Annotated in this window: 56 protein-coding genes (2 of these 56 running past the window's edge); 21 read left to right on the plus strand and 35 right to left on the minus strand. The window is 67.2% G+C overall.

The genetic code is table 11. The annotated features are described in order from the left end of the window. On the minus strand, positions 1-536 hold the 5' portion of the coding sequence (locus ACR9FL_RS12395) for a rhomboid family intramembrane serine protease (protein ID WP_436355808.1). It extends 133 nt beyond the left edge of the window; the window shows 536 of its 669 coding nt (coding positions 1-536); the start codon lies at positions 534-536; its stop codon lies beyond the left edge, outside the window. Between the two features lie 110 nt (positions 537-646). Between ACR9FL_RS12395 and hfaA the strand changes: the two genes are divergently transcribed. The 4 genes from hfaA (at position 647) to ACR9FL_RS12415 (ending at position 6275) form a co-directional block, all read left to right on the plus strand. Continuing rightward, positions 647-1081 carry a holdfast anchoring protein HfaA gene (hfaA, locus tag ACR9FL_RS12400; protein ID WP_105563878.1) on the plus strand — a complete coding sequence of 145 codons (435 nt, stop codon included), beginning with the start codon at positions 647-649 and terminating at the stop codon, positions 1079-1081. Further along, on the plus strand, positions 1081-2100 hold the full coding sequence (gene hfaB / locus ACR9FL_RS12405; protein ID WP_296177680.1) for a holdfast anchoring protein HfaB: 1020 nt from the start codon (positions 1081-1083) through the stop codon (positions 2098-2100). Before hfaA ends, hfaB begins: the two co-directional genes overlap by 1 nt. Then, on the plus strand, positions 2027-3286 hold the full coding sequence (gene hfaD, locus ACR9FL_RS12410; protein ID WP_436355809.1) for a holdfast anchor protein HfaD: 1260 nt from the start codon (positions 2027-2029) through the stop codon (positions 3284-3286). The genes hfaB and hfaD overlap by 74 nt, the downstream gene beginning before the upstream one ends. 133 nt (positions 3287-3419) lie before the next feature. Beyond that, the gene (locus tag ACR9FL_RS12415) at positions 3420-6275 is read left to right on the plus strand and encodes a M16 family metallopeptidase (RefSeq protein WP_436355810.1); all 2856 of its coding nucleotides are present in this window, start codon (positions 3420-3422) and stop codon (positions 6273-6275) included. A 133-nt stretch (positions 6276-6408) separates the two neighbouring features. On the opposite strand, the gene ACR9FL_RS12420 is transcribed toward ACR9FL_RS12415, so the two are convergent. After that, positions 6409-7299 carry a hypothetical protein gene (locus tag ACR9FL_RS12420; RefSeq protein WP_436355811.1) on the minus strand — a complete coding sequence of 297 codons (891 nt, stop codon included), beginning with the start codon at positions 7297-7299 and terminating at the stop codon, positions 6409-6411. Between the two features lie 153 nt (positions 7300-7452). After that, a complete protein-coding gene (locus tag ACR9FL_RS12425; protein ID WP_296177688.1) occupies positions 7453-7983 on the minus strand; it encodes a gamma carbonic anhydrase family protein in 531 nt (176 codons plus the stop codon). A 299-nt stretch (positions 7984-8282) separates the two neighbouring features. On the opposite strand from ACR9FL_RS12425, the gene ACR9FL_RS12430 reads away from it, so the two are divergent. After that, positions 8283-9059 (plus strand): PhoH family protein, encoded by a 777-nt coding sequence (locus ACR9FL_RS12430; RefSeq protein WP_296177691.1) that lies wholly within the window; start codon positions 8283-8285, stop codon positions 9057-9059. 62 nt (positions 9060-9121) lie between these two features. Here ACR9FL_RS12430 and ACR9FL_RS12435 read toward each other — a convergent pair whose 3' ends face one another. From ACR9FL_RS12435 to ACR9FL_RS12455, 5 genes are all read right to left on the minus strand, one after another. After that, positions 9122-10354 carry a cation:proton antiporter domain-containing protein gene (locus tag ACR9FL_RS12435; protein WP_296177690.1) on the minus strand — a complete coding sequence of 411 codons (1233 nt, stop codon included), beginning with the start codon at positions 10352-10354 and terminating at the stop codon, positions 9122-9124. 1262 nt (positions 10355-11616) lie between these two features. Beyond that, positions 11617-13527, minus strand: coding sequence for a 1-deoxy-D-xylulose-5-phosphate synthase (gene dxs, locus ACR9FL_RS12440; RefSeq protein WP_436355812.1), 1911 nt, complete (start codon positions 13525-13527; stop codon positions 11617-11619). Between the two features lie 65 nt (positions 13528-13592). Continuing rightward, a complete protein-coding gene (locus ACR9FL_RS12445) occupies positions 13593-14498 on the minus strand; it encodes a polyprenyl synthetase family protein (protein WP_436355813.1) in 906 nt (301 codons plus the stop codon). A gap of 2 nt (positions 14499-14500) precedes the next feature. After that, positions 14501-14857, minus strand: a complete 357-nt coding sequence (locus tag ACR9FL_RS12450; protein ID WP_436355814.1) for a tRNA-binding protein — start codon at positions 14855-14857, stop codon at positions 14501-14503. Then, on the minus strand, positions 14857-15114 hold the full coding sequence (locus ACR9FL_RS12455; RefSeq protein WP_436355815.1) for an exodeoxyribonuclease VII small subunit: 258 nt from the start codon (positions 15112-15114) through the stop codon (positions 14857-14859). Before ACR9FL_RS12455 ends, ACR9FL_RS12450 begins: the two co-directional genes overlap by 1 nt. 145 nt (positions 15115-15259) lie before the next feature. Between ACR9FL_RS12455 and ACR9FL_RS12460 the strand changes: the two genes are divergently transcribed. Continuing rightward, positions 15260-15472: a GIY-YIG nuclease family protein gene (locus tag ACR9FL_RS12460; RefSeq protein WP_296174679.1), complete on the plus strand. Its 213-nt coding sequence runs from the start codon at positions 15260-15262 to the stop codon at positions 15470-15472. A 40-nt stretch (positions 15473-15512) separates the two neighbouring features. Here the strand turns inward: ACR9FL_RS12460 and ACR9FL_RS12465 are convergent, their stop codons facing one another. Further along, positions 15513-16151: a histidine phosphatase family protein gene (locus ACR9FL_RS12465; protein WP_296174610.1), complete on the minus strand. Its 639-nt coding sequence runs from the start codon at positions 16149-16151 to the stop codon at positions 15513-15515. Positions 16152-16372: 221 nt separating this feature from the next. Here ACR9FL_RS12465 and ACR9FL_RS12470 point away from each other — a divergent pair, with 221 nt between their 5' ends. Genes ACR9FL_RS12470 through ACR9FL_RS12490 form a run of 5 tightly spaced genes read left to right on the plus strand, consistent with a single transcriptional unit; the run spans position 16373 to position 19279 of the window. Next, positions 16373-16900 (plus strand): N-acetyltransferase family protein, encoded by a 528-nt coding sequence (locus ACR9FL_RS12470; protein ID WP_436355816.1) that lies wholly within the window; start codon positions 16373-16375, stop codon positions 16898-16900. A gap of 14 nt (positions 16901-16914) precedes the next feature. After that, positions 16915-17199, plus strand: a complete 285-nt coding sequence (locus ACR9FL_RS12475) for a nucleotidyltransferase family protein (RefSeq protein WP_436355817.1) — start codon at positions 16915-16917, stop codon at positions 17197-17199. Further along, positions 17192-17545, plus strand: a complete 354-nt coding sequence (locus tag ACR9FL_RS12480) for a HepT-like ribonuclease domain-containing protein (protein WP_436355818.1) — start codon at positions 17192-17194, stop codon at positions 17543-17545. The genes ACR9FL_RS12475 and ACR9FL_RS12480 overlap by 8 nt, the downstream gene beginning before the upstream one ends. Then, positions 17545-18723 carry a vWA domain-containing protein gene (locus tag ACR9FL_RS12485; protein WP_436355819.1) on the plus strand — a complete coding sequence of 393 codons (1179 nt, stop codon included), beginning with the start codon at positions 17545-17547 and terminating at the stop codon, positions 18721-18723. The genes ACR9FL_RS12480 and ACR9FL_RS12485 overlap by 1 nt, the downstream gene beginning before the upstream one ends. Before the next feature lie 52 nt (positions 18724-18775). Next, positions 18776-19279, plus strand: coding sequence for a hypothetical protein (locus ACR9FL_RS12490; RefSeq protein ID WP_296174621.1), 504 nt, complete (start codon positions 18776-18778; stop codon positions 19277-19279). Positions 19280-19345: 66 nt separating this feature from the next. On the opposite strand, the gene ACR9FL_RS12495 is transcribed toward ACR9FL_RS12490, so the two are convergent. The 16 genes from ACR9FL_RS12495 to ACR9FL_RS12570 all read right to left on the minus strand — a co-directional run bounded on the left by ACR9FL_RS12495 (position 19346) and on the right by ACR9FL_RS12570 (position 35042). Then, on the minus strand, positions 19346-19528 hold the full coding sequence (locus ACR9FL_RS12495) for a CsbD family protein (RefSeq protein ID WP_296174624.1): 183 nt from the start codon (positions 19526-19528) through the stop codon (positions 19346-19348). Between the two features lie 75 nt (positions 19529-19603). Next, complete coding sequence (locus tag ACR9FL_RS12500) at positions 19604-20050, minus strand: NUDIX domain-containing protein (protein WP_436355820.1); 447 nt, start codon at positions 20048-20050, stop codon at positions 19604-19606. Positions 20051-20089: 39 nt separating this feature from the next. Beyond that, on the minus strand, positions 20090-21133 hold the full coding sequence (locus tag ACR9FL_RS12505) for a sensor histidine kinase (RefSeq protein ID WP_436355821.1): 1044 nt from the start codon (positions 21131-21133) through the stop codon (positions 20090-20092). Then, positions 21130-21552, minus strand: a complete 423-nt coding sequence (locus ACR9FL_RS12510) for a response regulator (protein WP_296174630.1) — start codon at positions 21550-21552, stop codon at positions 21130-21132. The genes ACR9FL_RS12505 and ACR9FL_RS12510 overlap by 4 nt, the downstream gene beginning before the upstream one ends. Next, the gene (locus tag ACR9FL_RS12515; RefSeq protein WP_296174632.1) at positions 21549-23081 is read right to left on the minus strand and encodes a sensor histidine kinase; all 1533 of its coding nucleotides are present in this window, start codon (positions 23079-23081) and stop codon (positions 21549-21551) included. Before ACR9FL_RS12515 ends, ACR9FL_RS12510 begins: the two co-directional genes overlap by 4 nt. A gap of 55 nt (positions 23082-23136) precedes the next feature. Next, on the minus strand, positions 23137-25215 hold the full coding sequence (gene flhA / locus ACR9FL_RS12520; RefSeq protein ID WP_436358157.1) for a flagellar biosynthesis protein FlhA: 2079 nt from the start codon (positions 25213-25215) through the stop codon (positions 23137-23139). A 68-nt stretch (positions 25216-25283) separates the two neighbouring features. Further along, complete coding sequence (gene bla / locus ACR9FL_RS12525; protein WP_436355822.1) at positions 25284-26189, minus strand: class A beta-lactamase; 906 nt, start codon at positions 26187-26189, stop codon at positions 25284-25286. 4 nt (positions 26190-26193) lie between these two features. Beyond that, positions 26194-27606 carry a sigma-54-dependent transcriptional regulator FlbD gene (gene flbD, locus ACR9FL_RS12530; protein ID WP_436355823.1) on the minus strand — a complete coding sequence of 471 codons (1413 nt, stop codon included), beginning with the start codon at positions 27604-27606 and terminating at the stop codon, positions 26194-26196. A gap of 42 nt (positions 27607-27648) precedes the next feature. After that, positions 27649-27981, minus strand: a complete 333-nt coding sequence (gene fliN, locus ACR9FL_RS12535; protein ID WP_105563903.1) for a flagellar motor switch protein FliN — start codon at positions 27979-27981, stop codon at positions 27649-27651. Next, a complete protein-coding gene (locus tag ACR9FL_RS12540; protein ID WP_436355824.1) occupies positions 27981-28637 on the minus strand; it encodes a flagellar assembly protein FlbE in 657 nt (218 codons plus the stop codon). The genes fliN and ACR9FL_RS12540 overlap by 1 nt, the downstream gene beginning before the upstream one ends. Position 28638: 1 nt before the next feature. Continuing rightward, entirely contained in the window at positions 28639-29673 is a 1035-nt protein-coding gene (gene fliG, locus ACR9FL_RS12545; protein WP_369831556.1) for a flagellar motor switch protein FliG, read from the minus strand. After that, positions 29673-31310 carry a flagellar basal-body MS-ring/collar protein FliF gene (gene fliF / locus ACR9FL_RS12550; RefSeq protein WP_436355825.1) on the minus strand — a complete coding sequence of 546 codons (1638 nt, stop codon included), beginning with the start codon at positions 31308-31310 and terminating at the stop codon, positions 29673-29675. The genes fliG and fliF overlap by 1 nt, the downstream gene beginning before the upstream one ends. 304 nt (positions 31311-31614) lie before the next feature. Then, the gene (locus ACR9FL_RS12555) at positions 31615-32712 is read right to left on the minus strand and encodes a Glu/Leu/Phe/Val family dehydrogenase (protein WP_296174648.1); all 1098 of its coding nucleotides are present in this window, start codon (positions 32710-32712) and stop codon (positions 31615-31617) included. A 238-nt stretch (positions 32713-32950) separates the two neighbouring features. Beyond that, positions 32951-33961 carry an alpha/beta fold hydrolase gene (locus ACR9FL_RS12560; protein WP_436355826.1) on the minus strand — a complete coding sequence of 337 codons (1011 nt, stop codon included), beginning with the start codon at positions 33959-33961 and terminating at the stop codon, positions 32951-32953. A gap of 159 nt (positions 33962-34120) precedes the next feature. After that, positions 34121-34738, minus strand: a complete 618-nt coding sequence (locus ACR9FL_RS12565; RefSeq protein WP_436355827.1) for a uracil-DNA glycosylase family protein — start codon at positions 34736-34738, stop codon at positions 34121-34123. Beyond that, on the minus strand, positions 34722-35042 hold the full coding sequence (locus tag ACR9FL_RS12570) for a DUF3253 domain-containing protein (RefSeq protein WP_436355828.1): 321 nt from the start codon (positions 35040-35042) through the stop codon (positions 34722-34724). Before ACR9FL_RS12570 ends, ACR9FL_RS12565 begins: the two co-directional genes overlap by 17 nt. 47 nt (positions 35043-35089) lie before the next feature. Here ACR9FL_RS12570 and ACR9FL_RS12575 point away from each other — a divergent pair, with 47 nt between their 5' ends. Beyond that, positions 35090-35524: a PaaI family thioesterase gene (locus ACR9FL_RS12575; protein WP_296174657.1), complete on the plus strand. Its 435-nt coding sequence runs from the start codon at positions 35090-35092 to the stop codon at positions 35522-35524. A gap of 6 nt (positions 35525-35530) precedes the next feature. Here the strand turns inward: ACR9FL_RS12575 and ACR9FL_RS12580 are convergent, their stop codons facing one another. The 3 genes from ACR9FL_RS12580 to ACR9FL_RS12590 are packed head-to-tail and all read right to left on the minus strand — an operon-like array spanning position 35531 to position 37764. Then, on the minus strand, positions 35531-35806 hold the full coding sequence (locus tag ACR9FL_RS12580) for a hypothetical protein (protein ID WP_436355829.1): 276 nt from the start codon (positions 35804-35806) through the stop codon (positions 35531-35533). 40 nt (positions 35807-35846) lie between these two features. After that, entirely contained in the window at positions 35847-36464 is a 618-nt protein-coding gene (locus tag ACR9FL_RS12585) for a glutathione S-transferase family protein (RefSeq protein ID WP_296174661.1), read from the minus strand. A 25-nt stretch (positions 36465-36489) separates the two neighbouring features. Then, on the minus strand, positions 36490-37764 hold the full coding sequence (locus ACR9FL_RS12590; RefSeq protein WP_296174662.1) for a NupC/NupG family nucleoside CNT transporter: 1275 nt from the start codon (positions 37762-37764) through the stop codon (positions 36490-36492). A 187-nt stretch (positions 37765-37951) separates the two neighbouring features. Here ACR9FL_RS12590 and ACR9FL_RS12595 point away from each other — a divergent pair, with 187 nt between their 5' ends. Further along, positions 37952-38893 (plus strand): DUF4349 domain-containing protein, encoded by a 942-nt coding sequence (locus tag ACR9FL_RS12595; RefSeq protein WP_436355830.1) that lies wholly within the window; start codon positions 37952-37954, stop codon positions 38891-38893. A 47-nt stretch (positions 38894-38940) separates the two neighbouring features. Here ACR9FL_RS12595 and ACR9FL_RS12600 read toward each other — a convergent pair whose 3' ends face one another. Beyond that, positions 38941-39819: a branched-chain amino acid aminotransferase gene (locus ACR9FL_RS12600; protein ID WP_296174666.1), complete on the minus strand. Its 879-nt coding sequence runs from the start codon at positions 39817-39819 to the stop codon at positions 38941-38943. An 89-nt stretch (positions 39820-39908) separates the two neighbouring features. Between ACR9FL_RS12600 and ACR9FL_RS12605 the strand changes: the two genes are divergently transcribed. From ACR9FL_RS12605 to ACR9FL_RS12615, 3 genes are all read left to right on the plus strand, one after another. Further along, on the plus strand, positions 39909-40640 hold the full coding sequence (locus tag ACR9FL_RS12605) for a response regulator (RefSeq protein ID WP_296174667.1): 732 nt from the start codon (positions 39909-39911) through the stop codon (positions 40638-40640). A gap of 7 nt (positions 40641-40647) precedes the next feature. After that, complete coding sequence (locus ACR9FL_RS12610) at positions 40648-41991, plus strand: ATP-binding protein (RefSeq protein WP_296174669.1); 1344 nt, start codon at positions 40648-40650, stop codon at positions 41989-41991. 83 nt (positions 41992-42074) lie between these two features. Next, entirely contained in the window at positions 42075-42566 is a 492-nt protein-coding gene (locus ACR9FL_RS12615; protein WP_296174671.1) for a hypothetical protein, read from the plus strand. A 3-nt stretch (positions 42567-42569) separates the two neighbouring features. On the opposite strand, the gene ACR9FL_RS12620 is transcribed toward ACR9FL_RS12615, so the two are convergent. The 3 genes from ACR9FL_RS12620 to ACR9FL_RS12630 all read right to left on the minus strand — a co-directional run bounded on the left by ACR9FL_RS12620 (position 42570) and on the right by ACR9FL_RS12630 (position 44233). After that, positions 42570-43364, minus strand: coding sequence for a pyrroline-5-carboxylate reductase family protein (locus ACR9FL_RS12620; protein ID WP_436355831.1), 795 nt, complete (start codon positions 43362-43364; stop codon positions 42570-42572). Next, the gene (locus tag ACR9FL_RS12625; protein WP_105563919.1) at positions 43364-43867 is read right to left on the minus strand and encodes a YbjN domain-containing protein; all 504 of its coding nucleotides are present in this window, start codon (positions 43865-43867) and stop codon (positions 43364-43366) included. Before ACR9FL_RS12625 ends, ACR9FL_RS12620 begins: the two co-directional genes overlap by 1 nt. Before the next feature lie 78 nt (positions 43868-43945). Next, positions 43946-44233, minus strand: coding sequence for an accessory factor UbiK family protein (locus ACR9FL_RS12630; protein ID WP_436355832.1), 288 nt, complete (start codon positions 44231-44233; stop codon positions 43946-43948). Positions 44234-44407: 174 nt separating this feature from the next. On the opposite strand from ACR9FL_RS12630, the gene lgt reads away from it, so the two are divergent. The 4 genes from lgt to pgeF are packed head-to-tail and all read left to right on the plus strand — an operon-like array spanning position 44408 to position 47406. Beyond that, on the plus strand, positions 44408-45280 hold the full coding sequence (gene lgt / locus ACR9FL_RS12635; protein ID WP_297934579.1) for a prolipoprotein diacylglyceryl transferase: 873 nt from the start codon (positions 44408-44410) through the stop codon (positions 45278-45280). Positions 45281-45286: 6 nt separating this feature from the next. Continuing rightward, on the plus strand, positions 45287-46360 hold the full coding sequence (locus ACR9FL_RS12640; RefSeq protein ID WP_296178139.1) for a class I SAM-dependent methyltransferase: 1074 nt from the start codon (positions 45287-45289) through the stop codon (positions 46358-46360). Between the two features lie 33 nt (positions 46361-46393). Further along, positions 46394-46639, plus strand: coding sequence for a helix-hairpin-helix domain-containing protein (locus tag ACR9FL_RS12645; RefSeq protein WP_296178142.1), 246 nt, complete (start codon positions 46394-46396; stop codon positions 46637-46639). Further along, complete coding sequence (gene pgeF / locus ACR9FL_RS12650; protein WP_436355833.1) at positions 46636-47406, plus strand: peptidoglycan editing factor PgeF; 771 nt, start codon at positions 46636-46638, stop codon at positions 47404-47406. Before ACR9FL_RS12645 ends, pgeF begins: the two co-directional genes overlap by 4 nt. Positions 47407-47543: 137 nt before the next feature. Here pgeF and lpxC read toward each other — a convergent pair whose 3' ends face one another. Then, complete coding sequence (gene lpxC / locus ACR9FL_RS12655) at positions 47544-48443, minus strand: UDP-3-O-acyl-N-acetylglucosamine deacetylase (protein WP_436355834.1); 900 nt, start codon at positions 48441-48443, stop codon at positions 47544-47546. Positions 48444-48627: 184 nt separating this feature from the next. Further along, positions 48628-50202, minus strand: a complete 1575-nt coding sequence (ftsZ, locus tag ACR9FL_RS12660) for a cell division protein FtsZ (RefSeq protein ID WP_296178151.1) — start codon at positions 50200-50202, stop codon at positions 48628-48630. Between the two features lie 281 nt (positions 50203-50483). On the opposite strand from ftsZ, the gene ACR9FL_RS12665 reads away from it, so the two are divergent. Further along, complete coding sequence (locus ACR9FL_RS12665) at positions 50484-52529, plus strand: alpha/beta hydrolase family protein (protein WP_436355835.1); 2046 nt, start codon at positions 50484-50486, stop codon at positions 52527-52529. A gap of 234 nt (positions 52530-52763) precedes the next feature. Here ACR9FL_RS12665 and ACR9FL_RS12670 read toward each other — a convergent pair whose 3' ends face one another. After that, positions 52764-54585 carry the 3' portion of a TonB-dependent receptor plug domain-containing protein gene (locus ACR9FL_RS12670; RefSeq protein ID WP_296175297.1) on the minus strand. The gene runs 1064 nt beyond the window's last position, so 1822 of the gene's 2886 nt are visible here — the last part of the coding sequence; the start codon falls outside the window, past its right edge; the stop codon is at positions 52764-52766.

Consider the following 54585-nt stretch of genomic DNA (forward strand, 5'->3'; position numbering starts at 1 on the left):
AATCCTATCAGCCCCACGATGAGATTGACGGCCATCCAGGCGCCCGCCTGCTTCAACACCCCGGATTGAAACAGGGGCAGGACGCGCCCCTGTCCCCCCATGAGACGGGTCGCCGCTCCAATCAGGCCAAAAACCGCGCCCGAGGCGCCGACCAGGTAGCTTTCGCTCCCCGGATGGCACAGCGCATAGCCGAATGCCGCCACCACGCCGCTGACTATATAGAGGACGATGAAGGCCAAGGGGCCAAAACCGCGGGAAAGCAGCCGCGCCACCGGCGTGCCGAACGCCAGCGCCCCGACCGCGTTCATGGCGACATGCGCCCAACCGCCATGCAGCAACATGGAGGTGAACAGGCCCTCCCACTGGCCTCGCCACAGGTCTGCGGCGCGAAACGCCATCGACATGCCCTGATCGGGCAAACGCTCCTGAAACCAATACAGGACGGGCATGGAAGCGGCGATCAGGACCGGCAGAAAGGGCGCGTTGAAGATCCGTTCGCGCTGCGGATGGATCGGATCGTCGGTAGGGCTCTGCATAAGCCCTTGATGAACAAAGACCGGCGCAATCTCAAGCCGATCTTAAGACCCAGGTTCCAAACTGGCACGCGGGTTGCTTGGCGACCCATATCGCCGCTGGGGAATCCTGCATGCTGTTCCAAAGACTGATCCTGACCGTCGCCGCACTGGCCCTGCCCGCAATGGCGGCCGGCGCAGCATCCGCGCAGTCGACGGGTTCGGCCGGCGCCGCACAGTTCCAGGCCGGCTATGGCGCATCGCGCTACACCACCGCCCAGGCGTCCAGCGGCTCGACCCGCGACGCCAACGGTAACCGACTGGTCGTGAACGGCATCATCCAGTCCGGCGCCAGCAGCTATTCCAGTTCTTCCGCCGGCGTGTCCAGCGGCTACGCCGGCGCGGGCTCGTCCAACAACGGCACGGCCATCGGCGGCGCGACCGCGATCGGCAACAGCCTCAACGTCGTGGTCCAGGGCAACCGGAACACGGTCGTGATCAACTCCAACCAGACCAATACCGGCAACATCACCGCCGGCACCGCCCTGAATGGGACCTTGAACTTCTGATGACCCCACATCGCCTCCATCGTCCGTTGCGGGTCGCCGCCGTCCTGACCGCCGTCGCCGGGGTCCTGGCCGGGTGCGCCAGCACCAGCGCCGGTCCCTCGGGCCGTTACGCCACGCCGATCGGCAACGCCCCCGTGACGTCGAACCCGACCCCCTACTCGACCGCGCTCTACTGCCTGGCCGACTATGCGCGTCGCTACAACCTGCCCTCGCCTCGCATGGCGGTCGGTCGGATCAGCGACTACACGGGCTCCATCTCTTCGGACGGCGGACGTCAGATCACCCAGGGCGCCTCCCTGATGACGAACACCGCCCTGGCCAAGGCCGGCGCACGCATCGTCGAGCGTTACGACACCTCGGTGTCCGAGCTGGAGCTGCGCTACGCCAACAACAAGCTGATCAGCGACGACCTGCCGAACGGCGCGCCGCAGGACGCCGCCTATCGCCGCATCCTGGCCGGCCAGGTGCCGGGTTCGGACTTCTATGTTGTCGGCGGCATCACCGAGGTGAACTACAACATCCGCTCGGGCGGCTTTGACATCGCTGGCGGCGAGGTCGAGCAGAACGGCGGATCGGGCCTGCTGACCGGCAAGGTCTTCGTGATGAACATCGCCATCGACCTGCGCCTGGTGCAAACAACCACGCTCGAAGTCGTCGATGTCGTCTCCTATCAGAAGCAGATCGTCGGCCGCGAAGTGTCGGCGGGCGTGTTCGACTTCCTGAACGGCAACGTCTTCGACATCTCGGCCGGCACCAGCGGCCTGGAGCCGGTGCAACTGGCCGTCCGCGCCCTGGTGGAGCGCGCCACGGTCGAGTTCATGGCCAATCTCTACGGCGCACCGGGCCCCGAGGTCTGCCTCAACCCCGCCAATGATCCCCTGGGCGACTCCCCCGTCGGCCCGACCGGCGGCTACTACCCCGCCTATGCAAACACGGACACGAACAATGGTCAGACTCGCGCGGATCCGTCTCGCTGGCACGATCGCCGCGACGGCGATGTGCGCCGCAGCCGCTACTGAGGTTGCGGCCCAGGACCGCGGTCTGGTCCTGAACGAACAGATTCAGCTCGGCGATGTGATCTCCGGGCAGACGTTGAACGTCGTCGACGTCAGCGATCAGGTGACTGCGTCCACCGCAGCTCAGGGCAACAGCCTGATCGGCGGCGCCGACGGCCAAGTCGTGGACCTCCGCTCGACACAGGACATGCGCGGCGAGGCCTCGGCCTCGACCACCATGACGCTGGGCGGCGACACCAATGGCCTGGTCACCAGCGTCACCCAGGCGCGCGGCAACTACCTGGCCGGCACCGCGACCCGGGCCCAGATGGGCATCGACGCGACCCAGTCCGCCAGCGGCGATGTGTCCGCATCCAGCCTGATCACCGGCCAGGACGCACGGATGGTCGGCGGCGGAACCATCGCCGTCGGCGCCTACGGCAACACCGTCGCACTAGCCGGCAACGGCTCGGGCAGCGACCGCGCCTCGCTGGTCGGCTCCATTGATCAGACCACGACTGGTCAGGTTCGCGCGACCAATCAGGCCTCGCCCCGGTTCGTGCGCGATCCCGCCGAGTTCTCCAGCCAGGCCTTGGCCAACGCCGTTCAGGCGACCTCTGGTCCGTCGACCAACCAGGAACTGGAGGTGCGCCAACGCTCCTCCGGCGCCATGGTCGAGGCGGGCACGGCCGTCTATGCCGGCAACGGCTGGAACCTGGCGGCGCGCGCCCACGCGGGCGGCAACCAAGCGGCCTTCTACAATCAGGGCGGCTCCCTGATCACCACCACGGATCAGGACAACAGCGCCCAGATCCGTGGCGCGGTTCGGCTCAGTTCCTATGACTTCGGCATGGCCACGGCTGCGGCCAGCGCCGTCGCCAATGAGGTCACCGTCGGCAACAACGACATCTATGTCGACATCGACAATACTCAGATGAACACGGGCGGCGTCGAAGCCACGGCCTCCTTTGTCGGTCAGAAGGGGTACGACGCCTATGTCGGGGCCAATGCAGCAGGCAACTCCGTCACCGGCTACGCCTGCGCCGAATGCGGCGGCGATCTGAACGCGCGCAACGTCCAGACCAACACCGGCAATGTCAGCGCCATCGCCAATACGACCATCAACGGCAATGGCCGCAACGTCATCGCCGGCGCCAACGCCGTCGGCAATGCGGCGACCTTCTATGTCACTCGGACCGGCGGAAATTAACTTTCGGTAACTTGAGGAAGTCAAGGACCTTTGTCACCTTGGTCGAACGTGCATACGTCATTGCACGCGACCAACGTGCAAGGCCGCAGTCAGTCCCGGGGGCAGCCTGATCGCACGGTCCGGAGAATACTGAATGCGTTCCCCTCGCCGCCTGCTGCTGCTCGCCGCCTCTAGTCTCGCCCTTCTGGGCGGGGCCGCCCTGCCCGCCGTCGCACAGGACGCCCAGCCGTCTAGCGCCTGGGCTCAGGCTGCCAGCGACGTCCCTGTCGATTCCGCCGTGCGCTTCGGCACCCTGCCGAACGGCATGCGCTACGCCATCCTGAAGAACGCCACGCCTCCGGGGCAGGCCTCGCTGCGCCTGCGCATCGCGGCCGGCTCGCTGATGGAGAATGACGACCAGTTGGGTCTGGCCCACTTCATGGAGCACATGGCCTTCAACGGCACGACCTATGTGCCCGAAAACGAGCTGCTGCGCATTCTGGAGCGTCTGGGCCTGGCCTTCGGCGCTGACACCAACGCCTTCACCAGCTTCGACCAGACCGCCTATACCCTGGAGCTGCCGCGCACCAACGACGAGACGGTCGACACCTCGCTGCGCATCATGCGCGAGCAGGTCTCCGAGGCCCTGATGAAGGCCGAGGACATCGACGCCGAACGCGGCGTGATCGAGGGCGAAGAACGCCTGCGCAACACCCCGGCCCTGCGCTCGTTCAAGGCCCAGATTGCCCTTCTGGCGCCCGGCCAGCGTCTGTCCAACCGTCTGCCGATCGGCGACCTGAGCATCATCCGCTCGGCCCCGCGTGAGCGCTTCGTCGAGTTCTATGAGGCCTACTACCGTCCTTCGCGCGCAACCCTGATCGCCGTCGGCGACTTTGACGTGGATCAGATGGAAGCCAAGATCCGCGCCACCTTCGCCGACTGGAAGCCCAAGGCGACGGACGGCCCGAATCCCGATCTGGGAACCGTCGCCCCCCGCGCGCCCGAGACCCGCATTCTGGTCGAGCCCGGCATTCAGTCGTCGATCCAACTGAACTGGGTCCGCAACCCCGACCTCGACCCCGACACCGTCTCCGAACGTCGCGACGACCTGTTGCAGAACCTGGGTCTGGCCGTCCTCAACCGGCGACTCGGCGAAATCGCCCGCGCCGACAACCCGCCCTTCATTCAGGCCAGCGCCGGCAGCGGCAGCCTGTTCGACAGCGTCGACATCGGCTCCATCTCGGCCGCGTTCAATCCAGGCGGCCTGACACGGGCGCTGGAGACCATCGATCAGGAGCAACGCCGCCTCGTGCAGTTCGGCGTCACCCAGGCCGAGCTGGATCGCGAGATCGCCAACAACCGCACCGCGCTGGAGAACGCGGTCCAGGCCGCCGCGACCCGCAGCACGCCCGGCTTGGCCAACGGCCTGCTCGGCGCCGCCAACGACGACCGGGTCTTCTCGGCCCCGGCCACCAACCTGGCCCTGTTCGAGGCGGCCGTTAAGGACCTGGAGGCGGCCCAGGTCGACGCGGCCGTGAAGACGGTCTTTGAAGGTCAGGGCCCGCTGGCTCTGGTGATCACGCCCGACCCCATCGACGGCGGCGAGGCCGGCGTCACCGCCGCCCTACAGGCCAGCCGCGCCGTGCCCGTCACGCCCCGCGCCGAACAGGCCGCGCTTGAGTGGCCCTACGCCGACTTCGGCGCCGCCGCCACGCCCAGCAGCCGCAGCGAAATCGCCGCTGTCGGCGCCACGGTCGTCACCTTCCCCAACGGCGTGCGACTGACGGTCAAGCCGACCAAGTTCAAGGATCAGCAGATCCTCGTCTCCGTCCGCACCGGCATCGGCGAAGAAGGGCTTCCGACGGACCGTTTCACGTCTCAGTCCCTGGCCCCCATGGTCTTCGTTCCGGGCGGCCTGGGCAAGCTGACCGCCGATGAACTGAGCCGCGTCCTGACCGGCAAGATCTACGGCGCCGGCTTCAGCATCGACGGCGACGCCTATCAGTTGTCCGGCGCGACGCGTCCAGCCGACCTGCAACTGCAAATGCAGGTGATGGCCGCCTATCTGACCGACCCCGGCCTGCGCCCGGCGCCTTTCGAGCAGATCAAGGCGGTCCTGCCTCAGTTTGTGGCCCAGCAACGCGCCACGCCGGGCGGCGCCTTCGCTATCGACAGTGCGGGTTATCTGGCTTCGGGCGACAAGCGCGAGATCTTCCCCCCTGCAGACGTCATCGCCGCCTTCACGCTTGACGAGTTGAAGCAGGGCGTGACCCAGGGCATGGCGTCCGGCCCCATCGACATCGTCATGGTCGGTGATGTGACGGTCGATGACGCCGTCGCTGCCGTGGCTTCGACCTTCGCCGCCCTGCCGACGCGCGCGCCCGCCGCCCAGCCCCTGCGCGGCTCGGATCAGCGTCGCTTCCCGGCGCCGACGGCCCAGCCGGTGCGCCTGACCCACACGGGCCCGGCTGAACAGGCCCTGGCCTATGTGGCCTGGCCCACCACCGACGCCGTCGATGACCGCACCGAAGCGCGCAAGGTCGCCATCCTCAGCGAGGTCTTCAAACTGCGCGTCCTGGATGAAATCCGCGAGAAGCAGGCCCTGGCCTACTCGCCGCGCGTTTCGTCCTCGGCGTCTGACGTGTTCACGGGCTACGGCTCCATCTCGGTCATGGCCGAGACGGCGGCAGACAAGATCCCGGCCTTCTATGCCGCCGTGGACGCCATCACGGCCTCGTTGCGCGACACGCCCGTCACCGAAGATGAGCTGAACCGCGCCCGCCTGCCGACGATCGAGTCCCTGCGCCGCAGCCAGGCCGGCAACGAGTACTGGCTGAGCCAGTTGGAAGATGTCGCGGCAAAACCCGCCTCGGTCGAACAGATCGAGACCCACATCAGCGACCTGGAATCCTTCACCCCCGCCGACATTCAGGCCGCTGCTCGCCAGTACCTGAAGCCAGACACGGCATGGAAGGCCGAGGTCCTCTCGGACAAGACGCCGGCCCAGTAAGGTCAAGGTCACAGCCACAGAAAAAGGGGCCCCGATCCAGCGGATCGGGGCCCCAAGTCTTTTGGCCTAATCGACGGAGAGTCGATGACGGCAATCTAGGTCAGCCGGCCTGACGCCAGGCTGAACGTTGCATTCAGAAGACGCGGCCGCCGACGCCGCCGTCCAGCATGATGACTGCACCCGAAGCCACGGCCCCGGCGGTCTCGACCATTTCCTCGCGGTATTCGGTGTAGGATTCCTCGCGGATCATAGTCAGCACCTTCACGCCCGCGCCATAGCGGCGCAGCAGCGAACGCTCGTTGCAATCGCGCTCCTGCTTCTCGGGACGGCACTCCAGTTGGCCGCCGCGGCCGTACCACAGGGCTTCGCGCTTGTTGCAGTTGATCGTCTCGCCCGAACCGCCGGCCTCGTCGGCGATGGTCCATTGCAGCTTGGTGCCGGCGATGCAGCGATACAGTTCGCCTTCGTAGTCCATGGCCACGTCGCGACCGGGACGGACCTGCGAGGCCGGGTGCGGCACGGCGCGATCGTCGATGCAGACGGCCTGGATGACCACACGCTTCTCCATGCGGCGCGAGGCCGTATAGGGGACGCGGACCATTTCCATGGTCTTGCCTTCGACCGACAGGCCCTGGATCGTGGTGGGATAGGGCTGATCAACGTTGAAGTAGGCGCCGCCGCCGCCGCCGACGATCACCGTCGCACCGCTGCGCGCGCCGGCGAAGGCGCGCGCCGTCGCATTGGCGTTCACATTGACGTTCACGTTGACGTTGCCGCCCGAGCCGCAGCAGGGCGGAACGACGGGCGGCTGGCAACCTCTAGGGCCACAGCCGGAAATCGGAGGCGGCGACGGCGGCTGGCAGCCGCCTGCGCCACACGGTCCGCCGGGGATCGGAGGCGGCGGCGGCGGAGGGGGCGGCTGGCAGGTATTGCCCCCGCACTGGGCCGCAGCCGTGTCCGCGATCGCCATCAGGCCGACAAAGGCCCCGGCCGCAGCCAGCAAAGTCTTGATCCGCACCCGCATGGGCTGGGCTCCTGCATTGTTCTTCGCGGCCCGCCTTGCAAATCGCGGGCCGGTTCAAATTGCGATGAAACAGCAAAAGCCTTGCGTTTCCGTTGCGCTTGCGCCGACCGGCGGTTCAGGAGTGTCCCATCCTGACGCGCCCGCCGCTCAACCTCAGTCCAGCGGACGAAGGTCCCGCACATATCTTCGCCAGTTCTGGACATAGTGCTGGGCCGAGATCCGCAGGGCCTCCACCTGCCCCTCGTCCAGTTCGCGCACCACCTTGCCGGGCTGGCCCATGACCAGGGAGTTGTCGGGAATGACCTTGCCCTCGGTGATCAGGGCGTTGGCGCCGATCAGGCAGTTCTTCCCGATCTTCGCCCCGTTCAGGATCACGGCCCCGATGCCGACCAGGCTGTTGTCGCCGATGACGCAGCCGTGCAGCATGGCCTTGTGCCCTACGGTCACGCCCTCCCCGATGGTCAGGGGCGAGCCGACGTCGGTGTGCAGGATGCTGCCGTCCTGAATATTGCTGTCGCGACCGATCACGATGGGATCATTGTCCCCTCGCAAAACCGTGTTGAACCAGATGCTGGCGCCGGGATGCAGAATCACATTCCCTAGAACCGTTGCATTCGGCGCGATCCAGTATTCGCCCTCTGGCGGAAGCTGCGGCTTGCTGTCGCCAAGACTGTAAACACTCATCCGAACACCGCCTATGTTTCAGAAAATGATGGCTTTAAGCCTTCATAAACTACGTTAGCATCATTCTGTTGATGCGATTCGAGGTCGCCATTTCGGCCCCGGATCCGAAGCCGGATCAAGCCCGGTCCGGTCAGAAACTGGAGAATGCGCGTGGCGTGTTCGCGACCGGTTCCAGGACGACGCCTCTGCTGCGGCGACGACCCTGCGACTGATCCCGGCGGCTGCTGCATGGCTCCGGCCCCTTCCTCCCCCACCGACGACCAAGGCGTGTCCCTGCCGGGCGCGCCTTTTTTCATGCCCTGGAGGCGTTCATGACGAAGCGTTCGGCCATCAAGCATCAAGTCCGTGAAGGCGTGCTGGACTCGCGGGAGTTCCTGCAGGACGCCAAGGTGCGGCGACTGCCGCCGCGCAACGGCTGGTCGCCCTACCCCTCGAACGACGAACGCGACCAGGCCTATCTCAAGACGCTGAAGCCCAAGTCGGACGGCCAGGCTGAACTGATGGACGCCGTGGACGCCCACAACCTGGTCCTGGCCCTCGGCCCGGCAGGCACCGGCAAGACCTATCTGGCGGTCGCCAAGGCCGTCGAGGCGCTGGAGGCCGGCAAGGTCGGCCGCATCGTCCTGAGCCGTCCCGCCGTCGAGGCCGGGGAGTCGATCGGTTTCCTGCCCGGCGACATGGAGGACAAGCTGGCCCCCTATCTGCGCCCCCTCTACGACGCCCTGTCGGACCGCCTCAGCATGAAGCGGGTCAAGGCCCTGATGGCCGAGGGCCTGATCGAGATCGCCCCTATCGGCTATATGCGCGGCCGCACGCTGAACAACGCCTTCATCGTCGTGGATGAGGCCCAGAACTGCACCTACGTCCAGTTGAAGATGCTGCTGACCCGGCTGGGCTGGCACTCGACCATGGTGGTCACTGGCGACCCGCAGCAGTCGGACCTGCTGCCGGGCATCTCGGGCCTGTCGGACATCGCCGAGCGGCTGGAGGCGGTGCCCGAGATCGCCGTGGTGCGCCTGGCCGAACGCGACATCGTGCGCCACCCCCTGGTCGCGAGCATGATCGGCGTCCTGTAAGCCCCCCTCACAGGACGCGGATGCGGAAGAGGCCCGGCGAGCGATCGTCGGGCCTCTTTTCGTTACATGACGTCGGCCAGAGTGGCCTTGGGCTCTTCCTTCTTCGGCGGCGCGACCACCCGGCCGCCGATCCGGTCGATCAGGGCGAAGACGAAGGGATTGAGCGAGATCGACAGCAGAGCGGCCGCCAGGATCAGGTCGTGGGTCTCGCGGCTCATGGCGCCCAGGGACACCGAGATGGCGGCCAGGATGAAGGAGAATTCGCCGATCTGGGCCAGGGCGGCGGCGACCGTCAGGCTGGTCGAGCGGTCCAGCTTGAAGGCCGTGGTGATGGCCAGGGCCGCCAGCGACTTGCCGACGATGACGATGCCCAGGACGCCCAGGACCGCCAGGGGCTCGCGCACCAGGATCATGGGGTCGAACAGCATGCCGACCGAGACGAAGAAGAGGACGGCGAAGGCGTCGCGCAGCGGCAGGGACCGCTCGGCCGCATTGTGGCCCAGGGGCGAGCTGTTCAGCACCAGACCGGCCAGGAAGGCGCCCAGGGCGAAGGAGTGGAACAGGTAGTAGGCGACCCAGGCGATGCCCAGGGCGATGGCCAGCACGCCCAGGGTGAACAACTCGCGCGACTTGGTGTGGGCGATCCGCACCAGCACCCAGGGCAGGACCTTGGCGCCGATCACCAGCATGACGCTGACGAAGACCGCGACCTTGAGCAGGGTCCAGCCGATGGACTTGGCCAGTTCGGCTCCGCTCAGCGTCTCGCCGGGCGCGATGATCAGCAACGGCATCATGACCAGGGCGACGACGATGACCAGGTCCTCGACGATCAGCCAGCCCATGGCGATGCGGCCGGCGTCGCTCTTGAGCTGTTTGCGTTCCTCCAGGGCCCGCAGCAGGACCACGGTCGAGGCCACGGACAGGGAGAAGCCCAGCAGCAGGGCCTCGACGTCGCCGAGCCCCAGCAGAAGCCGCCCCAGGCCCCAGCCGAGCACGGTCGCCGCGCCGATCTGAACCAGGGCGCCGGGAACGGCGACCTTGCGCACCTTCATCAGGTCCGCCGCCGAGAAGTGCAGCCCGACCCCGAACATCAGCAGGATGACCCCGATCTCGGCCAACTGGGGCGCCAGCTCGGTGTCGGCGACGAAACCGCCCGTGTAGGGACCGACGACGACCCCCGCCACCAGATAGCCGACCAAGGGCGACAGCTTCAGCCGATTGGCCAACATGCCGAACACGAAGGCGAGGACGAAGCCTCCGACCAGGGTGATGATCAGGCTGTCGGCATGCGGCATCGGCGCTCCTGCGTCGGTGAAGGTTCTTTTGGGACTGGAAACCTCAATCTGGGGGCGCAAGGCCGCCACGGCAAGGCTTTCATGCCCGTTTTACCGGGATGAAACCGATATGAAACAGTCAAAGTTGCATGCGCGACGACGGGTCGCGGAAATGGGGGCGGACGTTCTTTCCTTCTCCCCTTGCGGGAGAAGGTGCTCAAGTAGCCGAAGGCGTTAGCGCGCTAAATCCTTCTCCCCTTGCGGGAGAAGGTGGCTCGCGCAGCGAGACGGATGAGGGGTCACGTTCCGGTTGACCGATGATCGCCTTCACCACCGTCCAGAAACCCCTCATCCGCCCCTGCGGGGCACCTTCTCCCGCAAGGGGAGAAGGAACTTCTTGAGTGCGCTATCGCCCTTCGGGCTGCTTGAGCGCCGGCGTCCGCCTCGCGAAATCGCGGGCGGTGGAAGGGCTGGGCGGGGCGCCGGGCCTTCGCCCGGAGTGGATGTAGGTTTACCGTTTCGACGAAAGCTGACGCCCCGCGCGAAGAGTTGTTCATGAGCTCGGGGCAGGCGCCGGTCTTATCGGCTACCCCCGGCGCCCATGACGGGCAGGCTGCACCGGCGTGCAGTCCTGGAACGGTCCGCGTAACCCCCGCGACCCTGACCGGGACCTCTCTGGCGGACGGGTCGAACGCCCCGTCTCTAGGCCCCTGCGGCGTCTTGATTGAAGTGGGGTCTACCGCCCTTCGGGCTACTTGAGACCCCGAGATTAGCCCGCGTTCGCGCGCTGCCCCCTTCACTCCTGAACCCTCCGCCCGATCCGTCGCCGCCTTCCGCTGGGTGCTCCCTTGCCCGGCGCGCGCGATGGAGGGCGAGAGGTTCGACAAGACCCCCGTTCTCTCCGCTCCCGCCGCCGCTTCGGTTCGCCGGCCGAGCGAGCCCTCCCTTGCGACGGGACAGGAACAGCGTGGCATGGGTTGGGGGTGCGGCGAGGAGATGGGGGTTAGCGGCGGGCAGTCCCGCTGATTTTCAGGGATTGGCCGGGGGTGATGTGAAGGCGCGCGCGTTTTCCTTCTCCCCTTGCGGGAGAAGGTGGCCGAGCATCGCGAGGTCGGATGAGGGGTTGCGCAGCAGTGGCCGTAGCCCTGCCTTCAAGGCGCGGCGAGACCCCTCATCCGTCAGGCTTCGCCTGCCACCTTCTCCCGCAAGGGGAGAAGGATTTTTGTAGCGCTACGCCTGCGGCTGCTTGAGCGCCTTCTCCCGCAAGGGGAGAAGGAAGGATTCTAAGCGCGCACCGCCCGGCTGGCGTCGACGCCGAGGGCGGTCAGGGCGGTGGCGGCGATGTGGTCGGCGTCGAGGCCGGCCTGGGCGTACATGATCTCGGGCTTATCCTGGTCCTGGAAGACGTCGGGCAGGTTGAGGGTGCGGATCTTGAGGCCGCCGTCCAGCGCGCCCTTCTCGGCCAGCAGTTGCAGCACGAAGGCGCCGAAGCCGCCCATGGCGCCCTCTTCCACCGTGATCAGGCATTCATGCTCGCGCGCCAGACGCAGGATCATGTCGGCGTCCAGCGGCTTGGCGAAGCGGGCGTCGGCGACGGTGGCCGAGACGCCGCGCGCGGCCAGCAGCTCGGCGGCCTTGAGCGATTCCTGCAGGCGGGTGCCCAGCGACAGGATGGCGACCGAGGTGCCTTCGCGGACGATGCGGCCCTTGCCGATCTCCAGCGGGGCGGCCAGTTCGGGAATCTCGACGCCCACGCCGTCGCCGCGCGGATAGCGGAAGGCGCTGGGGCGATCGTCGATGGCCAGGGAGGTCGAGATCATGGCGGCCAGTTCCGCCTCGTCGGCGGCGGCCATCAGCACCATGCCGGGCAGCGCCCCCATGAAGCCGATGTCGAACGACCCTGCGTGGGTCGCGCCGTCGGCGCCGACGAGCCCTGCGCGGTCCATGGCGAAGCGCACCGGCAGGGACTGGATGGCCACGTCGTGGACGACCTGGTCATAGCCGCGCTGGAGGAAGGTCGAATAGATGGCGCAGACCGGCTTGATCCCGTCGGCCGCCAGACCGGCGGCGAAGGTGACGGCGTGCTGTTCGGCGATGCCGACGTCGAAGGTGCGGTCGGGGAAGGCCTGACCGAACAGGTCCAGACCCGTGCCGGTCGGCATGGCGGCGGTGATGGCCACGATGCTGGGGTCGTTCTGCGCGTGTTTGATCAGCTCTGTGCCGAAGACCTTGGTGTAGCTGGGGGCGTTGGAGACGGCCTTGGCCTGCTTGCCCGAGACCACGTCGAACTTGACCACGCCGTGATACTTGTCGGCGCTGTTCTCGGCGGGGGCGTAGCCCTTGCCCTTTTGCGTCACGACATGGACCAGCACCGGACGGTCGGTGATGGCGGCGGCGTTCTTAAGAATCGGGACCAGGTTCTCCATGTCGTGACCGTCGATCGGCCCGATGTAGTAGAAGCCCAGCTCCTCGAAGAAGGTGCCGCCGACGATCATGCCACGAGCGTATTCCTCAGCCTTGCGCGCCGCGTCGCGGAAGGGGCGCGGCATATGGTCGACGAACTTCTTTCCGACCTTGCGGATGTTCTGATAGGCGCCGCCCGAGACCTGCTTGGCCAGATAGGCGCTCATGCCGCCGACGGGCGGGGCGATCGACATGTCGTTGTCGTTCAGCACCACCATCAGCTGGCCGTTGGTGGCCTCGGCGGCGTTGTTCATCGCCTCATAGGCCATGCCCGCCGACATGGAGCCGTCGCCGATGACGGCCACGACGCGGTTCTTCTCGCCCTTGGCGTCGCGGGCGGCGGCGAAGCCCAGCGCAGCCGAAATCGAGGTCGAGGCGTGGGCCGCGCCGAAGGGGTCGTATTCGCTCTCGGCCCGCTTGGTGAAGCCCGACAGGCCGCCGCCCTGACGCAGGGTGCGGATGCGGTCGCGTCGCCCCGTAAGGATCTTGTGCGGATAGCACTGATGGCCGACGTCCCAGATCAGGATGTCCTTGGGCGTCTCGAACACATGGTGCAGGGCGACCGTCAGCTCGACCACGCCGAGCGCCGAGCCCAGATGGCCGCCGGTGACGGAGACGGCGTCGATGGTCTCGGTCCGCACGTCGTCGGCCAACTGCTTCAGCCGCGCGATGTCGAACCCGCGCATGTCGGCGGGAACAGTGACGGTGTCGAGAACGGGGGTGTCGGGCATAGGGATCGGGGGCCTTTGACGCAGGACGTCATTCAGTAACCCGCGGGAGGCGGGCGCGTTTCCTATCAGGACCGGCGTTTGAGCACAAAGTCCACGCTGGCCTTGAGGATTTCTCCTTCGTGGCCGAACGGATCGAGGTGCGAGCGGGCCTGATCGGCCAGGTGCGCGACCCTCTGTCGCGCCGCATCCACGCCCAGCAGGGTGACGAAATTGGTCTTGCCCAGCGCCGCGTCCTTGCCGCCGGCGGCCTTGCCCATCTCCTCGGCCGAGCCTTCCGCGTCCAGAACATCGTCGATGATCTGATAGGCCAGGCCGACGTCGTGGGCGAAGCTGGTCAGGGCGTGCCAGGCCGCGTCCTCGGCGCGCGAGATGATGAGCGGGATCTCGAAGGCGTAGGCGAACAGGGCGCCCGTCTTCAGGCGCTGCATCCGGGCCACGCCGCCGAGGTCGTCGCGGACGCCCAGCAGGTCGATCATCTGACCGCCGGCCATGCCGCGTGCGCCGGACGCGAAGGACAGGCGCCGCGCCAGCTCGCAGCGCACGCCTGCGTCGTCGTGGGTGTCTTCGTCCAGAATGATGTCGAAGGCGGCGGTCTGCAGCGCGTCGCCGGCCAGGATGGCGGTGGCCTCGTCATAGGCGATGTGCAGGGTCGGACGGCCACGACGCACGTCGTCGTCGTCCATCGCCGGCAGGTCGTCATGCACCAGAGAATAGGCGTGGACGCATTCCAGAGCGCAGGCGGCGCGCAGGACGGCGCATTCCTCGACCTCCAGCATCCGGCCCGCCTCGATGGCGAAGAAGGGACGCAGACGCTTGCCGGGGCCGAGCGCGGCGTAGCGCATGGCCTCGGTCAGGCGGGATTCGGGGCCGTCGGCGCGGGGCAGCAGCTCGTCGAGGGCGACAGTGACCAGATCGGCGATCTCGGCCACGCGGTCGATGACGGCCTGTTCGGGGGAGTTGGCGGCCAGCATGGTCAGAACAGTCTCCCGCCGAGCGGCAGGTCGCGGTCGACCCCGGCCAGGACGACATGGCCGGCGGCGTCGGGGAAGCCCAGGGTCAGCACCTCGGACTTGACCGGTCCGATCTGGCGCGGCGGGAAGTTGACCACGGCGGCGACCTTGCGGTCCTGCAGGTCGTCCAAGGTGTAGTGGTGGGTGATCTGAGCCGAGGACTTCTTGACGCCGATGGCCGGGCCGAAGTCGATGGTCAACTTGTAGGCGGGCTTGCGCGCCTCGGGGAAGGGCTCGGCCTTCACGATCTGGCCGACGCGGACGTCGACCTTCATGAAGTCGTCGAAGTTGATCAGAGGCGCGATGGAGGCGTCGGACATCAGCCGAACTCGGCCGGCTCGACGCCCTTGGCCTGGCCGTCGGCGCCGACGACGATCTTCTCAACCCGCAGTTGGGCGGCCTTCAACCGGGCCTCGCAGTGGGCCTTCAGCCGCGCGCCTTCCTCGTATAGGGCGATGGACTCCTCCAGCGGGGCCTGGCCCGACTCCAGACGCGAGACGATACCCTCCAGACGCGACAGGGCGTCCTCGAAGCTGAGATCGGCGGAAAGGGCGGGGGAAACGGAGACGTCGGTCATGATGGCCGCAACCTAGAGACGCCCGCGCGGCGCATCAACGACGAAAGCCTTTATATCCGCGTCACCCTCGGGCTTGTCCCGAGGGCCCATGTCGCCCCAAAGTCTCGCTATGGAACGAGAGCGCCCGTTCATCGCCGCCTACATCATGACCAACCGACCGTATGGAACCCTGTACGTCGGCGTGACGAGCAACCTCTATCAACGCGTCCAACAGCACAGGGACGGCGTGTTTCCGGGCTTCACCAAGACGCAGGGCCTAAAAAGACTGGTGTGGTTCGAGCCTTTCGAGGCCATCACAGATGCGATCCGCCGGTGTGGCGACACGATCCGTCAAATGATGAGATTGGGACCACGATAGGCCCTCGGGACAAGCCCGAGGGTGACGAACCAACTTAAACTCAGCGCTTCTCGTAGCGACGCTGTGACCAGTATTTGAAGCCCTGGTTGTGGGCCAGGCGCCAGCCGTGGACCTTCAGACGCTGGCCGACCATGTGGTTGAAATAGCCGTGGGCCAGGACCAGGACGTCCTGACCTTCGCCGGCGCGGGCGATCAGGATGCGGGCGGCCTGATCGGCGCGGACCTCGGCCTCGGCGCGGGTTTCCTGACCTTCGTGGTGGTTGAAGACGTGCCACCAGAAGCGCGAGATCACGCCCCAGTAGCGCGGCGACAGCTTGATCCACGACGGGAAACGCGGCGGCGGCAGGGGCGCCTCGATGAAGAGGGCGTCGACCAGGACTTCGCGGTCGCGGGCCACGGCGCGGGCGGTTTCCTGAGCGCGCAGACGTGACGAGGCGTAGATGGCGCCCGCGCCCTCGGCGGCGGCCAGCAAGGTCTGGGGCGGGGTCTGGCCGGCGCGCAGGCCGCCGACCTCGTAGCGGCCCCACCAGTCGCGATATTCGTCCGAGGTGATCAGACATTTGCGCGACAGGGCCGGTTCGCCGTGGCGGGCCAGGATGATCGCGCCGGCAGCCGACGTCGCCTGGGCGGCGCGGGGCGCCTCAGAAGGCGTGGATGCGGCGGATTCGGTGTGAGTCATGAGAGCGGGAGACGTCATAGCACGGGGAGCAGCCTGTGAAATCAAGGCTTTGGCGTCCCTCAATCCCCCCGATTGCGGTTGACGAGGCAAACCTATCGTCCGCCCCTTGGAAGATGGTGGTAGCTCCCGCCGCGCGCCCCTGCAACCACCAAGCGATGACAGCCTCGCGAGCGGCCCCTGCGGCCTCGACCCCGGCTCTCGGCGGCGCTATGGCCGAGACCATGACCGAGCCCGTGATCCGCCCCGCCCGACCCGACGACGCCGCCGCCCTGGCCGTGCTGGGCCGCCAGACTTTTGTGGACACCTTCGTCGAGGGTTTCGGCATCCCCTACCCCGCCGACGACCTGGCCGCCTTCCTCGACAAGAGCTTCAGCGTCGAGACCCTCCAGGCCAGGCTGGCCGAGCCCGGCGCGGCCTGGTGGGTGGCCGACCGCGACGGCGAGATCCTGGGCTTCGCCAACACCGGGCCCAACACCCTGCCCCATCCCGACGCCCGTCCCGGAAACGCCGAACTGCGCCGCCTCTACATCGGCCGCGACGCGCAGGGCCTGGGTCTGGGCACGAAACTGCTGAAGCTGGCGCTGGAATGGATGGAGGCAAACACCGACGGCCCGATGTGGATCGGGGTCTGGAGCGGCAACGAAAAGGCGCAGAAGCTCTACGCCGCCTACGGCTTCGAGAAGGCCGGCGAGTACGACTACCCGGTCGGCGCCTGGAACGACCACGAGTTCATCTTGCGCAAGGGATAGGCTAGACTGCGACCATGACCCGCGCTGAACTTCTTCAGAAGCTGCGAGAACTCAAGCCCTGGCTGGCTGAGCAGGGCATCGTCAATGTGCGCCTGTTCGGCAGTTATGCGCGCGACGAGGCGGGGCCTGACAGCGACGTGGATCTGCTGGTGGACATGACCAAGCCCTTGGGCTGGGACTTCTTCGGCATCGAGCGCGGGCTGAGCGAACGACTGGGCGTGAAGGTCGAAATGGGAACGGAAGATTCCATGCATCGCCTCGTTCGCAGCAGGGCGATGCGCGAGACGGTCATTGTCTGAGCGCGACCGGCTGCACCTTCAGGAAATGATCGGCGCGATCGACGAACTGGCCGTACAGACGACGGGTGGCGAGCAAGAAACATGGATCGAGGATCGAACGCGCGTCGCCGCCGCTTCGATGTATCTGATCGTTCTCGGCGAAGGCGCGCAGAACCTGTCAGCCGAAATGAAAGCCCTGGCGCCGGATGTGCCCTGGGCAAACATCGCAGGGCTTCGCCACAGATTGGCCCACAGCTATTTCCGTGCGGACAGACGACTGATCTGGCAGGCGGCGTCTGGCCATGCCCAGGCGTTGAAATCAGTGCTGGAGCGCTTGTTGCGCTCACTTGGCCCCGAGACCTTCTGATGCTCCTGCCCTTCTTCACCGCCCTGCGCGAAGCCCGTGTGCCAGTTTCGCTGAAGGAATGGCTCCATCTGATGGAGGCCATGGACAAGGACGTGGCCGGGCGCGAGGTCGAGGCCTTCTACCACCTGTCGCGGGCGGTGCTGGTCAAGGACGAGAAGCACTATGATCGCTTCGATCAGGTGTTCGGCAAGGTGTTCAAGGGGCTGGAGACGGTCGGGGCGGGCGAGGACCTGACCACCGACATTCCCGAGGACTGGCTGCGGCTGCTGACCGAGAAGTTCCTGACCGACGAGGAGAAGGCCCAGATCGAGGCCCTGGGCGGCTTCGACAAGCTGATGGAGACGCTGAAACAGCGTCTGGAGGAGCAGAAGGGCCGGCACGAGGGCGGCAACCGCTGGATCGGCACGGGCGGGACCAGCCCCTTCGGCCACGGCGGCTATAATCCCGAGGGCGTGCGTATCGGCGGCCCTGGCAAGCAGGGCCGCGCGGTCAAGGTCTGGGAAAAGCGCGAATACAAGAATCTGGACGACACGGTCGAGCTGGGCACCCGCAACATCAAGGTCGCCCTGCGCCGTCTGCGCAGGTTTGCGCGCGAGGGCGCGGCCGAGGAGCTGGATCTGGACGGCACCATCGACGGCACGGCGCGTCAGGGCTGGCTGGACATCCAGATGCGGCCCGAGCGACGCAATACCATCAAGGTCCTGCTGTTCCTCGACATCGGCGGCTCGATGGATGGCCATGTAAAGCTGTGCGAGGAGCTGTTCTCGGCGGCCAAGACCGAGTTCAAGAATCTGGAGTTCTTCTACTTCCACAACTGCCTCTACGAGGGGGTGTGGAAGGACAACCGGCGGCGGCACAACGAGAAGATCCCGACCTGGGACGTGCTGAACAAATATCCCGGCGACTGGCGCGCCATCTTCGTCGGCGACGCGACGATGAGCCCCTATGAGATCACCATGCCGGGCGGCTCGGTCGAGCACTGGAACGAGGAGGCCGGCGCCGTCTGGCTGAAACGCGCCCGCCAGCAGTGGGACAAGTCGGTCTGGCTGAACCCCGTCACCGAACGCTACTGGAGCTATACCCAGTCGGTCGGCCTGATCCGCGAGGTCATGGACCAGAGGATGTTCCCCCTGACGCTGGACGGGCTGGACAAGGCCATGCGGGCGCTGACACGGTAGAGGTCTGATCCGGGAGGCCCCGATCAAGGGGCCCCGATCAAGGAGAGACGCGATGACGACGGCTCTGCTTTTCGCCCTGGCCCTGCAACAGGCCGCGCCGGCCGTGGTCTGGTCGGACGATCCGCCGCCGCCTGTGGAGGCGGTGGTCGAGGCCGCCCCCACGCCGGTCCTGCCGGCCCACGCCCTGGCCGATCCCTATGGCTGGGAGCGGTCGCAGTGCAGCCCCTTCATCCGCAAGGACGAGCCGCTGGAGCATTGCCAGGCGCGCGTCCGAGTGACGCTGGCGGCCGCCATGGGCGACCGACTGCCGGAAGGTCTGCGCCCCTCGAAGGCGCTGGAGAACTGCACCCCCGGCACGGCGGCCAACGGCTACGCCATGCAGTGCGGACCGCGCCCGGTCGCAGCCCTGGGCGCGCCGCCGCCGCAGGAAAGAGTCTGCGACAACCGCCCCCAACGCACGCCCAGCGGGGCCATCGCCTTCAACAGCGAGTGCCGGCCGGCGCCCGGCGAAGCACGCGAGGCCGAGGGTCTGCGCATACGTCTGGGCGGAGACTGAGCCAGACGTGAAAAGGCCGCCGCCCCCGGTGGGGAGCGACGGCCTGATCGGTGCAAACGGGGAGGATTAGTGACGCTCGCCGCGCAAGGCGTCCCTGAGGCCGCCGACGGCGTTCTGGACCTTGCCCGCGACCTGATCGGCACGGCCTTCGGCCTTCAGTTTTTCGTCGCCGGTCAGCTTGCCGGCGGCTTCCTTGATCTTGCCGCCGATGTTCTTGGCGGCGCCTTCGACACGGTCATGATCAGGCATGGGAACCCTCTGTGCTGACGCCGTCGGAAGGACGGCGCTTCGACAGAAATAACCGTTCCCGGCCGAGGTTGTTCCCTAGACCTGAGAGCGTAGCCACTTGGCCACGGCCCAGGCGTGGGCTTCGTGGCGCAGGCGGGAGACGGCCTCCAGCGGGTCCAGCCAGACCAGTTCGTGGTCGGCCTCGCACTGGGTCGAGGCGTCGAAACCGGCCAGGCGCACGGTCCAGAAACCGCCCGCGTTGTTGACGGGCGAGCCGTCGGTGCGCTGGAAATACTGGGCGGCCGCGGTCAGGCGATCCTCGGGCTGGACGATCAGGCCGGTCTCCTCGGCGAACTCGCGCACCAGGGCCTGTTGTTCGCTTTCCTCGCCGTCGACGGCGCCGCCGGGCAGATCGAAATAGCTGCCCTCGCCGCGATCCACGCGCACGCAAGCCAGTTTGCCGTCCTTGGCGACAAGGCCGAAGGCGGCGGGGCGGTGGAGGTAGTCGAGGCCCGGGCGGGCCGTTCCAAACTGAAGCTTCATCAAGCCAGACTAACGCGCCGTCGAGCCGATGCGAAAGGCCTAAAGATCAAAGACCAGTTGCGCCCGGACGCCGGGGTGCTCGGCATCGAACTGGACCGAAGAACGCAGGCCGCCGGCCATGGCGGACACGATCTTGGAGCCCAGGCCCGTGCCCTTGGGGACGCCGTCGCCCAGGCCCGGTCCGTCGTCCTCGACGGTCAGCATGGCGCGCCCTTCGGCGACCCCTTGCAGAACGACGCGGATTTCGCCGCCCTCGCCCGGCGCATAGGCGTATTTGACGGCGTTGGTGACCAGTTCGGTGACGATGACGCCCAGGGACACGGCCTGATCCGTCGTCACCCGCATGGGCTCGGCGCGCAGGGTCAGGCGCGGCGAGGTCTCGCCCCCTCCCGCACCAGGACCGACCGACTTGCCCAGTTCCTCGACCAGACCGATCAGATATTCGTCCATCGCCACCGTGGCGAGGTCGGACGAGGTGTAGAGGCGGCGGTGGACGTGGGCCACGGCCTCGATCCGCACCTGGGCTTCGCGCAGGGCCGAGCGGGCCCCCTCGTCAGCCAGCTGGCGCAGTTGCAGGGAGATGAAGCTGGACACCAGTTGCAGAGAGTTGCCGACGCGGTGATTGACCTCGCGCAGCATGGCCTCGGCGCGGTCGCGGGCCAGACGGACCTCTTCCTGGGCGGCTTCGTTCTCGCGTTCCAGGCGGCGGCGTAGAAGGGCGTCCTCGACGGCCGAGCGCAAGAGGGCGGTGAAGTCCTCGGACACGTCCTTGATGACATAGTCGGCGGCGCCGGCGCGCAGGGCGGCCACGGCGATGCGCCCGTCCTGGGCCCCGGTGACATAGACCACCGGCGGGGGGCTGGGCAGGTCGAGGATGTCGGGCAGGACGTCCAGCCCCTCGCGGCCCGGCATGTAGTGGTCCAGGGCGCAGACGTCGAACTGGCCCGCCTGCAGGGCGGCGTAGCCGGCGTCGGCGTCGGGGGCGCAGGTCACCTCATAGCCGTGACGGCCCAGCTCCTTCTGGACCAGCCGCGACAGGCCGCGATCATCGTCGATGTAGAGCAGGCGGATGGCGGCGTTCAAATCTCCGGCGCCTGCATGACGGACAGGAAGAGGCCCAGTTGCTGGATGGCGCCGGCGAAGGCTTCGTAGTCCACCGGCTTGGTGATGTAGACGTTGCAGCCCAGGTCGTAGCAACGCTGGATTTCCACCTTGTCGTCGGTCGTGGTCAGGATGACGACGGGGGCGCGGCGCAGGCGCTCGTCCGACTTCACCTTCTCCAGAATATCTGTGCCCGACATGTCCGGCAGGTTGAGGTCCAGCAGGATCAGCAGCGGCCCGTGGGCGCGCACCTCGTCGCTGAACAGGTAGTCGAGGGCCGAAGCCCCATGGTCGAAATGAACGATGTCGTTGGCGATATTGGCGCGGCGGATGTTCTTTTCGATGAGCTTGGCGTGGCCATGATCGTCCTCGACCATGACGATCTTCACGGAATGGCTCATAGATTGTCTCCCGCTTCCCCCGGCACGATCAGTCGTGTGGGGAATTTCAGATGGAATGTCGAGCCTTGTCCCAGCTGGGACTCCAGGGTGATGCCGCCGCCCAGACGGCGCACGCTGTTACGGACAAAGGCCAGCCCCAGACCCTCGCCCGGCAGGTCCTGTTTCCCAGCCCGGCGGAACAGTTCAAAGATGCGTTCGTGGTCGCGTTCAGACACGCCGCGCCCATTGTCGATGATGCGATAGTGAAGCCGCCCGTCGTCGGTCGTTTCGCCCTCGACGACGATCTGGATGGGCCGTCCCGGCTCCCGATACTTGACGGCGTTGTCGAGCAGGTTGCCGAAAATCTGCTCGATCGACAGGCGGTCGCTTTCCAGCGCGGGCAGGTCGCGCACGACGATCTCGCCGCCGGCCTCGCTGACCTGGTGGTGCAGGCTGTCGGCGATGGACTGGACCAGGTCGGTCATGGGCAGGACCTCGGGAACCAGGGCCCGACGACCTTCGCGCGACAGCTTGAGGATGGCGTTGATCAGCCGGTCCATCTTGGCGGTCGAGGCGCGGATGAAGCCGACGGCCTCGGGCACGTCCTCGCGCACTGCCCGGATCGCCTCGGGCTCGATGGCGTCGGGGTGGGTCTGGGCCAGGGTGGTCAGCTGATGGTCGAAGATCTTGCCGACCTGCTCCAGCTCGGAGGTATAGCCCATGACGTTGACCAGCGGCGACCGCAGGTCGTGGCTGACGATATAGGCGAAGCGCTGGATTTCCTCGTTGGCGCGGGTCAGCTCGGCGGTGCGGTCGAGGACCTGGTTTTCCAGTCCGGCGTTGACCCGGTCCAGTTCCAGATGGGCCGCCTCGATCTCCTCGACGTAGCGCCGCACCAGCCAGACGCTGATGCCCGCCAGGATCAGGATCAGGACGGCGGCCAGGGCGTTGACCGACACGGTCACCGCCGACGCCCGCTCGGACTGGCGGGTGCGCTCGACCAGACGCTGGGCCTCGATCGCATCGATGGCGGTCAGCTCGACCCGCATCTGATCCATCAGGCCCTTGCCCTGACCGCTGCGGATCAGGGACACGGCCTCGCCGATCCGGCCCATGCGGGTCAGGGCGATGGTGTTGTCCATCAGGGTCATGCGCTGCTGATACAGCCCCCGCACGCGCGCCAGCCGGGGGGTCAGCTCCGCATCGCCGTCGGTCAGGTCATCCAGCCTCGCCAGGACGTCGGGCAGTTCCGCCACGGCCCTGGCGTGCACGCTGAGATACTCGGGCCGCGCCGTCAGCATGAAGCCGCGCTGGCCGGTTTCGGCGTCGACCAGAAGGCTGAGCATGTCCTTGGCCGCCAGACGGACCTGCTGGCTGTGATCGACCGTGTCGTTATAGGTCGTCGTCCGCTGGATCATGACGAAGGTGGCCGCGTTCACCGCCAGCAACAGCAGGATGGCCAGGGCCAACAGGGCGATGATCGAACGACTGAGGGTCGGCGTGCGCAAGAAGGCGCCAAGGGTCCGCAGGGCCGGCCGAATTCGTTTCATGGGCGCCAGCTTATCGACCCAACCCCTTGAGTCCAGCCGTTAACCTCGAAGTCGATCAGACCGTGCCGACGGTGCGCAGCCGCGCCTTGGGGTGGACCTCGTTCTGGCTCATCACCACGGTCTGGCCCCGGAAGCGCTCGATGATCGAACGGACATAGGGACGGACCTGGGGGCCGGTCAGCAGGACCGGGTTTTCGCCCGCCATGGCGGCGCGCTCGAAGGTGTCGCGCACCCCCCGGATGAAGTCCTGAAGGCGGCTGGGAGCCATGGCCAGTTGCTTGTCCTCGCCGGGACCGATCAGGCTCTCGGCGAAGGCCTGTTCCCAGTCCGGCGACAGGGTGACGATGGGCAGGGCCCCGTCGTCGCCGCGATTGGCCCAGCAGAGCTGACGCGCCAGGCGGGTGCGGACGTGCTCGACAAGGGTGGTGACGCTGGTGGTGTGAGGCGCGGCCTCGGCCAGGCCTTCGAGGATGGCGGGCAGGTCGCGGATCGAGACCTTTTCGCGCAGCAGGCTCTGCAACACGCGCTGAAGGGTGGTGACGGTGACCACGCCGGGGATCAACTCCTCGACCAGCTTCTTCTCTTCGCCGTTCAGTTCGTTGAGCAGCTTCTGCACCTCGGCGTAGGACAGCAGCTCGGCCATGTTCTCCTTGAGGATCTCGGTCAGGTGCGTGGTCAGCACCGTAGAGGGATCGACCAGGGTGTAGCCGCGGAAGGTCGCCTCTTCGCGCAAGGATTCGTCGATCCAGGTGGCGGGCAGGCCGAAGGCGGGCTCGCGCGTATGCTCGCCGGGCAGCTCGACCTGACGGCCCGCCGGGTCCATGGCCATCAGCGACGACAGGCGCACCTCGCCGGCCCCGGCCTCCATCTCCTTGATGCGGATGGCGTAGCCCTGATTGGGCAGGCGCATGTTGTCGAGGATGCGCACGCTGGGCATGACGAAGCCGTATTCCTGGGCCAGCGAGCGGCGCAGGGCGCGGATCTGATCGGTCAGACGGCGGCCTTCCAGGTCGTTGATCAGCGACAGCAGGGCGTAGCCCAGCTCGATCTTGACCTCGTCGATGGTCAGGGCGGTGGAGATCGGCTCCTCGACGTCCTCCTTGGGCTTGGCGTCGACGACTTCAACCGGAGGCGGCTTGAGGCGGTCGCGGCCCAGCTTCCAGGCCATGAAGCCCGAGCCCAGGGCCAGGGCGGCGAAGGGGATCAGGGGCATGCCGGGGATCAGGCCGATCAGGCCCGCCGCGCCGGAGACAACGCCCAAGCTGACCGGGTTGCTGGCCAGTTGGCTGACCAGGGCCTTGTCGGCCGAACCCTCGACGCCCGCCTTCGACACCAGGAAGCCGGCGGCGACCGAGACGATGATGGCCGGGATCTGGGTCACCAGACCGTCGCCGACGGTCAGCTGGACATAGGTGTTGGCCGCCTCGCCCACCGGCATGCCGTGCTGCGTCACGCCGATCAGCAGACCGCCGATGGCGTTGATGAAGGTGATGATCAGGCCCGCCACGGCGTCGCCGCGCACGAATTTGGACGCACCGTCCATGGCCCCGAAGAAGGTGGATTCCTGTTCCAGCTCCTTGCGGCGCAGCTTGGCCTGTTCCTCGTCGATCAGGCCGGACGACAGGTCGGCGTCGATGGCCATCTGCTTGCCCGGCATGGAGTCCAGGGTGAAGCGGGCCGAGACCTCGGCGATACGGGTCGAACCCTTGGTGATGACGACGAAGTTCACCACCAGGATGATGGCGAAGATGATCACCCCGATGATGAAGTTGCCGCCCATCATCAGCTCGCCGAAGGCGTTGATGACCTGACCGGCGCTGTCGTGGCCCTCCTGGCCGTGGGTCAGGATCAGGCGCGTCGAGGCCAGGTTGAGGCCCAGCCGGTACAGGGTCGAGACCAGCAGGACCGTGGGGAAGATGGCGAAGTCCAGCGGCCGCTTCATCATCACGGCCGTCATCAGGATCAGCACGCTGGACACCAGCGAGATCGCCAGCAGCAGATCCAGAAGCATCTTCGGGATCGGCAGGATCAGCAGCATGATGACCGCGATCACGCCGACCGCCAGCCCCACGTCGCCGCGCAGCAGCCAGCCGAGCGCGTCGCGCCCGGTGGGGCGCGCGTAGCCGTCCTTCATCAGGACCGGCGCATCAACCATGGCGAATGGCGAAGATCATCCCGCCTGATGACAGGATTCGCGGGGTCTCAGCCATGCCCCAGCGCCTTGAGCGCCAGACGGGTCGCGTCGGCGATGACCGCTTCGCGCTGGGCGTCGGTCGAATCCCGCGTGGCGTGGAAATAGACGGCGATGACGATGGGCGCGCCATCAGGACGCTGGATCAGGCCGATGTCGTTGGTCGGGCCATAGCCGCCGGTGCCGGTCTTGTGCGCCACGGTCCAGCCAGCCGGGACGCCGGCCTTGATGCGGCCCTGCCCCGTCGGGGTTTCGGTCATCCAGCGCATCAGCAGGGCCTTGGAGGCCGCATTCAGCGGGGTGTCGGGCGAGACCAGCAGACGGCTGATGTTCTGCACCGACTGGATCGGGGTGATGGTGTCCTTGTCGCCGTCCGCGCGGTTCATCTCGGGCTCGAGACGGTCAACGCGGGTGCTGTCGTCGCCGATGCCGCGATAGAAGGCGCGCAAGGCGTCCAGCCCGCCCATCTCGCGGATCAGGATGTTGGCGGCGGGGTTGTCGCTCAGCTCGACCGTGGCCTGCATCAGTTGCTCGACGGTCAGGCTCGAGCCGACCGCCTTTTCCGTGGTCGGGGCATGGTTGATCATGTCGGCGGCGGTGATCGGGACGGCGCGATCCAGCCGCTCCTGCCCCGCCTGGACCCGCAACAGGGTGGCGGCGGCCAGATACATCTTGAAGGTCGAGCAATAGACGAAGCGCTCGTCGCCGCGCCAGGCGGCGTTGACGCCGCCGGAGGCGATGGCCAGACCCAGGCGGCCGCCGTGGCGGGCTTCCAGATCCGACAGGTCCAGATCCAGGGTTCCGGCGTCCTCGACATCGGCGTCCAGATCGGTCTCGGCCGACTTGACCTCGCGCGAGCAGGCGGCCAGGGCCAGCGCCCCGACGCCCAGCAGAACCGTCCGGCGATCGGCGCGCATGGCCCTAGCCCGCCGCGCCATAGGCGGCGGCGACGCCCGACTGAGGCGCCGGGATGGCCGTGCCCTCGTCGGCGTATTCGTTCAGCTTGTTGCGCAGGGTGCGGATCGAGATGCCCAGGATGTTGGCCGCATGGGTGCGGTTGCCGAGGCAGTGGTTCAGGGTGTCGAGGATCAGGGTCTTTTCCATCTCGGCCACGGTCTGACCGACGAAGCTGCGGGTCATGGCGTCGGCCATCTGGGCCGCGTGACCGGCGACGCCGGCGTCATAGACCGAGGCGGTCGGCGACGGGGCGGTCGAGCCGCCTTCCAGCAGGGGGCGGCCGTCGGGCAGACGGATGGCGTCCACATCGATCTCGGCGCCCGTCGCCAGCAGGACGGCGCGGTGCATGGCGTTTTCCAGCTCGCGCACGTTGCCGGGCCAGCGGTGCCCGGCCAGGGCGCGGCGGGCCTCGACCGAAATGGGGCGCGGCGGCACGCCGTTCGCGGCGGCGTATTTGCGGATGAAGTGGTCGCACAGGACGGCGATGTCGCCCGGACGCTCGCGCAAGCTGGGCAGGCGCAGGTTCACCACGTTCAGGCGATACAGCAGGTCTTCGCGGAAGGTCCCTTCGGCCACGGCCTTGGCCAGGTCGCGGTTCGAGGTGGCGATGATGCGGATGTTGACCGGCACCGGCTTGGAGCCGCCGACGCGGTCGATGACGCGTTCCTGGATGGCGCGCAGCAGCTTGGCCTGCAGGCGGGCGTCCATCTCGCTGATTTCGTCCAGCAGCAGGGTGCCGCCGTCGGCCTCTTCGAACTTGCCGATGCGGCGGGCCACGGCGCCGGTGAAGGCGCCCTTCTCGTGGCCGAACAGCTCGGATTCCAGCAGGTTGTCGGGAATGGCGGCGCAGTTGACGCTGATGAAGGGCTTGTCGGCGCGCTTGGACCCGGTGTGCAGGTGACGGGCCATCACCTCCTTGCCGACGCCGCTTTCGCCGGTGATCAGGATGGAGGCTTCCGAGCGCGCCACCTGGTCGGCCAGGCTGATGACGGCCTTCATCGCCGGGTCGGCCGAGATCATCGGACGCTCGTCGTCGGCCACGGCGGACAGGACGGCGGCGATCAGGTCTGCCTCGGGCGGCAGGGGGATGAACTCCTTGGCGCCGGCGCGGATGGCGTCGGCGGCTTCACGGGCGTCGGCGTCCACCCCGCAGGCCACGACCGGGACGTGGATACGCTCGGCGTCGTTTGCGGCGATCAGGGCGGCGATGTCGATGCGGTAGTCGACCATCATCAGGTCGGCCCCCTGCCCGCGCCGCAGTTGCTCGGTCGCCTGATCGGCGCGCTCGACGTGCTGGACCTTGGCGCCGTGCGCCATGGCCATCTTCACCGCCGTCGCCAGCTGTCCGCTGAGCCTGCCAACCACCAGAAGCCGCATGGGTCTTCTCCTCTTATTTCTGCATCAGATTCCGGCGGCCGATCAGGCGCCAGAATCCTCGGTCTTGATGATTTCCGTCATGGTCACGCCCAGGCGATCCTCGACGACGACGACCTCCCCGCGGGCGACCAGACGGTTGTTGACGAAGATGTCGATGGCCTCGCCGACCTTGCGGTCCAGCTCCAGCACGCTGCCACGGTTCAGCTTCAGCAGCTGGGCGACCGACATATGGGCCTTGCCCAGGACGGCCGAGATGTTGACCGGGACGTCGAAGACGGTGGCCAGGTCGGCGGCGGACTTGTCGCCGCCCTCGTCGGCGATGTTCAGGGCGGTGGAGTCGCCGAACTCTTCCAGGGCGAGATCGTCGGTGGCCATCAGAAGGCGCTCCTGTCGAGGGATTCAGCATGGCCGGCCTCGGCCGCGAGCGCGGCCTCCAGGGCGGCGGAGACGCGGGCGGCGACGCCCTCGGGATCGAACTCGGCGCGACCGTCGGCCCATTCCAGAGCAAATGCGGCGGCGGGGGCCCCGGCGTCCTCGCGGAAGGCGATCAAGCCGGTGAAGCCGGCGTCGGCGCACAGGGCCTCGACATGGGCGCGGGTCGCCTCGTCTAGACCCGAAGCCCGGACCAACAGGCGCGGCGAGGCGTCGATCTCCTGGGCCAGTTGCTCGATGGCGGCTTCCAGCGGGCGGCGCGGGAAGCGGTCGAAGGCGGCGGAGGCCAGGACGCGGGCGGCGGCGACCGACAGCTCGGCCGACTGGCGACGGTGGGCCTCGGCGATGGTGCTGAGGGCGCCCGCCGCATGGGCGGCGTGCTGGGCCAGGGTCGACAGGGCGTCGGCGCGCAGGGCCTCCACTTCGGCCAGGGCCTGCTGACGCGCTTCCAGACGGGCCTGAGCGACCAGGGCGTCGACCTCGGCCGGGGCGAAGGAGCGCTTGACCGGCTGCCAGGCCGAGGGGCGCACCACGTCGCCCGAGGCGTCGAACTCGGTGTCGAAGATGAAGGGACGGGCGGTGGAGGGAATGCCGGTCATGTCAGTAGATCAACTCGTCGTCGCCGCTCTGGCCGGCCAGCATGATGTCGCCGCGCGCGGCCAGGTCCTTGGCCACCTGGACCATGGTCATCTGGGCGGCGTCGACGTCCTTGAGGCGGACAGGCCCCATCGACTCCATGTCCTCGCGCATGATCTTCGAGGCGCGCTCGGACATGTTGGAGAAGAACATGTCGCGCAGGGATTCCGAGGCGCCCTTCAGCGCCAGGCCCAGCTGATCCTTCTCAACCGCACGCAGCAGGGTCTGCACGCCGCCGGGGTCCAGCTTGGACAGGTCCTCGAACACGAACATCAGCGAGCGGATGCGCTCGGCGGAATCGCGGCTGCGTTCCTCCAGGGCGCCGATGAAGCGGGCCTCGGTCTGGCGGTCGAAGCTGTTGAAGATGTCGGCCATCAGTTCATGGCTGTCGCGCTTGGAGGTGCGGGCCAGGTTGGACATGAACTCGGTGCGCAGGGTCTGCTCGATCTTGTCGAGGATGTCGCGCTGCACCGGCTCCATGCGCAGCATGCGCTGGACGCATTCCAGGGCGAAGTCTTCCGGCAGGGCCGTCAGCACGCGCGAGGCGTGGTCGGGCTTGACCTTGGACAGGACCACCGCGACCGTCTGCGGGTATTCGTTCTTCAGATAGTTGGCGAGGACGGCCTCGTTCACATTGCCGAGCTTGTCCCACATGGTCCGGCCGGCGGGGCCGCGGATTTCCTCCATCAGGGCGTCGACGCGGTCGCCCGGCATGAAGGAGGCCAGCAGGCGCTGGGTCTGCTCATAGCTGCCCATCAGGGCGCCGGCCCCGCCGATGCCCGAGACAAACTCGACCAGGACTTCCTCGACCACCTGAGCCGCGACGGTGCCGAGACCGGCCATGGCCTGGGAGACCTCCTTGATCTCCTCCTCGTCGAGTTGCTGCCACAGGATGGTGTGCTCTTCGCCCAGCGACAGCAGGACGACGGCCGCCTTTTCAGGCCCCGACAGCTTGCGGATGTCGTCGATCGCGCCCTTCTTGCTCACCAGACGGGTCATTAGCTTTCATGCACCCAGGAGCGGAGGATCGCCGTCGATTCCTCGGGGTGCGTGTCGACGAAGTCCGCGACCTTCTTGATCGAGGAGGCCTTCACCTGGCCCTCGATGCGGGCGATGTCGAGGCGCTGATCCATCTCGCTAGGACCGGCCAGCATCTGCGGCTGACCCGGCAGGACGCCGCCGACCAGCTGGGTGTCCAGCGGCGTTACCGGCAGGCCGTTGGCGCTGACCAGGGCGGGCGTCGCCGCCCCGCCCGTCGCGGCCTTCAGCAGCGGCCGCACGACAAAGAAGATCAGCAGGAAGCCGGTGATCACCAGGACCAGCAGTTCAATGCCGCGCATGATGTCGTTTTTGTCGAAGTTGAACATCGACGAGCCTTCGTCCGCGCCCGGCGCCGCCGAGGGCTCGCGATTGAAGCGGACGTTGACCACCTCGATCTTGTCGCCGCGCGTTTCGTCGATGCCGACGGCGGCGGCCACCAGGGTCTTGATCTGCTGGACTTCTTCGGCCGTGCGCGGGGCGTAGGTCGGCTCGCCCTTGCCGTCGGCGGCGGGGGTGTACTTGCCGTCCACGGCGACCGAGACCGACAGCTTCTTGACCTCGCCCGGTTCCTTGACCGTCGTGGTGGTGGTGTTGGAGATCTCGTAGTTGGTCGTCTCGGTGTTTTCCGAGTTGGTCGAGCCGATGGGCGTGGTGTTCGGGGCCGCGCCGCCGGGGATGTTGTTGGTGGCGGTGACGCCGCCGTCGGCCTGACCCGTCGTGTCCTGTGACTGCGAACCGTTGGTCGAGGTCGAGCGCACGACCTGGCCGTCGGGGTCGAACTTCTGTTCCTGGGTGGTCGAGCGGCTGTGGTCGATGTCGGCGGTGACCTGAACGCGGGCGGCGCCGGCGCCGACGACGCCCTCGACGATGTCCTTGATCCGGGTCTGCAGCTGGGACTCGGTCGTGGCCTTGGCGGCCTCGGCGTTGGCCGAGGTGAAGCCGGTGTCTTCCGAACCGGCGGCCAGGGTGCGATTGGACTGGTCCGTGACCGTGACCTTGTCCGGCTTCAGGTTCGGCACGGACGAAGCGACGACGTTGCGGATGGCGCGGACCTGATCGCCGCTGAGATCGCGACCGCCGACGCCCACGACCACGGCGGCGGTCGGGTCGGTGGCGGCGGCCTGGAACATTTCCCGGCGCGGCATGGTGATGTGGACGCGGGCCGAGGTGATGCCGCGCATCGACATGATGGTGCGCGACAGCTCGCCCTGCAGGGCGCGCTGTTCGTTCAGATTCTGCTGGAACTCGGTCTGACCCAGCACCGACTGGTTGTCGAAGATCTCGTAGCCGACGCTGCCCGAGGTCACGAGCCCCTTGCCCGCCAGCATCAGACGCGCCGTGCCCACCTCGTCGCGACTGACGAAGATGGTCGAGCCGTCGCCCTTGGACGAATATTTGATGCCGGCCTGGTCCAGGGCGGCGCTGATCTCGGAGGCTTCGCGCAGGTCGAGGTTGGAATAGAGCAGAGCGTCGGGCGCCTGACCTACACGCAGCATGACGGCGACCAGCACCGCGGCCACGCCCGCGGCGACGCCAAGCACCGCAGCCAGGCGGCCGATACCGAACTTCTGCAACGCCGCCGTGAAGCCGCCCACGCGTCCCCGCCCATCCACTGGCGGGTCGAACTGATCCCGCTAGGCAGAAACTGCCGCCTGGATGGTAAACGCGGCGTTAAGATGCGTTAAAGATTGAGGGAATCCGGCTTCACCTTTCCTCCCCATTCCATGGGGAGGTGGCGCGGCGGCGTAGCCGTCGTGACGGAGGGGGCGTCTCGACAGCTGATGTCTGCGCCGCCCCCTCCACCACTGCGTGGTCCCCCTCCCCATGGAATGGGGAGGAAAGAAAAAGGCGGCGCGCCTTTCGACACGCCGCCTTCTTCAGACTTCAATGCTTGAAAGCTTAAGCCGCCTTCAGCAGCTCGGCCTTCTGCTCGCCTGCCGCGCGGATGCGCGCTTCGGCGATGGCGTCGGCGATCAGGTGGGTCGGCTTGTTCTCGACCACCGAACGCTCGAGGATTTCCTCGAAGGTGTCCATCAGGCGCGACAGCTTGCCTTCGACCCAGGAGGCGTCATAGGCGCCGCCCGACTGGCGGGCGTTCATTTCCGAGGCGACGTTGATGATGCCGCCGCCGTTGACGACATAGTCGGGGGCGTAGAGCACGCCGCGCTTGAACAGCTCGTCGCCGATGTCGGCGGTGGCCAGCTGGTTGTTGGCGGCGCCGCAGACGGCCTTGACCTTGAGGCGGTCCAGGGTCTGCAGGTTCAGCGTCGCGCCCAGGGCGCAGGGGGCGTAGATGTCGGCGGCGACGTCATATATGGCGTCGGGGGCGACGATCTCGGCGCCGGTCTTGGCGGCGACGGCTTCCAGGTTGGCCTGATTGACGTCGGTGATGATCAGCTTGGCGCCGGCCTTGTGCAGCATCTCGGCCAGATAGGCGCCGACGTGACCCACGCCCTGCAGGGCGACGGTCAGGCCGGTCATGTCGTTCTGGTTGAACAGGCGACGGGCCACGACCAGGTTCGAGCGGAACACGCCCTCGGCGGTGACGGGGCTGGGGTCGCCCGAGGCTTCCGGGCCGTCCTTCAGGCCGAGGACATATTCGGTGACCTTGCGGGCCTCGGCGATGTCCTCGACCGAGGTGCCGACGTCTTCGGCGGCGTAGTAGTTGCCGCCCAGGCCGTTCAGGGCGCGACCGAAGGCGCGGAACAGTTCCGGCGACTTCTGGGTGCGGCTGTCGCCGATGATGACCGACTTGCCGCCGCCCATTTCCAGATCCGCGACGGCGTTCTTGTAGCTCATGCCCTTGGACAGGCGCAGCACGTCCTCCAGGGCTTCGGCGGCCGTGGCGTAGTTCCACATGCGGGTGCCGCCGACGGCGGGGCCGCGCGCGGTGGAGTGAACCGCGACGATGGCCTTCAGGCCGGTTTTCTCGTCGTGGAAGGCGTGGACGCCTTCATGGTTCGCGAAAGAGGGGGAATCAAACAGCGTCTTGCCCATGACAGGCCTTTCCTGGGGTATTTTTTATTGCGCGAGGAGATACGCCGCGCCCGCCTACAGAGCAAGCGTGTCGGTTTCGCGTCAGAGCCCCCTCTTGATCCCGCTCATCCCGGCGGACGCCGGGATCCAGTCAGAACTCCAAGCGGCGCCGTGGGAAAAACGCCGTTCTATCCAGCGCTCCGCTTGAGGCCAAAGCACTGGATCCCGGCGTCCGCCGGGATGAGCGGTGAAGCGAAGGTCAGCGGGCCGTGGGATCAGCCCTGAGCGCGGGCAGCACCGGTCCGGCGCCAGACGGCAGAGGCGCCGCCGCGTCGCGCAGCCAGGCCTCGACGTCGCGATAAACGACCTCGCCCTGCAGATCGCGGTTCAGGATGTGCCAGCCGTTCGGATAGTAGGCGGTGCGCAGGTTGGGCCGTTCGCCCGCCCGTTCCAGCGCCAGCCGCATCGGCCCCCTGCGCACGATCTGATCGTGGGCGCCGTAGAGCAGCAGGGTCGGCTTCTCGACCGCGCCCAGACGCAGGGACGCCGCCTCCATCAGATCGACCAGGCCGCTCATGGAATCGAAGCGGGTCGCGATGATGCTCTGCGGATCGCGGCCGTTGCGGATCAGCTCCAGCGTATTGTCCGAGGCGCGGATGTTGCGCACGGCGAAGGCTGGCGGCTCGACCGCCCTGTCGCCCATCAGGCGGGCGGCGGCCCACAGGCCCGCCCGATTGAACGGGCTCTGGCTGGACCAGCCCCAGACGCCGGGGGCCAGCAGGATGACACGGTCGGCGTCGGGCGGCGCCTCCCCTCCGAAGGCGGCGATGGTCGAGGAGCCGCCCATGCTTTCGCCCGCCACCACGATCAGGGCGCCGGGCCGTTCGGCGCGAACGAGCGAAACGATGGTGCGCAGGTCTGCGCTGGTCAGGCTTTCCGGCGCGAACTCGCCGCGATGGGGCGACAGGCCGAAGCCGCGCTGATCATAGGCCCAGGTCTCGATGCCGCGCGTCGCCCACCACGGCCCGGCCAGGCGGAAGGAGGCATAGTGGTCGTTGAAGCCGTGCAGGGCGACGATGACGGCCCAGGGCGGCTGGCCGTTCTCGGGGCTCCAGCGCAGATAGGGCAGACGCGCACCGTCCTGAACCACGAAGGCGCCCCGCCCTTCGGTCCCCGTCTCGATACGCGGGCCGTTGAAGCCGCCCGGCGGGGTCTGGGGGCCTTGCAGATGCGGCGTGGCGCAGGCGGACAGGGCGAGGGCGAAAAGCACCGCCTTTCCTACCCGCTCACCCCGGCGGACGCCGGGGCCCAGTTCTTTGGCTGCGCGCGCAACGCTGGCGAACATGGCTGCGATCAAATCCGAACTCTGCTTCATGATGTCCAAAGCACTGAATCCCGGCGTCCGCCGGGATGAGCGGACTTGAGAGCACTATCCGAGAATGCCTCGGACCCGTTCACGAAGGTAGGGCAGAACCTCGGCTTCGAACCACGGGTTTTTGCGCAGCCAGGCGGTATTGCGCCAGGACGGGTGCGGCAGGGGCAGGATGGCGGGGGCGTAATCGCGCCAGGCGCGGACCGTCTCGGTCATGGTGGCCTTGGCCCGGTCGCCCAGAGCCCACGCCTGGGCGTAGCCGCCGACCAGCAGGGTCAGCTCGACCTTGGGCAGTTCGGCCAGCAGGCGGGGCCGCCACAGCTCTGCGCAATGGCGCGGAGGAGGATAGTCGCCCCCCTTTGGGTCTGTGCCGGGAAAACAGAAGGCCTGAGCCGCGACGCCGAGGCGCGGATCGCCGTAGAAGGTCGCCTCGTCCACGCCCAGCCAGTCGCGCAGACGGTCGCCGGACGGGTCGGTGAAGGGCAGACCGCTCTCATGCACCCTGCGTCCCGGCGCCTGGCCGCAGATCAGCAGGCGGGTTTCGGGCGCGACCATGACCACCGGGCGCGGCGTGTGAGGCAACTGCCCCAGGCACGCCCGGCAGGCGCGGATCTCGGCCAGGACATCAGCCAGGGCCGACTCTGGGCCGGTTTCCGGCTCAGTCGAAGTCGTCATCCGATTTTTCGACGGGCGGCAGGGCCGCTAGCGCCGCGGCCGTCTCGGCCTCGGTCGGCAGGCGCAGGCGGATCACGCCCTTGAAGGCGTTGGGGTCGACCGCCTTGCCCTTCTTGGTGATGGTCAGCCTGCCCTGACGCATCAGGCCCAGGGCCGTGGCGCGCACCTTGGGCAGCATGCGCTGCCACTGCTCGGGCTGCAGTTCTTTCGCCACGTCCGAGGGTTCAATGCTCTTGCCGCCGACGTTCTTGGGATCGGCCTTGGCCAGTTTTTCAAAAATGGCCGCTTCGATTGGATCGTTCATCGGGTCTATATGCTGCAGCGCAAGATCGGAAAGAAGGCGTAATCGGCATGGTCGCGAAAATCACCATAACAGAAGGCGAGTTCGCCGGCTGGCAGACCTATGACCTGCACGACACCTTCGACGTGGTGGTGGGCCCCTTCTACGGCAAGCTGGACCCCGACGGCCACATGCGCTGCGCCTTCCGCGCCGAACAGAAGCACATGAACGCCGGCGGCCGAATGCACGGCGGCTGCCTGATGACCTTTGCGGACATCGCCATGTTCCAGATCGCCTATCAGGAGATGGAGGGGGCGTCCGGCGTGACGGTGCAGCTGGATTCCACCTTCATCGACGGCGCCTATGTGGGCGAACTGATCGAGGCCACCGGCCAGGTGACCAAGGCGGGCAAGAGCCTGATCTTCGTGCGCGGCCAGATCACCACCGGCGAGCGGCTGCTGATGACCTTCTCGGGCGTGATCCGCAAGTTCACGCCGCGCGGCTGACGCCGACTACTTGGACGGCGCGGCGTAAACCACTCGGCATTCACCATCGACCGTGGTGTAGCGGTTGTTGGCGGCGTCGACGAAGGCGATGCGGCCGCCGTCGTTGTACTCGACCTTGTCGGTCGAGCGGCCCTTGAAGGTCTCGACGCCATAGGTCCAGCAGGTGATGTCGGCGGGACGGTCGCTCCAGGTCGCGTCATTGCGCGCGCGTCGGCTGTCCGTACAGGCGGCGGCCGATGCGGCAAGACCGAGGACGAGGGTGATCGTGAGCGCTCTGTTCATGCCGCACAGCTTGGCATGACGACGGGCGTCGGAAAAGCCTTCAGACCCCGGCTTTCGCCGCCGGGCGGGCGCGGCAGGCGTCCAGCCAGCGCGCCAGATGGGTCAGGTCCTCCGGCGGGCGGTATTTGACCAGACGGGCGAAATCCAGACCCACGGCGGCGACGATGTCGGCGATGGTGAAACGATCGGCGGCGATGAACTCATGCTCGGCCAGTTGCCGGTCCAGCAGGCGCATGAACTTCTCGGCGCCGAGGCGGCTGTATTCCGCCACCTGGGGCTGAGGCGCTTCAAGGGCGGCGAGCGCCGGATGGCTGAAGCGCACGTTCAGCATCATGGGGTTGGCCAGGTAGATCTCGCAGCGGCGGGTCCACATCTCGATGACGGCTTGTTCCCTGGCGTCGCGGCCGAACAGGTTGGGCTCGGGATGCAGGGCCTCCAGATAGCGGCAGATGGCGATGGATTCCGAGAGGCAGGTCCCGTCGTCCAGTTCCAGGGCCGGGACGTGGGGCACGCCGACCCTGGCGCGATAGGCCGAGGTGCGATGCTCGCCCGCCAGCAGATCGATCTCGACGAAGTCGACGTTCTCGATGCCCTTCTCGGCCATGACCCAGCGGACCCGGCGCGGATTGGGCGCCCGATAGGAGGTGTAGAGCTTCATCGGGCGTTTCCCCCTCTGGATCAGGCTACTGGCCGAAGACCGAGGCCGGCATGGCCCCGACGATGCAGGCGGTCATCAGGGTGGCCAGGAAGCCCGCCAGCAGCGCCTTCCACACCAGGCCCAGGACTTCCTCGCGGCGCTCGGGCATCAGCACCGACAGGCCGGTGACGGTGATGCCGACCGAGCCGATGTTGGCGAAGCCGCAAAGCGCATAGGTCATCAGCATCCGGGTGCGCTCGGTCATCTCGCCGTCCGGCACCGCGCCCAGTTTGATGAAGGCGACGAACTCGGTCAGGGTCAGCTTGACCCCCAGCAGCCAGCCGGCCTTCTGCGCGTCGGCCCATTCCACCCCGATGAGCCAGGCCAGCGGCGAGAAGACCACGCCCAGGATGCGCTCGACGCTCAGCGGCTCGCCCCCGATCCAGAAGGCGCCCAGCATGACATTGGCCAGGGCCACCAGGGCCACGAAGACGATCAGCACGGCCGAAATGTTCAGCACCACCATCAGGCCGTCCGAGGTGCCCTTGACGATGGCGTCCACCGCGCTGTCGTATTTCAGGGCCGAGTTGTAGTCGGCGACCGCCCCGCCCTCACCCGGCTTCTCGGGGATGATGACGCGGGCCAGCAGAACGCCGGCCGGGGCCGAGACGATGGAGGCGACCAGGACGTGGCCCGCCGCATTGGTCAGGACCGGCGCCAGGATGGTGGCGTAGGCCACCATGGTCGAACCGGCGACGGTGGCCAGACCGACCACCATCATCAGGAAGACCTCCGAGCGGGTCAGCTTGTCCAGATAGGCGCGGATGACGATGGGGCTTTCGATCATGCCCAGGAAGACATTGGCCGCGACCGCCAGGGCCGAGGCCCCGCCCAGGCCCATGGTGCGCTGGAACAGGAAGCCGAAGCCCAGGGTGATCCATTTCAGGATCTTCCAGTGCCACAGCAGGGCCGACAGGGCCGAGATGACCAGGATCAGCGGCAGGACCTTGAAGGCGAAGGTGAACAGGGCGCCTTCGTTGGCGACGGCGTAGGGCTGATCCCCGCCCGCCAGATAGCCGAAGACGAACTTGGTCCCCTCCTCGGTCGCCAGCTCCAACCCCTTCACCGCGTTGTTGACGCCGTCCAGCACCACCTGCGAACCGGGAATGGCGAAGGTCGCCAGGATCAGCGCCGCCTGCACCAGCACCGCCCCGATGGCCAGTCGCCAGGGGAAGAGCCTGCGGTTCTCGGACAGGGCCCAGCAAACGGCGATGATGACGACCAGGCCCAGAAGGCTCTGCAGGTTCAGAAGGCTGAACATGGGAAAAGGCGGCTCCGCGAGCGACTGACGGCCGGAAGCCGCCTTTAAAACCTGCTTGAACGCCACCACGCGGCTTCTGGTCAAGTGCGCATGCGGCGTCCTGCCGCGTCAAAGCCTCGCCGCAGTCTAAACTTCGCCGTTATGCGAGCAGCCAATCACCGTTACGTCATCAACGGGGAGAGGTCGGATGCGCAAGGAACTGATCTGGGCGGCGGCGGCGAGCGCCCTGCTGGCGGGATGTCAGGAGGGATCGCGTCAGTACGCGGACGAGTCGGTGGACGTCGAACTGATGGAGGCGGCGCCCGCCGCGCCTGTCATGGACGCCGCCGCCTCCGCGCCGGCGGGGCCGAACAGCGGCGCCGCGCCGGTCGTCGCGCCCAGCATCGCCCCCAGTATCGCCTATGCCTATCGCTTCGGGCTGGAACTGCCGGCCGAGGCCGCGACAAGCCTCATGGCCAAGCACGAACAGGCCTGCATCGCCGCCGGACCTGCCGCCTGTCAGGTGATCGGCTCCAACTCCCGCCGTGTGGGCCGCGATTCCGTCGAGGCCCATCTCGAGATGCGGGGGACGCCCGCCTATGTCGCCCGCTTCCGCGCGGCGCTGGACGGCGAGGCCAAGGGGGCCGGCGGCCGCGTGGCCGAACAGGCCGTCGAGAGCGAGGACCTGACCCGGCAACTGGTCGACACCGAGGCGCGGATGCGGGCGATGGAGACCCTGCGCGACCGGCTGCAGCAGCTTCTGGCCACCCGCAGCGGCCCGCTGGAGCAACTGTTGCAGGTCGAGCGCGAACTGGCGCGGGTGCAGGGCGAACTGGACGCGACGCGCTCAGCCCTGGCGGTCATGCGGACGCGGGTGCAGACCTCGAAGCTGGACGTGAGCTATCGCGCGGCGGGGCAGTTGGCGCCCGACAGCGCGGCGCGGCCGGTCGTGGATGCGCTGAACTCGGCCTCCTACGCCTTCATGTCCTCGCTGGGAGTGCTGATCCTGTTCATCGCCAGCGTTCTGCCGATCCTGCTGGTCGGGGTTCCCCTGATCTGGCTGCTATGGCGTTGGCGCCGGACTGAGCGCGCCCGCAAGGCCGCCGAGGCGGCGCGCAAGAAAAAGGCGGAGGGTGAACCCTCCGCCTGATCGCCCTTCTTTCCTCCCCACGCGTGGGGAGGAAAGAAGGGCGCCGATCAGAGCTGGCCGCGGACCAGCTTGCCGTAGTCGTCCATCAGGGTCAGCGACAGCTCGCCCGGCGTGAAGCGGTAGTCGCCGATCTCGCTGACCGGGGTGACCTCGGCGGCCGAACCGGTGAGGAAGCATTCCGAGAAGTCCGCCAGTTCTTCCGGCAGGATGTCGCGGATCACCACCTCGATGCCCTTGGCCTGGGCCATCTCGATCACGGTCTGGCGGGTGATGCCGTCCAGGATGTGGTCGACGCGCGGGGTGTGCAGGGCGCCGTTCTGGACGAAGAAGACGTTGGCGCCGGTGGCCTCGGCGACATAGCCGCGCCAGTCCAGCATCATGGCGTCGGCGTAGCCGCGCTTCTCGGCCGCCGTCTTGGACATGGTGCAGATCATGTAGAGACCGCCGGCCTTGGCCGTCGAAGGGGCGGTGGCCGGGTCGGGGCGGCGCCACTTGGCCCACTCCAGACGGATACCGCGCTTCTTCACCTCGGGGTCGAAATAGCTGGGCCATTCCCAGGCGGCGATAGCCAGGTGGACCTTGCTGTTCAGCGACGAGACGCTGAGCTGTTCGGCGCCCAGATAGGCCACCGGACGGATGTAGCAGTCCGTCAGGCCGTTCTTTTCACAGGTTTCCTTGCAGGCGGCGTCGATCTCGGCCACGCTGTAGGGAATGTCGAAGTCCAGCAGCTCGGCCGAGCGCTTCAGCCGTTGGCTGTGCGCCGTCAGCTTGAAGATTTCGCCGCCATACATACGCTCACCCTCGAACACCGACGAGCCGTAGTGAAGGCCATGGGTCAGAACGTGCGTTTTCGCGTCCCTCCAGGGCACGAACGCGCCGTCAAACCAGATCCAGCCGTCACGATCGTCGAAAGGAACGAAGGCCATTGAATAACGTCTCCTCGGGATGTGGTCCGGTTACACTCTTCTCTCCCGCCGCCGTCAACGCCTTTGCGTTCGGCAGGATCGCCTAAGACATGACTGATACGCGCTCGAACGGCCGCTCCGGCCCCATCGCTGCTCCCGGCGCCGGCCGCCACCTGCTGGTCGTCGACGACGACGACAGAATCCGCGAACTGCTCAAAGAGTTCCTGACGCGCGAGGGCTATCGCGTCACGGGAGCCGCCCACGCGGGCGCGGCGCGGCGTCTGGTCGAACTGATCGAGTTCGACCTGATCGTTCTGGACGTCATGATGCCGGGTGAGAGCGGCTTCGACCTGACCAGCTGGATCCGCAGCCAGGCGACCCTGTCCAAGACCCCGGTCCTGCTGCTGACGGCCAAGGGCGATCCGAACGACCGCATCGAGGGCCTGTCGCGCGGGGCCGACGACTATATGTCCAAGCCCTTTGATCCGCGCGAACTGGCGCTGCGGGTCGAGGCCATCCTGCGCCGCACCGGCGGCAAGCCCATGACCCCGCGCGAAATCCGCATGGGGCCGGCGGTGTTCGACATGGAGCGGCTGGAGCTGACCCGCGACGGCGAGTTGCAACGCCTGACCGAGGCCGAGGCGCAACTGCTGAAGACCCTGGCCATCCACGCCCATTCGCCGGTCGAGCGCATGAACCTGTCGCCCGACACCGCCGACATCACCGGCCGCGCCGTGGACGTGCAGGTGACGCGCCTGCGCCGCAAGCTGGAGGCCGACCCCAAGAACCCACGCTATCTGCAGACCGTGCGGGGCGTCGGCTACATGCTGGCGCCGGACTGAGCCCTCGATGAGACTGCTGCCCTTCAACGTCTGGGCGCGGGTGATCAAGCGCCGTCTGCCGACCTCGCTATGGGGCCGGTCGCTGCTGATCATCGTCCTGCCGGTGCTGATCATGCAGGGCGCCGTGACCTGGGCCTTCTTCGACGCCCACTGGCAAGCCGTGACCGCGCGCCTGTCGGAAGGCCTGGCCGGGGACGTGGCCTGGGCGGCCGAAAGCTATCGCGACCAGCCGACGGCGCAGAACCTGGCCGTCATCGCCGACCGGGCCGAACGGTCGATGCAGCTTTCCATCGCGTTTCAGGACGGGGCGGTCCTGCCCGATGAACAGCGGCGCGGAGCGATCGGCGTGGTCGACCGCGTCCTGGAGAAAGCCCTGTCCTCGCGGCTGGACCAGCCCTTCTGGTACGACACCACACGCTATCCCGCCTATGTCGACATCCGCGTGCAGGAGCCGGGCGGGGTGCTCCGCATTATCGCGCCGCGCGAACGGGCCGTGGCGACCCAGGCCCATATCTTCGTCCTGTGGCTGACCATAGCGACCGTCCTGCTGCTGGGCGTGGCGGTGCTGTTCATCCGCAATCAGGTGCGCGCCATCGAGCGTCTGGCCGACGCCGCCGAGGCCTTCGGCCGGGGGGAAAGCGTGCCGCGCTTCAAGCCGCACGGCGCGCGCGAGGTGCGGGCCGCCGCCAGCGCCTTCCTGGACATGCGCGGTCGCATCCAGCGCCACATCGACCAGCGCACGGCTCTGCTGGCCTCGGTCAGCCACGACCTGCGCACGCCCCTGACCCGTCTGCGGCTGGAACTGGCCCTGGCCCCGCCCTTCAAGCGGGCCGAGGCCATGAAGGGCGATCTGGACGAGATGGAGCACATGATCGACGAATACCTGGCCTTCGCCCGAGGCGAGGCCGGCGAAGCGATGCAGTCGATCTCCGTGCCTGAAATGCTGCGCCGCGCGGCCGAGGACGCCCGCCGCGCCGGGGCCGAGGTCACGGTCGAGACGCCGGACGAACTGGACGCCCAGCTGCGCCCCCTGGCCTTCCGCCGAGCGCTGAACAACCTGGCCGGCAACGCCGCCGTTCACGGCGAGCATGTGCGCCTGTCGGCCCGCCCCCTGCCCTCGGGCGGACTGGAGATCGCCGTCGAGGACGACGGGCCGGGCATTCCGGACGACATGCACGAGGAGGCCTTCCGGCCCTTTTCCCGGCTGGACGCCTCGCGCAATCAGAACAGCAAGGGCGTCGGCCTGGGTCTGGCCATCGCCCGGGACGTGGCGCGCGGCCACGGCGGCGACATCACCCTGAGCCGCAGCGACCTGGGCGGTCTGAAGGCCTCGATCCGCCTGCCCGGATAAATCGCCGCGCCCCTCTGGCGTGACTGTAAAATCATCGCCATCTTGGGACTGTTCCAGGGGGGCCTGGATCAGGAGTCCGTATGATGCGTAATTTCACGTTTCTCGCACCGCTCACCGCCGCTCTGGCCCTCGCCGGCGCCGCTGCGGCCCAACCCTCCGCCGTCGTCGTCACCGTCAGCCCTGACTTCGCCAAGACCGCCGAAGAACTCGGCCAGCGCGACGTCCAGCAACAGGTCGACGACCTGACCGCCAAGGTCACGCGCGTCCTGACCGAGCGTCACGCCCTGGACGGCGCCCGGATCGAGCTGACGATCACCGATCTGAAGCCCAACCGGCCGACCATGCAGCAGACCGCCGCCAAGCCGGGCCTGGACCCGCTGCGCAGCATCTCCATCGGCGGCGCCGCCGTCGAGGGCACGATCACGACCGCCTCGGGCGAGGTGCATCCGGTCAAGTACGACCACTACTCGAACAATCTGGCCGACGTGCGCGGCTTCAGCACCTGGCAGGACGCCAGCACCGCCTTCAACCGGCTGGCGCGCAACCTGGCCGACGGGCGCTACGTCACCCGTTAAGGCTTAACCGCTGAGTTCGACGGACTTGGCCACAGCCGCCTGAACGGCGCTTTCGACCGCCCGGTCGAGGGCGCCGTTTGCGTTCAGGGCCACCAGGCCGGCCTGGGTCACGCCGCCGGGCGAAGCCACGCGGTCGATCAGGGCGTCCAGGGCCTCGGCCCCCTCCACGCCCGCCGCGGCGGAGCGCAGGGTGGCGCGGGCCAGCCGCACGGCGGCCTCTGGCGTCAGACCTTCCTCGACCCCGGCCTGGGCCAGGGCGCGGGTGAAGGCGAAATAATAGGCAGGGCCGCAGCCGGATACGGCGGTCGCGGCGTGCATGGCGGCTTCTTCGTCCAGATGGACGGTCTCGGCGATGGGCGCGAACAAGGCCTCGCCCACGGCGCGGGCGACGGCGTCGCCAGCCCAGATGGTCGCCACGCCCTGGGCCTGAGCCACGCCGGTCGTCGGCATGATGCGCACGACGGAGCGGCCGCCGAAGCCCTCGGAAATCGTCTCGCCCCTCACCCCGGCCATGACCGAGACGATGACGGCGTCGGGCGCTAGATGCGGCAGGACCGGGCGCGAGGCCTCGAACCACTTGGCCGGCTTGACGCCGATGACGAAGGCGCGAGCCTCCGCCAGCGTTTCCAGCGGCGGATTGATCCGCGCGCCCAGGGCCCGCGCCGCCTCGGCGGCGGGCTTTTCGGACGGGGTCAGGATGATGAGATCGGCGGGATCGACCGCGCCGGTCTTGAGCCAGCCTTCGAGGATGGCCGAGCCCAGCCGCCCCACGCCTTGCAGGACGACAGGGCGGCTCATCACGCGGTGCCGACGGTTTCGAACAGGCAGGCGTCGATGGCTTCCTGCGCCTTCTTGGAGCCGCGCACCATGAAGTCGAAGGCGGGGTAGTAGCGGTCGGCCGCCTCGATGGCGGCGTCGATCATGGAGGCCGCCTGGGCCAGGGTCGGACGTTCGCTGTGCGGCAGGGCCAGGGAGTGACGGAAGACGATCTCGCCCTCGTCCGGCCAGACCTCGAAGTGACCCAGCCAGGTGCGCTGGTTGATCATGGCGACCAGTTCATAGGCGGCGGCGCGGCGCGTCTTCATGACCCGCAGGTCGAGCGCGCAGCAAAGCTGAAGGCAGTCCCCCTCGGGCCGCCAGGCGAACCACAGCTCATAATCCTTCCAGTCGCCCGCCAGGGCGAAGGCCAGGTCGCCGTCGTCCGTGCGGTCGAACGGCAGGTTCTCCGCGTTGAGGACATGCTCCACGACATCCAGAGGGTCGTAGGGAACGTCGACCTCTTCGGGCCGGGCTGCATCCATCAGGGGTTCACAATCTTAACTCGAGGGGTCGCGACTCACGACCTGCAAACGAACGGTAAACGTGTTCGGAGATTCGGCTCAACCGGCGGTGTCGGCGTCAGGCTTCGCAGCTGTGGACGTTCCAGCCGACGCCTTTTTCGCGGGTGATTTCTGAGCCTTAAGCTCCGCGATCTCGGCGCGCAGGGCGGCGATCTCGTCCTTGAGCACATCGAACTCGTCGCGGCGGACCAGGTCCATCTCGGCGACGAAGCGATCGGTCTGGGCGCGCCAGGCGGCCTTGGCCTCGTCGCCCGCAGCCTGGGCCAGACCCATAGCGCCCGTGGTCAGCTTGGCGAACTCGTCCAGAAGGGGATTGCGCGTCTGCATGATCAAATCTCGCGTCTCGGCCACACCAGTATATGGTTAATGGCGTCGTAAATTGGGTGAACGAAACCTTTCCGTTCGAACCGGCTATAAACTGCTTCGCGGGAAAAGCGCGCGACGAATGCAGTCTCGCTTGCTAGATGATTTCGGGTCCCAAACGGCGCTGACGGAGGCCCTGTGCCCTTCCCCGAATTCGATCCTGTCCTGATCCATCTGGGGCCCCTGCCCATCCGCTGGTACGCCCTGGCCTATGTCGCCGGGATCGTGCTGGGCTGGTGGTACGCCTCGCGTCTGGCCAAGACGGAGCGCCTGTGGGCGCCGGGCAAGCCGCCGGTGACGGGACCGCAACTGGACGACCTGGTGCTGTGGATCACCCTGGGCGTCATCCTGGGCGGCCGCTTCGGCTACGCCCTCTTCTACAAGCCGGCCATGTTCGCCCAGTTGTTCACCGGCGACAGTTGGGGCGAGCGGCTGGAGCTGCTGCAGCTGTGGACCGGCGGCATGAGCTTCCACGGCGGCTTCCTGGGCGTGGTTATCGCCATCGCGCTTTACGCCAACCGCCAGAAGATCAATCCGCTGAGCCTGGGCGACCTGATCGCCCCGGTCGCGCCGCTGGGCCTCTTCTTCGGCCGCATCGCCAACTTCATCAACGGCGAGCTGTGGGGCCGCGAGACGACGGTTCCCTGGGCCATCCGCTTCTGCAACGCCCGCATCGAACAGATGTACGGCTTCTGCCCCGCCGGCAACGAGCCGCGCCACCCCAGCCAGCTCTATGAGGCGGGCCTGGAGGGTCTGCTGCTGTTCGCCATCCTGTCGCTGGCCATCTGGAAGTGGAAGATGCTGAAGCGTCCGGGCTTCGTCACCGGCCTCTTCCTGCTGGGCTATGGCGTCTGCCGCGCCGCGCTGGAGAACGTGCGTCAGCCCGACGTCGGCCTGGACAACCTGCCGCTGGGCCTGACCATGGGCATGATCCTGTCGATCCCCATGATGCTGGCCGGCGCCTGGCTGATCTGGCGGGCGCTGAAGAAGCCGGTCGTCACGGAGGCGTAAGGCGTCATGACCGAGACCCTCAAGGACCGTCTGGTCCGCGAGATCGTGCTGACCGGGCCGATGACCGTGGCGGACTATGTCACCCGCTGCCTGCACGACCCCAGGGGCGGCTATTACTCGACGCGCCCAGCGCTGGGGGAAGGCGGCGACTTCATCACCGCGCCTCTGGTCAGCCAGATGTTCGGCGAGCTGATCGGCCTGTGGGCCATCGAGGTCTGGAGCCGTCTGGGCGCGCCCGAGCGGGTGCGGCTGGTCGAGGTCGGGCCGGGCGACGGGACCTTGATCTCGGACGCCCTGAGGGCCGCGCGGCTGGTCCCCGGCTTCCTGGAGGCCGTGGACCTGATCCTGATCGAGCCCAGCGCGCCATTGAGGGCCGAACAGGCGCGGCGGCTGGCCGACGCCGACGTCCACCCGCGCTGGCTCAGCGCCCTGCATCAGATCGAGACCGACGCCCCCGTCATCCTGATCGGCAACGAAGTGCTGGACTGCATGCCCGCGCGCCAGTTCATGAAGACCGAGGGCGGCTGGGCCGAGCGCCGCGTCGGCGTGACCGACGACAATGAGCTGACCTTCGGCCTGGTCGCCATATCCGGCGGCTTCGACCGGCCCGAGTACGACGTCGAGCCGGGCCAGGTGGTCGAGATTTCGGAGCAGCAGGCGGCCTTTGCGCGCGATCTCGCGACCCTGGTCAAGGCCGCCTCGGGCGCGGCCCTGCTGATCGATTATGGCCGCAGCCAGCCGGGGCCGGGCGACACCCTGCAGGGCCTGCGGCGACACCAGAAGGTCGATCCCCTGACGACGCCGGGCGAGGCCGACCTGACGCAATGGGCCGACTATCCGCTGGTGCTGGAGGCCGCCGTGCGCAGCGGCGCCGACGTGACCGGCTGCGTCGGTCAGGGCGCCTTCCTCAAGGCCCTGGGGATCGAAGCCCGCGCCCAGAGGTTGATGCAGGCCCGCCCCGACGCCGCCCCGGTCATCCAGCGCCAGCTGGACCGCCTGACCGCGCCGGACCAGATGGGCGAACTGTTCAAGGCGGCGGCGATCTTCTCGCCCCGCTCGCTGGTCCTGCCGGGTTTCTGAGGACTGCGGCCTGTTTCCGCAGGGAGTGTGACGATGCGTTTTTCCGAGCAGGAACGGGCCGTGCTTCTGGCCGTGAAGGGCGTCGGGCCCAAGGTGGTTGAGCGACTGGAGGAACAGGGCCTCGGCGCCTTTGAGCGACTGGCTCAGGCCGATCCCGCCGTCGTCTGCGCTGGGGCCGCCGTCAGTGTCGGCTCGACCTGCTGGAAGAACAGCCCCCAGGCGCGCAAGGCGATTGAAGCCGCCGTCGAAGCCGCCCGTATCTCTGTGGAGGCCGCATGAGCCTGAACCCGATCACCCACCCCCTGCTCGACAAGGCCGGGGTGCGCCACGGCTTCTTCACCCGCCAGGGCGGCGTGTCAGAGGGCATCTACACCGGACTGAACACCGGCGTCGGGTCCAAGGACGATCCGGCGTGCGTGGCTGAGAACCGCCGCCGCGTGGCCGAATGGATGGGCGGCGCCTATGACGACCTGTGCGGCTGCTATCAGATCCATTCCGCCGTGGCCCGCGTGGCCGAGGCCGGCTGGGCAGGCGAACGGCCCGAGGGCGACGCCGTGGTCGCCGGGGTCAAGGGCCCTGTCCTGACCGTCCTGACCGCCGACTGCGCGCCCGTCCTGTTCGCCGACGCCGAAGCCGGCGTTGTCGGCGCGGCCCATGCCGGCTGGAAGGGCGCCTTGGGGGGCATCGTCCACTCGACCGTCGCGGCGATGGAGGCCCTGGGCGCAAACCCTGCCCGCATGGTCGCGGTCGTCGGCCCCTGCATCGCCCAGGCCAGCTATGAGGTCGGCGCCGACTATCAGGAGCGGTTCGCCCACCATGATCCGGGCAGCGAACGCTTCTTCGCCCCCGGCGCGGGTGCGGACAAGCGCCTGTTCGACCTGCCCGGCTTCGTCCTGTGGCGGCTGGAGCAGGCCGGCGTCGGCGAGGCCGCCTGGACAGGCGACGACACGCGCGCGGACGCATCGCGCTTCTACTCGAACCGCCGGGCGTTTCTGGCGGGAGAACCGGATTTCGGGCGGTTGATCAGCGCGATCACGCAGACCTGATTTTCCTCCCCACTTGTGGGGAGGGGGACCGCGTAGCGGTGGAGGGGGCGACACAGAAGGCTGACGTCGAGACGCCCCCTCCGTCACGTCGCTATCGCGCCGCGCCACCTCCCTATGAAATGGGGAGGAAAGAGTACTTAGCCCGCCATCGCCATGTCGGGGACGCGCGTCGTTTCGCGCCAGGCGGCGGGCTGGGCCAGCAGGGCGCGGACCAGCTTGTTGTTCAGGGCGTGGCCCGCCTTGACGCCTTCGTAGCGGCCCAGAAGGGGCGCACCGAGGACGTAGAGGTCGCCGATGGCGTCCAGGGCCTTGTGGCGCACGAACTCGCGTTCCATGCGCAGGCCGCCCGGGTTCAGGATTTCGTCGCCGTCGATGACCACGGCGTTTTCCAGCGAACCGCCGCGCGCCAGACCGGCCTGACGCAGGGCCTCGACCTCATGGGCGAAGGCGAAGGTGCGGGCGGCCATGATGTCCGAGCGGAAGGTCGCCTCGTCCACGACGAAGTCCACCACCTGATTGCCGATGACCGGCGTGGGGAAGTCGATCTCGAAGCGCATCTCGTAGCGGTCGCAGGGCAGAAGGACGGCGGACTTGTCGCCCTCCTCCACCCGGATCGGCTTGAGGATCTCGATGTAGCGGACCGGGGCTTCCTGACGGCGGAAACCGGCGCGGTCGAGCAGTTGCACGAACTGCAGGGCCGAACCGTCCAGGATGGGCAGCTCGGGGCCATCGACCTCGATCACGGCGTTGGAGACGCCCAGGGCGCACAGGGCGGCCATCAGGTGCTCGATGGTCGACAGGCGCACGCCCGCCGCGTTCTCGATCATGGTGTTCAGGCGGGCGTCGATGACGGCCTCGCCCGAGACGGGGATGCGGTTGTCGCGGTCGGTGATGTCGGCGCGCACGAAGACGATGCCCGCGCCGGGCGCGGCCGGACGCACGACCAGCTTGACGCGCTGGCCGGTGTGAACGCCGACGCCGGCGCAGATGGCCGGAGCGACGATGGTCTGTTCGTGATGGTCGTTACGGACCGACAATGGACACTCTCTGTATTGCGCGGCTCCGCGCGTGCGGAGTTCGCCTCAGGTGTCGTTTAACCACGACGGCTCAAGCCCGAAATGAAAGATGGGTTTCGGATTGTTTCGGTCTGGCGACAGCTAGAAACAAATGAAAACGCCCCGGAGCCGGGCTCCGGGGCGTTTCAATCAGGGCTTCTTCCGATCAGTTCGCGAGGCGGCGAAGAAAGGAAGGGATTTCCAGGTCGTCGTCCTCAGCGTGACCGGCCTGATAGTCCTGGGTCGGCTGGGTCGCCTGGGTCTGCCGCAGTTGCTGGGTGGTGCGGTTCGACGACGGCTGCGGCGCATAGGACGGCTGCTGCTGTTGCGGCTGCTGGCGCTTCTTGCCGAACAGGCTCCAGCCGCTGCGGCGGTGATCGCGGTCGTCGTAGTATTCTTCTTCAGCGACCGGCTCTTCGCGACGCGGGGCCGGGCGAGCCTGAGGCTGCTGTTGCTGGCCGCGGTCGAAGTAGAGGTCGCCCTGCTCGGCCGACGCGGCGGCCGGTTGAGCGCGGACGGCGCCGGATTCATATTCCTCGACCCAGGGATCGACGATCGGCTCCAGGGTGCGGGGCGCGTCGTGGATGACGGGTTCAGGGCGCGGCTCGGGTGCGGCGCGGGCGGCGGGGGCCTCATAGACCGGGGCCGGTTCAGGTGCGCGGGCCGGTTCGCGCACCGGGTCGATGCGGACTTCCGGCTGGCGCGGCGCAGCGGCGGCCGTGGCCGGGCGGCGGTCCGAGAAGGCCGAACCCTGCGGCTCGATCTTCTGGATGACGGCTTCGTCCATGCCGGTGGCGACGACCGAGACGCGGATCTTGCCGTCCAGGGCCGGGTCGAAGGCGGCGCCGAAGATGATGTTGGCGTCACCGTCCACTTCGGCGGCGATGGCGTTGGCGGCCTCGTCCACTTCCAGCAGGGTCATGTCCAGACCGCCGGTGATGTTGACCAGCACGGCCTTGGCGCCCTTGAGGCTGGTCTCGTCCAGCAGCGGGTTGGCGATGGCGTTCTGAGCGGCCAGCAGGGCGCGATCGTCGCCCGTGGCCTCGCCCGTGCCCATCATCGCCTTGCCCATTTCGGACATGACGGCGCGGACGTCGGCGAAATCGAGGTTGATCAGGCCCGGCAGGATCATCAGGTCAGTGATCGAGCGGACGCCCGAGTGCAGCACCTGGTCGGCCATGCCGAAGGCGTCGGCGAAGGTCGTGCGCTCGTTGGCGACGCGGAACAGGTTCTGGTTCGGAATGACGATCAGGGTGTCGACGTAGCGCTGCAGCTCGGCGACGCCGGAGTCCGCCAGACGCATGCGGTGACGGCCTTCGAAGGTGAAGGGCTTGGTCACGACGCCGACGGTCAGGATGCCGCGATCGCGCGCGCACTTGGCGATGACGGGGGCCGCGCCAGTGCCGGTGCCGCCGCCCATGCCGCAGGTGATGAAGACCATGTGCGCGCCGTCCAGGTGCGCGTGGATCTCGTCAGCGCTCTCCTCGGCGGCGTTCATGCCGACTTCGGGGTGGGCGCCGGCGCCGAGGCCCTGGGTGATGGTCTCGCCCAGTTGGATGCGGCGGTCGGTCTTGGCGAAGCTGAGATGCTGGGCGTCGGTGTTGGCGACGACAAACTCGACCCCTTCAAGGCCGGCGTCGATCATGTTGTTGACGGCGTTCCCGCCCGCGCCGCCGACGCCGAAGACGACGATCCGGGGCTTCAGTTCCGTGTGTTGCGGCTTCACCAGCGAGAGAGACATGATTGTTGTTCCGACTTTCCGACCCTGCCCGTTAACCCCAATGCGAAATCCCCGCCGAATCGCATTGGTTATGAGCGCGTTAAGGAAAACCCTCTTTGCGTTAACGGAGTGTTACCCCGGTAATATGAGTCGCCGGATTTGAAAGCTGAGCCGGTGGATTTTCATAACGTTATTCCGAAATTCGCGCCCAACAGTGAATTGTGATCGGGACGCGCCCCTCCAGAATGTGGCAGAAACATGTAGTCGATAGGAATAGTCGACCAGTGACCTTGGGGGCAAAAATGCAGACTGTAAAACGAACGGCCTTGGCTGCGGGCGTCGCCGCGATGGTGATGTTGTCAGCCGCAGCGGCGTCGGCGGAGACATCCGCCGCGCCCGCCGCGACCGCCGAAGCTTTCCGCGCGCCGACGATTGAACAATTGGCCGCCTATCCCGCGCTCGCCAGCTTGACCGTGTCGCCCGACGGCAGACACCTGGCCGCCGTACAATCACGCGGAGAAGAACGGGTCGTCACAATCTGGGACGCAACCAACCTGTCCAACGAGCCGCGCAACCTCGGCGCGCAGCACATGAAGGTTCAGGGCGTTCAGTTCGTCAAGAACGGCGTCGTGGCGATTTCAGCCTGGCAGCCGTTCGAATCCGGCTCCTTCAAGACCTTCGCGAGCAAGCTATACTTGATCAACGTCAATGGAGGTGCGTGGAACGATCCCCTGACGACCATCCAGACCCGCTCGGAAAGCGAACGCGAACAACTGAGCCGCTCCAGCGCCCGCGTTCTGGATGCCCTTCCCAACGATCCGGATCACATCCTGATCAGCGTCGGCAGCGACATATACAAGTACAATGTTCGTCGGCATCGGTCCGAGCGCGTGTTGCGTTCGGGCGAGCGCGTCAACGGATACGATACCGATCTGAACGGCGATCTGCGGGCGCGCAGCCGCGCCGGCCGCGACGGCAACGGCCTGTATGTCGCGACGGAATTCCGCAACGCGGCCGGCGCGTGGGAGGAGCATGTCAGGAACTACGTCAAGGACCGCGAGGTCTTTTCCGTAGCCGGCTTCTCCAAAGACCCGAACATCGCCTTCGTCGTGTCAAACCGCGAGCGGGACAAGGCGGCGATCCTCGAATACGATATCGCCGCGCGGCGCCTGGGCGAGGTCGCCTTCAGCCACCCCCTGTTCGAAGCCACGGGCGTTTCGGTGTGGGATATTCCAGGCGATAATTTCGGAGAGATCGCCAGCTTTAGCTACGCCGGCCTGCGCGGCGAAACCTACCCGGTTCTTCCCGAGCTGGAGGCTCTGACGAACCGCATCAACGCGGCGCTCGGCATTCAAGAGACGCCGATCGACATCGTCGATCCCGCCACCGGACAACATCAGACCATCCCCTACAAAGCAGGGAAGCACGCCCGCATCGTCTCGGCGTCTCGCGACCTGAACACGATCATCGTCTGGGCCGGCAGCGCCAATGATCCCGGCGCCTATTACCTGCTGCGCAATAAAGAGCAACTGACGGTTCTGTCTCAGCCCTACCCCGACATCGCCCCCGCGGCGCTGGGCGCCACGTCCTACGCGACCTACGCCGCACGCGACGGGCAACTCATCCCCGCGTTTGTGACGCGCCCCAACGCCGAGCAGTTTGGGCCGGGCCCCTACCCCACGGTCATCATGCCTCACGGCGGCCCGTGGGCGCGCGACGACATGGAATGGGACGGTTCGATGTGGCCAGCCCTTCTGGCCTCGCGCGGCTACGCAATCATCCAGCCGCAATTCCGTGGCTCCTCCGGCTGGGGCACAGCCCTTTGGCGCGCGGGCGACGGCGAGTGGGGCCAGAAGATGCAGGATGACCTGGATGACGCCGTGGTCTGGGCTCAGGACCAAGGTCTCGCCAAACAGGGCCATGTGGCGATGTTCGGCTTCTCCTATGGCGGTTACGCCGCCATGGTCGCCGCCGTGCGTCCCAACGGGCTGTACAAATGCGCCATCGCAGGCGCGGGCGTCTCCGACCTGTCGCGAATTCGCGACTCCCTGCTCAACAACCCCTACACGCGCGAAGCTCAGCGCGACACGGTCAAGGGCCTGAGCCCTTCGTCGGTCGCAAACACCATCAGCATCCCGATCATGCTCTATCATGGCGAACGAGACCAAACCGCCCCGATCGAGCATTCGGAATGGTTCGTGGATAAAGCTCGCTCAAGCGGACAAGACGTACAGTTCACGCGGTTGACGGACTACGGTCACGGCAACGCATGGACGCGCGCGATAATGGCCCAGCAACTCGGCCTTATCGACACCTACTTCCGCGATGGCTGCAACGGCGGCCTGTAGATTAGGCGTCCACCTGGAAACCAACCCCGGCAGCTTCGCTGCCGGGGTTTTTTGTTGCCCCACGGGAGCCAACCACCCGTTCCCTGATCCACGCGACCGGACAGCCCCTCGCCGTTCGGCTCCAGGCTCCAGGCTCCAGGCTCCAGGCTCCAGGCTCTCGATTGTCGGGCCTTGGAACAAACAAAAAAGGGGGCGGTCGAAACCGCCCCCTTTCCGATGTCGAGTGTCGCTGGATTAGAAGCTGCGACCAACCCGGATGAAGCCACGACGGCCACGCATGTCGTAACCGTTCAATGCGGCCGTACCCACGCGCCAGGTCGAGGCGTCCGACGACGGCGGACGCTCGTCGAAGAGGTTGTTCACGCCGACCTGGAAGGTCCAGTCTTCAAGAGCGAAGCGAACCGAGGCCGAGTGGTAGGTCGTGAACTCGTTCCACATCTTGTAGGCGACTTCCTGGCCATACTTGGCCGAGTAGGCCGTGCGATAGCCGTACTGGTCGTAGTCCGAACCCTTGCCGATGGCGTCAACGGCGTAGTTCCAGGTCAGGTCGCCCGAACGCAGGGTCAGGCTCAGGTTACCGGCGTATTGCGGACCCGAGTAGTTGAAGGTGTTGCCGAGGTAGTCTTCGACTTCACCGCCCAGCGTGTTGGTGCGGTCTTCCAGCTTCCAGGTGTTCTGCGTCTGGAAGGTCAGATCACCCCACGGCGTGTCGCGGTCGTAGCGCAGCGTCAGGTCGATACCGCGGCTCCACTGCGTCGCGATGTTCACGTAGCTGTTGTTGACCGTCGTGATGTAGTTGGTGGCCGCATCACGTTCGAACAGGCTGCAGAAATCGGTACGACCACGCAGGCAGTACTCGATGATGTTGTAGGCGCCGAACTGCGAAACCTCGTTTTCGATTTCGATTTCGAAGTAGTCGACGGCGACCGACAGAGAAGCGAAACGCGGCGTCCAGATCACGCCCAGGCTGCGCGACTCAGCCGTTTCAGCTTCCAGCACGCCTGCACCACCGTTGGTGAAGATGGTCGCGCTCGAACCGCCGGTGTGGTCGTCGGGGATGCCCAGGGCCTGACATGCGGCCAGAACGTTCGGGTCAATCGCGCTGTTGTTGCCATAGTTATAGCAGGGGTCGACCGAAGCCTGCGAGCCGTAGCCCGTCTGGTTGCCCAGGAACAGTTCGTACAGCGCCGGAGCGCGGAACGAGGTGCCGATCGAACCACGGACACGGTACTCAGGCGTGATCTGCCAGTTCAGACCGGCCTTCCAGGTCGAGTTCGTGCCGTAGCTGTCATAGTCCGACACGCGGCCCGACACGTTCAGGGTCAGGGATTCAGCGAACGGCATAGCCTTCAGCAGCGGCACGTCCAGCTCGGCGAAGGCCTCGCGGATGTCGTCCGAACCGACCGTGCGACCAGCGCTGGTGTACAGCGCGATGTTGCGGTTGGCGGCCTGTTCGCCCGGAGTGTCGTCGATCTTCTCGTGGCGGATTTGAGCGCCGAAGGCGAAGCCGACATCACCGGCGGGCAGCGAGAACAGGTTGTCCGTGCTGATGACGCCTTCGATGTAAGCGTGGTCGTAGGTCGTGGTGTACTCTTCGTTGATGAAGAGGAAATCGCGCTCAGCCTGCGTGTAGTTGCCGGCGAGAACGCGAGCGTCAGCCCACGGGATACCGTTCGGAAGAGCGGCGCAGTCGAAGTTCGAGACGTTGCCGCCGACCGGGTTGTTGGTGCAGGCCACGTCCGGGCTGTTCAGGGCCAGGAAGCGGTCCAGGTAAACGCGCGGGCCGTTGTCATAGACGGCGTCCGACAGCGAATATTGGCCGTAGACATCCCAGTCGAAGTTGCGACCGAAGGCCGAGAACTGGCCACGGGCGCCGGCGACGGCGCGGTAATAGTCCACAACCTGGTTCGAGCTGGACTCATAAACGCCAACCGTTTGAACCGTGCGGCCGAACGGGTTGTTCGGGTTGGAGATCGGCAGGTTGTTCGGCGCGCCGTTGACGGTGTTGCGCTGAGCAAAGCTCTGGAAGATCTGGCCCACGCCGTTCTGCGAGGAT

Origin of the sequence: Brevundimonas sp. CEF1 (genome assembly GCF_051353055.1) — a bacterium.
In the GTDB taxonomy this organism is placed as follows: domain Bacteria; phylum Pseudomonadota; class Alphaproteobacteria; order Caulobacterales; family Caulobacteraceae; genus Brevundimonas.

Excerpts from the sequence above, each read along its gene's own strand:
- hfaA (WP_105563878.1), top strand. The coding sequence starts at position 647 with ATGCTGTTCCAAAGACTGATCCTGACCGTCGCCGCACTGGCCCTGCCC.
- hfaB (WP_296177680.1), top strand. The coding sequence starts at position 1,081 with ATGACCCCACATCGCCTCCATCGTCCGTTGCGGGTCGCCGCCGTCCTG.
- hfaD (WP_436355809.1), top strand. The coding sequence starts at position 2,027 with ATGGTCAGACTCGCGCGGATCCGTCTCGCTGGCACGATCGCCGCGACG.
- ACR9FL_RS12415 (WP_436355810.1), top strand. The coding sequence starts at position 3,420 with ATGCGTTCCCCTCGCCGCCTGCTGCTGCTCGCCGCCTCTAGTCTCGCC.
- ACR9FL_RS12420 (WP_436355811.1), bottom strand. The coding sequence starts at position 7,299 with ATGCGGGTGCGGATCAAGACTTTGCTGGCTGCGGCCGGGGCCTTTGTC.
- ACR9FL_RS12425 (WP_296177688.1), bottom strand. The coding sequence starts at position 7,983 with ATGAGTGTTTACAGTCTTGGCGACAGCAAGCCGCAGCTTCCGCCAGAG.
- ACR9FL_RS12435 (WP_296177690.1), bottom strand. The coding sequence starts at position 10,354 with ATGCCGCATGCCGACAGCCTGATCATCACCCTGGTCGGAGGCTTCGTC.
- dxs (WP_436355812.1), bottom strand. The coding sequence starts at position 13,527 with ATGCCCGACACCCCCGTTCTCGACACCGTCACTGTTCCCGCCGACATG.
- ACR9FL_RS12445 (WP_436355813.1), bottom strand. The coding sequence starts at position 14,498 with ATGCTGGCCGCCAACTCCCCCGAACAGGCCGTCATCGACCGCGTGGCC.
- ACR9FL_RS12450 (WP_436355814.1), bottom strand. The coding sequence starts at position 14,857 with ATGTCCGACGCCTCCATCGCGCCTCTGATCAACTTCGACGACTTCATG.
- ACR9FL_RS12455 (WP_436355815.1), bottom strand. The coding sequence starts at position 15,114 with ATGACCGACGTCTCCGTTTCCCCCGCCCTTTCCGCCGATCTCAGCTTC.
- ACR9FL_RS12460 (WP_296174679.1), top strand. The coding sequence starts at position 15,260 with ATGACCAACCGACCGTATGGAACCCTGTACGTCGGCGTGACGAGCAAC.
- ACR9FL_RS12465 (WP_296174610.1), bottom strand. The coding sequence starts at position 16,151 with ATGACTCACACCGAATCCGCCGCATCCACGCCTTCTGAGGCGCCCCGC.
- ACR9FL_RS12470 (WP_436355816.1), top strand. The coding sequence starts at position 16,373 with ATGACCGAGCCCGTGATCCGCCCCGCCCGACCCGACGACGCCGCCGCC.
- ACR9FL_RS12475 (WP_436355817.1), top strand. The coding sequence starts at position 16,915 with ATGACCCGCGCTGAACTTCTTCAGAAGCTGCGAGAACTCAAGCCCTGG.
- ACR9FL_RS12485 (WP_436355819.1), top strand. The coding sequence starts at position 17,545 with ATGCTCCTGCCCTTCTTCACCGCCCTGCGCGAAGCCCGTGTGCCAGTT.
- ACR9FL_RS12490 (WP_296174621.1), top strand. The coding sequence starts at position 18,776 with ATGACGACGGCTCTGCTTTTCGCCCTGGCCCTGCAACAGGCCGCGCCG.
- ACR9FL_RS12495 (WP_296174624.1), bottom strand. The coding sequence starts at position 19,528 with ATGCCTGATCATGACCGTGTCGAAGGCGCCGCCAAGAACATCGGCGGC.
- ACR9FL_RS12500 (WP_436355820.1), bottom strand. The coding sequence starts at position 20,050 with ATGAAGCTTCAGTTTGGAACGGCCCGCCCGGGCCTCGACTACCTCCAC.
- ACR9FL_RS12510 (WP_296174630.1), bottom strand. The coding sequence starts at position 21,552 with ATGAGCCATTCCGTGAAGATCGTCATGGTCGAGGACGATCATGGCCAC.
- ACR9FL_RS12515 (WP_296174632.1), bottom strand. The coding sequence starts at position 23,081 with ATGAAACGAATTCGGCCGGCCCTGCGGACCCTTGGCGCCTTCTTGCGC.
- flhA (WP_436358157.1), bottom strand. The coding sequence starts at position 25,215 with ATGAAGGACGGCTACGCGCGCCCCACCGGGCGCGACGCGCTCGGCTGG.
- bla (WP_436355822.1), bottom strand. The coding sequence starts at position 26,189 with ATGCGCGCCGATCGCCGGACGGTTCTGCTGGGCGTCGGGGCGCTGGCC.
- flbD (WP_436355823.1), bottom strand. The coding sequence starts at position 27,606 with ATGCGGCTTCTGGTGGTTGGCAGGCTCAGCGGACAGCTGGCGACGGCG.
- fliN (WP_105563903.1), bottom strand. The coding sequence starts at position 27,981 with ATGGCCACCGACGATCTCGCCCTGGAAGAGTTCGGCGACTCCACCGCC.
- ACR9FL_RS12540 (WP_436355824.1), bottom strand. The coding sequence starts at position 28,637 with ATGACCGGCATTCCCTCCACCGCCCGTCCCTTCATCTTCGACACCGAG.
- fliG (WP_369831556.1), bottom strand. The coding sequence starts at position 29,673 with ATGACCCGTCTGGTGAGCAAGAAGGGCGCGATCGACGACATCCGCAAG.
- ACR9FL_RS12555 (WP_296174648.1), bottom strand. The coding sequence starts at position 32,712 with ATGGGCAAGACGCTGTTTGATTCCCCCTCTTTCGCGAACCATGAAGGC.
- ACR9FL_RS12565 (WP_436355827.1), bottom strand. The coding sequence starts at position 34,738 with ATGACGACTTCGACTGAGCCGGAAACCGGCCCAGAGTCGGCCCTGGCT.
- ACR9FL_RS12570 (WP_436355828.1), bottom strand. The coding sequence starts at position 35,042 with ATGAACGATCCAATCGAAGCGGCCATTTTTGAAAAACTGGCCAAGGCC.
- ACR9FL_RS12575 (WP_296174657.1), top strand. The coding sequence starts at position 35,090 with ATGGTCGCGAAAATCACCATAACAGAAGGCGAGTTCGCCGGCTGGCAG.
- ACR9FL_RS12580 (WP_436355829.1), bottom strand. The coding sequence starts at position 35,806 with ATGAACAGAGCGCTCACGATCACCCTCGTCCTCGGTCTTGCCGCATCG.
- ACR9FL_RS12585 (WP_296174661.1), bottom strand. The coding sequence starts at position 36,464 with ATGAAGCTCTACACCTCCTATCGGGCGCCCAATCCGCGCCGGGTCCGC.
- ACR9FL_RS12590 (WP_296174662.1), bottom strand. The coding sequence starts at position 37,764 with ATGTTCAGCCTTCTGAACCTGCAGAGCCTTCTGGGCCTGGTCGTCATC.
- ACR9FL_RS12595 (WP_436355830.1), top strand. The coding sequence starts at position 37,952 with ATGCGCAAGGAACTGATCTGGGCGGCGGCGGCGAGCGCCCTGCTGGCG.
- ACR9FL_RS12600 (WP_296174666.1), bottom strand. The coding sequence starts at position 39,819 with ATGGCCTTCGTTCCTTTCGACGATCGTGACGGCTGGATCTGGTTTGAC.
- ACR9FL_RS12605 (WP_296174667.1), top strand. The coding sequence starts at position 39,909 with ATGACTGATACGCGCTCGAACGGCCGCTCCGGCCCCATCGCTGCTCCC.
- ACR9FL_RS12610 (WP_296174669.1), top strand. The coding sequence starts at position 40,648 with ATGAGACTGCTGCCCTTCAACGTCTGGGCGCGGGTGATCAAGCGCCGT.
- ACR9FL_RS12615 (WP_296174671.1), top strand. The coding sequence starts at position 42,075 with ATGCGTAATTTCACGTTTCTCGCACCGCTCACCGCCGCTCTGGCCCTC.
- ACR9FL_RS12620 (WP_436355831.1), bottom strand. The coding sequence starts at position 43,364 with ATGAGCCGCCCTGTCGTCCTGCAAGGCGTGGGGCGGCTGGGCTCGGCC.
- ACR9FL_RS12625 (WP_105563919.1), bottom strand. The coding sequence starts at position 43,867 with ATGGATGCAGCCCGGCCCGAAGAGGTCGACGTTCCCTACGACCCTCTG.
- ACR9FL_RS12630 (WP_436355832.1), bottom strand. The coding sequence starts at position 44,233 with ATGCAGACGCGCAATCCCCTTCTGGACGAGTTCGCCAAGCTGACCACG.
- ACR9FL_RS12640 (WP_296178139.1), top strand. The coding sequence starts at position 45,287 with ATGACCGAGACCCTCAAGGACCGTCTGGTCCGCGAGATCGTGCTGACC.
- ACR9FL_RS12645 (WP_296178142.1), top strand. The coding sequence starts at position 46,394 with ATGCGTTTTTCCGAGCAGGAACGGGCCGTGCTTCTGGCCGTGAAGGGC.
- pgeF (WP_436355833.1), top strand. The coding sequence starts at position 46,636 with ATGAGCCTGAACCCGATCACCCACCCCCTGCTCGACAAGGCCGGGGTG.
- ftsZ (WP_296178151.1), bottom strand. The coding sequence starts at position 50,202 with ATGTCTCTCTCGCTGGTGAAGCCGCAACACACGGAACTGAAGCCCCGG.
- ACR9FL_RS12665 (WP_436355835.1), top strand. The coding sequence starts at position 50,484 with ATGCAGACTGTAAAACGAACGGCCTTGGCTGCGGGCGTCGCCGCGATG.